The sequence below is a fragment of the Bartonella sp. MM73XJBT.G genome, assembly GCF_028618435.1.
In the GTDB taxonomy this organism is placed as follows: domain Bacteria; phylum Pseudomonadota; class Alphaproteobacteria; order Rhizobiales; family Rhizobiaceae; genus Bartonella.
This window is the reverse complement of the sequence record NZ_JAQISW010000003.1, coordinates 115,343-173,013: the sequence shown is the minus strand read 5'-3', so window position 1 is coordinate 173,013 and position 57,671 is coordinate 115,343. Positions and strand designations below refer to the sequence as shown.

49 protein-coding genes (2 of these 49 running past the window's edge) are annotated in these 57,671 nt (G+C 38.1%); 33 read left to right on the top strand and 16 right to left on the bottom strand.

What is annotated here, in order from left to right:
• The 13 genes from PVV59_RS03175 to PVV59_RS03115 all read left to right on the top strand — a co-directional run.
• A protein-coding gene (locus tag PVV59_RS03175) for a tail fiber domain-containing protein (RefSeq protein ID WP_273754497.1) crosses the window boundary here: on the top strand, positions 1-240 show its final stretch. Its footprint begins 816 nt before the window's first position; only the last 240 of its 1,056 coding nucleotides appear in the window; its start codon lies off the left edge, out of view; the stop codon is at positions 238-240.
• A complete protein-coding gene (locus PVV59_RS03170) occupies positions 240-2,066 on the top strand; it encodes a hypothetical protein (protein ID WP_273754496.1) in 1,827 nt (608 codons plus the stop codon). Before PVV59_RS03175 ends, PVV59_RS03170 begins: the two co-directional genes overlap by 1 nt.
• Positions 2,059-4,269: a hypothetical protein gene (locus tag PVV59_RS03165; protein ID WP_273754495.1), complete on the top strand. Its 2,211-nt coding sequence runs from the start codon at positions 2,059-2,061 to the stop codon at positions 4,267-4,269. Before PVV59_RS03170 ends, PVV59_RS03165 begins: the two co-directional genes overlap by 8 nt.
• Positions 4,269-5,261, top strand: coding sequence for a transglycosylase SLT domain-containing protein (locus PVV59_RS03160; RefSeq protein WP_273754494.1), 993 nt, complete (start codon positions 4,269-4,271; stop codon positions 5,259-5,261). The genes PVV59_RS03165 and PVV59_RS03160 overlap by 1 nt, the downstream gene beginning before the upstream one ends.
• Entirely contained in the window at positions 5,254-6,234 is a 981-nt protein-coding gene (locus PVV59_RS03155) for a phage tail protein (RefSeq protein WP_273721758.1), read from the top strand. The genes PVV59_RS03160 and PVV59_RS03155 overlap by 8 nt, the downstream gene beginning before the upstream one ends.
• A gap of 9 nt (positions 6,235-6,243) precedes the next feature.
• Positions 6,244-6,507: a hypothetical protein gene (locus PVV59_RS03150; protein ID WP_273721760.1), complete on the top strand. Its 264-nt coding sequence runs from the start codon at positions 6,244-6,246 to the stop codon at positions 6,505-6,507.
• A 6-nt stretch (positions 6,508-6,513) separates the two neighbouring features.
• The gene (locus PVV59_RS03145) at positions 6,514-8,118 is read left to right on the top strand and encodes a hypothetical protein (RefSeq protein ID WP_273754493.1); all 1,605 of its coding nucleotides are present in this window, start codon (positions 6,514-6,516) and stop codon (positions 8,116-8,118) included.
• Between the two features lie 14 nt (positions 8,119-8,132).
• Positions 8,133-8,798 (top strand): lysozyme, encoded by a 666-nt coding sequence (locus PVV59_RS03140; RefSeq protein WP_273754492.1) that lies wholly within the window; start codon positions 8,133-8,135, stop codon positions 8,796-8,798.
• Positions 8,795-9,022 carry a hypothetical protein gene (locus tag PVV59_RS03135; RefSeq protein WP_273722139.1) on the top strand — a complete coding sequence of 76 codons (228 nt, stop codon included), beginning with the start codon at positions 8,795-8,797 and terminating at the stop codon, positions 9,020-9,022. Before PVV59_RS03140 ends, PVV59_RS03135 begins: the two co-directional genes overlap by 4 nt.
• A complete protein-coding gene (locus tag PVV59_RS03130) occupies positions 8,955-9,161 on the top strand; it encodes a hypothetical protein (RefSeq protein ID WP_273722137.1) in 207 nt (68 codons plus the stop codon). The genes PVV59_RS03135 and PVV59_RS03130 overlap by 68 nt, the downstream gene beginning before the upstream one ends.
• Entirely contained in the window at positions 9,154-9,372 is a 219-nt protein-coding gene (locus PVV59_RS03125; protein WP_273722218.1) for a hypothetical protein, read from the top strand. Before PVV59_RS03130 ends, PVV59_RS03125 begins: the two co-directional genes overlap by 8 nt.
• Before the next feature lie 73 nt (positions 9,373-9,445).
• Positions 9,446-10,231 (top strand): DNA adenine methylase, encoded by a 786-nt coding sequence (locus PVV59_RS03120; RefSeq protein ID WP_273722216.1) that lies wholly within the window; start codon positions 9,446-9,448, stop codon positions 10,229-10,231.
• Between the two features lie 64 nt (positions 10,232-10,295).
• The gene (locus tag PVV59_RS03115) at positions 10,296-10,664 is read left to right on the top strand and encodes a helix-turn-helix domain-containing protein (protein ID WP_273754491.1); all 369 of its coding nucleotides are present in this window, start codon (positions 10,296-10,298) and stop codon (positions 10,662-10,664) included.
• Between the two features lie 364 nt (positions 10,665-11,028).
• On the opposite strand, the gene PVV59_RS03110 is transcribed toward PVV59_RS03115, so the two are convergent.
• The 3 genes from PVV59_RS03110 to PVV59_RS03100 are packed head-to-tail and all read right to left on the bottom strand — an operon-like array spanning position 11,029 to position 14,466.
• Entirely contained in the window at positions 11,029-11,478 is a 450-nt protein-coding gene (locus tag PVV59_RS03110; RefSeq protein ID WP_273754490.1) for a toxin-activating lysine-acyltransferase, read from the bottom strand.
• 5 nt (positions 11,479-11,483) lie between these two features.
• Complete coding sequence (locus PVV59_RS03105) at positions 11,484-12,809, bottom strand: HlyD family type I secretion periplasmic adaptor subunit (RefSeq protein ID WP_273754489.1); 1,326 nt, start codon at positions 12,807-12,809, stop codon at positions 11,484-11,486.
• Positions 12,799-14,466 carry a peptidase domain-containing ABC transporter gene (locus PVV59_RS03100; RefSeq protein WP_273754488.1) on the bottom strand — a complete coding sequence of 556 codons (1,668 nt, stop codon included), beginning with the start codon at positions 14,464-14,466 and terminating at the stop codon, positions 12,799-12,801. The genes PVV59_RS03105 and PVV59_RS03100 overlap by 11 nt, the downstream gene beginning before the upstream one ends.
• A 243-nt stretch (positions 14,467-14,709) precedes the next feature.
• Between PVV59_RS03100 and PVV59_RS03095 the strand changes: the two genes are divergently transcribed.
• Positions 14,710-15,492 carry a hypothetical protein gene (locus tag PVV59_RS03095; RefSeq protein ID WP_273754487.1) on the top strand — a complete coding sequence of 261 codons (783 nt, stop codon included), beginning with the start codon at positions 14,710-14,712 and terminating at the stop codon, positions 15,490-15,492.
• Between the two features lie 1,998 nt (positions 15,493-17,490).
• On the opposite strand, the gene PVV59_RS03090 is transcribed toward PVV59_RS03095, so the two are convergent.
• From PVV59_RS03090 to PVV59_RS03075, 4 genes are all read right to left on the bottom strand, one after another.
• Positions 17,491-18,276, bottom strand: coding sequence for a DUF1499 domain-containing protein (locus tag PVV59_RS03090; RefSeq protein ID WP_273754486.1), 786 nt, complete (start codon positions 18,274-18,276; stop codon positions 17,491-17,493).
• A gap of 535 nt (positions 18,277-18,811) precedes the next feature.
• Positions 18,812-19,351 carry a hypothetical protein gene (locus PVV59_RS03085; RefSeq protein ID WP_273754485.1) on the bottom strand — a complete coding sequence of 180 codons (540 nt, stop codon included), beginning with the start codon at positions 19,349-19,351 and terminating at the stop codon, positions 18,812-18,814.
• The gene (locus PVV59_RS03080) at positions 19,344-19,940 is read right to left on the bottom strand and encodes a DUF1214 domain-containing protein (RefSeq protein ID WP_273754529.1); all 597 of its coding nucleotides are present in this window, start codon (positions 19,938-19,940) and stop codon (positions 19,344-19,346) included. Before PVV59_RS03080 ends, PVV59_RS03085 begins: the two co-directional genes overlap by 8 nt.
• Before the next feature lie 17 nt (positions 19,941-19,957).
• Positions 19,958-22,108, bottom strand: a complete 2,151-nt coding sequence (locus tag PVV59_RS03075) for a transglycosylase domain-containing protein (protein ID WP_273754484.1) — start codon at positions 22,106-22,108, stop codon at positions 19,958-19,960.
• A 357-nt stretch (positions 22,109-22,465) separates the two neighbouring features.
• Between PVV59_RS03075 and PVV59_RS03070 the strand changes: the two genes are divergently transcribed.
• From PVV59_RS03070 to PVV59_RS03015, 12 genes are all read left to right on the top strand, one after another.
• Entirely contained in the window at positions 22,466-22,702 is a 237-nt protein-coding gene (locus PVV59_RS03070) for a hypothetical protein (protein ID WP_273754527.1), read from the top strand.
• 21 nt (positions 22,703-22,723) lie between these two features.
• Positions 22,724-23,392 carry a response regulator transcription factor gene (locus tag PVV59_RS03065; protein WP_273754483.1) on the top strand — a complete coding sequence of 223 codons (669 nt, stop codon included), beginning with the start codon at positions 22,724-22,726 and terminating at the stop codon, positions 23,390-23,392.
• The gene (locus PVV59_RS03060; RefSeq protein ID WP_273754482.1) at positions 23,389-24,807 is read left to right on the top strand and encodes an ATP-binding protein; all 1,419 of its coding nucleotides are present in this window, start codon (positions 23,389-23,391) and stop codon (positions 24,805-24,807) included. Before PVV59_RS03065 ends, PVV59_RS03060 begins: the two co-directional genes overlap by 4 nt.
• A 281-nt stretch (positions 24,808-25,088) precedes the next feature.
• The gene (locus PVV59_RS03055) at positions 25,089-25,865 is read left to right on the top strand and encodes a tetratricopeptide repeat protein (RefSeq protein WP_273754481.1); all 777 of its coding nucleotides are present in this window, start codon (positions 25,089-25,091) and stop codon (positions 25,863-25,865) included.
• Between the two features lie 267 nt (positions 25,866-26,132).
• Entirely contained in the window at positions 26,133-26,612 is a 480-nt protein-coding gene (gene ccmE, locus PVV59_RS03050; protein WP_273754480.1) for a cytochrome c maturation protein CcmE, read from the top strand.
• Between the two features lie 7 nt (positions 26,613-26,619).
• Positions 26,620-28,599, top strand: a complete 1,980-nt coding sequence (locus PVV59_RS03045) for a heme lyase CcmF/NrfE family subunit (protein WP_273754479.1) — start codon at positions 26,620-26,622, stop codon at positions 28,597-28,599.
• Position 28,600: 1 nt separating this feature from the next.
• On the top strand, positions 28,601-29,071 hold the full coding sequence (locus PVV59_RS03040; protein WP_273754478.1) for a cytochrome c-type biogenesis protein: 471 nt from the start codon (positions 28,601-28,603) through the stop codon (positions 29,069-29,071).
• Between the two features lie 172 nt (positions 29,072-29,243).
• A complete protein-coding gene (locus PVV59_RS03035; RefSeq protein WP_273754477.1) occupies positions 29,244-30,755 on the top strand; it encodes a Do family serine endopeptidase in 1,512 nt (503 codons plus the stop codon).
• Between the two features lie 81 nt (positions 30,756-30,836).
• Positions 30,837-31,523: a response regulator transcription factor gene (locus PVV59_RS03030; RefSeq protein ID WP_273754476.1), complete on the top strand. Its 687-nt coding sequence runs from the start codon at positions 30,837-30,839 to the stop codon at positions 31,521-31,523.
• The gene (locus PVV59_RS03025) at positions 31,520-32,902 is read left to right on the top strand and encodes a HAMP domain-containing sensor histidine kinase (protein WP_273754475.1); all 1,383 of its coding nucleotides are present in this window, start codon (positions 31,520-31,522) and stop codon (positions 32,900-32,902) included. Before PVV59_RS03030 ends, PVV59_RS03025 begins: the two co-directional genes overlap by 4 nt.
• 68 nt (positions 32,903-32,970) lie before the next feature.
• Positions 32,971-35,916, top strand: a complete 2,946-nt coding sequence (locus tag PVV59_RS03020) for a bifunctional [glutamine synthetase] adenylyltransferase/[glutamine synthetase]-adenylyl-L-tyrosine phosphorylase (protein WP_273754474.1) — start codon at positions 32,971-32,973, stop codon at positions 35,914-35,916.
• Between the two features lie 789 nt (positions 35,917-36,705).
• Positions 36,706-37,533 carry an outer membrane protein gene (locus tag PVV59_RS03015; protein WP_273754473.1) on the top strand — a complete coding sequence of 276 codons (828 nt, stop codon included), beginning with the start codon at positions 36,706-36,708 and terminating at the stop codon, positions 37,531-37,533.
• 763 nt (positions 37,534-38,296) lie between these two features.
• Here PVV59_RS03015 and PVV59_RS03010 read toward each other — a convergent pair.
• The 5 genes from PVV59_RS03010 to PVV59_RS02990 form a co-directional block, all read right to left on the bottom strand.
• Positions 38,297-39,187 (bottom strand): metallophosphoesterase, encoded by an 891-nt coding sequence (locus tag PVV59_RS03010; protein WP_273754472.1) that lies wholly within the window; start codon positions 39,185-39,187, stop codon positions 38,297-38,299.
• Between the two features lie 746 nt (positions 39,188-39,933).
• A complete protein-coding gene (locus PVV59_RS03005; protein WP_273754471.1) occupies positions 39,934-42,030 on the bottom strand; it encodes a hypothetical protein in 2,097 nt (698 codons plus the stop codon).
• Positions 42,027-44,825: a DUF4159 domain-containing protein gene (locus PVV59_RS03000; RefSeq protein WP_273754470.1), complete on the bottom strand. Its 2,799-nt coding sequence runs from the start codon at positions 44,823-44,825 to the stop codon at positions 42,027-42,029. The genes PVV59_RS03005 and PVV59_RS03000 overlap by 4 nt, the downstream gene beginning before the upstream one ends.
• Positions 44,822-45,733, bottom strand: a complete 912-nt coding sequence (locus PVV59_RS02995; protein ID WP_273754469.1) for a DUF58 domain-containing protein — start codon at positions 45,731-45,733, stop codon at positions 44,822-44,824. The genes PVV59_RS03000 and PVV59_RS02995 overlap by 4 nt, the downstream gene beginning before the upstream one ends.
• On the bottom strand, positions 45,734-46,765 hold the full coding sequence (locus PVV59_RS02990; RefSeq protein WP_273754468.1) for a MoxR family ATPase: 1,032 nt from the start codon (positions 46,763-46,765) through the stop codon (positions 45,734-45,736).
• A gap of 248 nt (positions 46,766-47,013) precedes the next feature.
• Between PVV59_RS02990 and PVV59_RS02985 the strand changes: the two genes are divergently transcribed.
• A complete protein-coding gene (locus tag PVV59_RS02985) occupies positions 47,014-48,267 on the top strand; it encodes a CCA tRNA nucleotidyltransferase (RefSeq protein ID WP_273754467.1) in 1,254 nt (417 codons plus the stop codon).
• Positions 48,268-48,663: 396 nt separating this feature from the next.
• Here the strand turns inward: PVV59_RS02985 and PVV59_RS02980 are convergent, their stop codons facing one another.
• Positions 48,664-49,140, bottom strand: coding sequence for a tRNA (cytidine(34)-2'-O)-methyltransferase (locus tag PVV59_RS02980; RefSeq protein WP_273754466.1), 477 nt, complete (start codon positions 49,138-49,140; stop codon positions 48,664-48,666).
• A gap of 454 nt (positions 49,141-49,594) precedes the next feature.
• Here PVV59_RS02980 and petA point away from each other — a divergent pair, with 454 nt between their 5' ends.
• The 4 genes from petA to PVV59_RS02960 all read left to right on the top strand — a co-directional run bounded on the left by petA (position 49,595) and on the right by PVV59_RS02960 (position 52,833).
• A complete protein-coding gene (petA, locus tag PVV59_RS02975) occupies positions 49,595-50,143 on the top strand; it encodes a ubiquinol-cytochrome c reductase iron-sulfur subunit (RefSeq protein WP_273754465.1) in 549 nt (182 codons plus the stop codon).
• Positions 50,144-50,147: 4 nt separating this feature from the next.
• A complete protein-coding gene (locus tag PVV59_RS02970) occupies positions 50,148-51,404 on the top strand; it encodes a cytochrome bc complex cytochrome b subunit (protein ID WP_273754464.1) in 1,257 nt (418 codons plus the stop codon).
• Positions 51,398-52,255 (top strand): cytochrome c1, encoded by an 858-nt coding sequence (locus PVV59_RS02965; protein WP_273754463.1) that lies wholly within the window; start codon positions 51,398-51,400, stop codon positions 52,253-52,255. Before PVV59_RS02970 ends, PVV59_RS02965 begins: the two co-directional genes overlap by 7 nt.
• A gap of 137 nt (positions 52,256-52,392) precedes the next feature.
• Positions 52,393-52,833: a PRC-barrel domain-containing protein gene (locus PVV59_RS02960; protein WP_273754462.1), complete on the top strand. Its 441-nt coding sequence runs from the start codon at positions 52,393-52,395 to the stop codon at positions 52,831-52,833.
• Positions 52,834-53,182: 349 nt separating this feature from the next.
• On the opposite strand, the gene ychF is transcribed toward PVV59_RS02960, so the two are convergent.
• Entirely contained in the window at positions 53,183-54,286 is a 1,104-nt protein-coding gene (ychF, locus tag PVV59_RS02955; RefSeq protein ID WP_273754461.1) for a redox-regulated ATPase YchF, read from the bottom strand.
• A 252-nt stretch (positions 54,287-54,538) separates the two neighbouring features.
• Between ychF and PVV59_RS02950 the strand changes: the two genes are divergently transcribed.
• A complete protein-coding gene (locus tag PVV59_RS02950) occupies positions 54,539-55,282 on the top strand; it encodes a L,D-transpeptidase (RefSeq protein ID WP_273754460.1) in 744 nt (247 codons plus the stop codon).
• A 293-nt stretch (positions 55,283-55,575) separates the two neighbouring features.
• On the opposite strand, the gene pth is transcribed toward PVV59_RS02950, so the two are convergent.
• Together pth and PVV59_RS02940 are read right to left on the bottom strand one after the other, a co-directional pair.
• Positions 55,576-56,157: an aminoacyl-tRNA hydrolase gene (gene pth / locus PVV59_RS02945; protein ID WP_273754458.1), complete on the bottom strand. Its 582-nt coding sequence runs from the start codon at positions 56,155-56,157 to the stop codon at positions 55,576-55,578.
• Between the two features lie 76 nt (positions 56,158-56,233).
• Positions 56,234-56,863 (bottom strand): 50S ribosomal protein L25/general stress protein Ctc, encoded by a 630-nt coding sequence (locus tag PVV59_RS02940; protein WP_273754457.1) that lies wholly within the window; start codon positions 56,861-56,863, stop codon positions 56,234-56,236.
• Positions 56,864-57,149: 286 nt separating this feature from the next.
• On the opposite strand from PVV59_RS02940, the gene PVV59_RS02935 reads away from it, so the two are divergent.
• Positions 57,150-57,671: the start of an ATP-binding protein gene (locus tag PVV59_RS02935; protein WP_273754456.1), read on the top strand. Its footprint extends 978 nt past the window's final position; only the first 522 of its 1,500 coding nucleotides appear in the window; it begins with the start codon at positions 57,150-57,152; its stop codon lies beyond the right edge, outside the window.

Below are 57,671 nucleotides of genomic sequence, written 5' to 3'. Positions count from 1 at the left end.
CTTGGTACTTTTGCTGGGCTTAGCGACTTCAGAGCGAAAGAAAATATCGTGCAAGTGGGGCAGCGAGATGGATACAAACTCTATGAATATAATTACAAAGGATACCCAGAGCGCTATCGCGGGGTGATGGCACAAGATGTTTTGAAGTTAAAGCCTGAAGCTGTTTTCTTGCATAAGGCGACAGGCTTTTTGCATGTGGATTATAGCAAGCTTGGCTTTGAGATAGAAAGGGTGCAGTGATGGAACAAGAAAACACAAATTCTCTTTTAAAGTTGTTTGATCCAAAATTTTTGCGTCCCTTGATGTATCAGGTCATGCCTCAATTGCCAAAGCATTTGTTCCAACAACTCTCTACCCCTCCAAGCGCGCCGTTGGAAGGACGATACAAGCCAAGTTTTTTAGAACGTGCTGCTTTTAGCACAAACCCTTTTGATGCGAGCAATGGGGCTGATACTCCACAAAAATTGAGTCCTACAGAGCTTATTCGCGGCTCTCAAGCAGGAGGAGGAGACGTTGGGAAAAAAACGCCAGCAGAATTGATTATGTCTACGGATGATTTAAAACGCCAAATGCCTCCCTTGCCGGATGTTTCAAAGGATACTGTTAAGATACAAGAGGCACCAGAGCAACAAAAACATGACTTCTCAGAGCAGGGAGGCGTTACATCAATGATCCCTCAATCTCCACTTGTTGGGAACATTGATCAGTCTAGTGGGGATGAAGCTGGGCGACAGCAAAAAGATGTGATGGATTATATTACAGAGATCAACAACAGATCTATGGCAGAGAATCCGCAGGAGAGCAGCCCTGTCAATGAAGAAAAACTTTCTCATATGCCTATTCAAGAAGAAGAACATTTAAAAGCAAATGCTAAGCCCGAACAGGCAACCGATTATGTAAACGCAGTTGGAAATTTTATTCATAAAGATGCAGACCCAAGTAGCTTATGGGAGCGTTTTAGAAAATCAGAATTTTCCGAGCATTTAATGGATTTTTTTGCGGGGCTTGCATCAGGGAAGACACCACAGGAAAGTTTTTCAAATGCGGCACTTGTTATGCGGCAGGGCAATAATATACGTGCTCAAAATAGACCAATTTTTGAGTTTTTACGCTCTAAAGGATATAGTGATAAAGACGCACAAGCCCTTGTGCAATATCCAGATCTTGCCATGAAAGTTATAGGCAGCACGTTAAGCCCTCAAGAAGGCTATAGGACATTGACAGCGGAAGAAAAGGCAGAGCAGGGATTGCCTGAGAATATGACTTTCCAAGTCTCAACAAGCACAGGGAAAATTATACCTGTCCAAGGAGGACAGCGTTCCACTGCTTCCGGATTAGGAGGGAATACCGATGGCATGCTGTCAAAGCCTGAATCGGGTTATATGTATGTTAAGGATGAAAATGCACCTGGTGGGATACGTGCGGTGCCAATTGCAGGCAGTGGTTCAGAACATAAATTAATTCAAGAACAGAAGGAGGAGGAGCGTAAAAACCAACAAATGCAAATGCGAATTCTGGAAACAGCAGACAGGTCAAATCGTATACTCTCAGCATCTAAAGAATTGCTAAAAACTATTGAGGAACACCCGCATGTTGTTGGTTTCACTGGTCCTATAATGTCGTTCCTTCCTAATTCTAAGGCAAAAGATTTTGGGCATATGCTCGATTCATTGAAGGCAAGTATCGGGCTTGATGCCTTGAGAAAAGCAAAAGCATTTTCACCAAATGGCGCATCTGGCTTTGGGAATTTGTCTAATATGGAATTGCAAACCTTGCAAAACTCTGTAGCGGCGTTGTATCAAGATCTTTCTGCAGAGCAAATGAAGAAATCTTTAAAAACAGTTATTGACACTTTCAATAAATCCAATGCAGCAACGCGCGCAATTCTTTTTGGTGGTGCAGAAGCAACAAACGAGCTCGTTCGAGCCGCCTATGGGCAAGATGCTTATAAGGGAAATCATGCACAGTCAAATGATCCACTAGAAAAACAGATAGAAGCATTACCGGAAGGTGTATTGTTTATTGATAGTGACGGGCGCATTAAGGAGAAACAAACCAATGGCTGAAGTAATTCCTCCTCTTATTAATCGTAAAAACACAAGAGTCATTGGGCATATAAGTGACTATACACCAGAACAACTTCAAGAGCTTTTCGCGAAGAATAAGGAAAGGCTGAGGGGTTCTGTTACAGGAAATAGTGGTGCAACAGAAGAAGATGATCCACATCCAAGTGCAGCGGGTGCTTTTGGATGGGGTGCTCTTCATGGGTTAACCATGGGGTATGATGATGAATTAGCTGGAATATTAGAAGCAGGTCCTATTGCTTATTGGATGGGAGATAAAGAGGCAGTCAAAAAATATAATGAAGTGACAAAGCGATGGCGTGACTATCAAAAAGCGGCGAACCGAGATCATTTTTATTTATCTCTTGCTGGGAATTTAACAGGTGCTGCGGCACCCATAATTGCTTCTGCGCTCTTTCCTCCTGCGGGAGGGGCTGCTGCTGCGGCGGCGGCTCGTGCGGCAATTGGGGCTGATGTTGTCTTGGGAAGCAGAGCGGGTGTTGCAGGAGCACAAATAACCAGTAAAGCTTTAGCAGCAGGAGAAAGGGCGGTGCAATCTGCTTTAGCAGAGGGTGTGGAACGGGCAGCGGCAAAAGCTGCAGGTGAAGCAGCAATGAAAGCAGTAGCAAGTAAAGAGGCGGCAAAATTTAGCTTGGGGCGTGCAGCAAAAACTGGAGCCATTTATGGTGGAATAGCAGGCAGTGGTGAAGGGGAAGGGCTTGCAGATACTCTAGTGTCTGCTGGGTTTGGTGCAGGGTTAGGCGTTGCAACACCATTTGTGGCCAGTGGTGTATCAAAAGTGACGCCTTTTGTGACAAAATCACTTAAAGCAGCATTGAGAGGACCTATAAGCCCAGCTGAAATGGCAGCAAAAGCAGCGCTAATGCCAGAAAAAGAAGCATTTCAGGTAAGCGATAGAGCGCTTAGGGATGTAAGCCAAACTTTAGGGGATGAAGGTGTTGATAAGCTTGAGAGAGCATTAAAACAGCGTGGTCCTGATTCAATGATTATTGATCTTCATGATGGTCTTGCTACGAGAGCTTTTAAGGCGGCAAAAAAAGATCACGATACCTATTCACTCATAAGTAATCGTTTGAATGAAAGACAATATGCCAGTGATAAGCGAGTAAGTGATGCCTTGACAGAGGTGTTGGGTCCAAAGGTCGATACGCTCAATTTAAAGCAAGAGATTATCAAACAAGCACAGAAAAAGGCTGAACCATTTTATGAGAGGGCAAAAGCTTCTCCCATTTCAAATGCTGTTCGTGAAGATTTATCGCGCTTGCAAGAAACCCCCGCATTCCAAAAAGCATACAAAAAAGCAATTGCACAAATGCCAAATGAAGCGGATGCAACAGTTATAGGGAGCAATGGATATCCAAAGCTGAATATGCGAATTTTACATAAGATGAAAGAGGTTTTGGATGATCAAATTAATTCTGCACGTATCAAAGGAAAATGGGGATATGCTCGAGATTTGACTGATTTCAAACAACGCATTCTGGACATTTTGGATACGTCATCTCCAGATTATGCGAAGGCACGGAAAATTTATTATGACGAGCGTACTATCGGTGATGCCCTCGAGCAAGGAGAGCAAGCACTGAAGAAGAGCGTTAATCTTGATACAATCAACAGCCAACTTTCAGATTTGGGGTTAATGGAAAAAGAGGCTTTTCAAAAAGGTGTACGGTCACAAATAGAAACTGCGGCAGGCAATGCACAGAATTTTGAACACAGTCTTTTGAGTTTGTTTGACACAAAAAATGGTCAAGAAAAATTGCAGCGTATTTTTGGTGAGGATAAAGCTAAGCAACTTATGAAAGTGTTGCGACCAGAAGTGGAAAGAACAAAGCTTTTTGCACGATTGCCAAACCATATAGGTGAAGTGGAAGAGAGGGGGGCACAACAGACTATGGGTATAGGAAAGATTGCTTTCATCAAGGCAGTTGTAAAAAATTTCTTAGAGAAATTTGGACGCAAATTCTCAAGCGTCCATAAAGATACTGAGAGAGATATTGCAGCGCTTATAACAGCGCGGGAAAAAGGAGATTTTGGGTTAGCAAGAGAAAAAGCCGTTGAATTAATTAAGAAGTTTCATGAAGCAGAAAAGAAACGCTTAATAACCAAAGAAGACCACACAAAATTCTTCAATTTTATTGGCATTCTTTTGAATAGCAGTGCTGATAGAACGGTTATAAACTAATGATCAATTTTCATCCCAATGTAAAGCGTGCTATCTCACAGGCAGCACAAAAATATGGTTTGCCAGAAAGCTTTCTTGAACGTGTTGCTATGATAGAAAGTAATGGTAATCCAAATGCAAGAAATAAGAACAGCAGTGCGGGAGGGTTGTATCAATTTTTAGATTCAACAGCAAAACACTATCAACTCAATAACAAGTTTGATCCCTTTCAAGCAACCGACGCTATGGCACGGTTAACGAAGGATAATACACGTTATTTAGCCACAGCATTAGGCAGAGAGCCATCAGAGGCAGAGCTTTATCTTGCACATCAACAAGGACCAGCAGGGGCTGTGAAGCTTATAAAAAATCCACATATTCCAGCAAGCCAGCTTTTAGGTCGACAGGCAGTCACACTCAATGGTGGCGATATGGAAGCTACAGCAGGGGATTTTATGAATCATGTTTATGGGCTTTACAATAAAACGGGAGATGCTTTGAAGAGAACGATACAGCAAAACCAAAGCAATGGACAAGCAGCACCAAACGAGATGGGTCCTTTGCGTGGGTTTGAGAGGCTTCAAAAGACACTTCAAGGTAATCAGGTGGGTCAAGGTGATCAAGGGGGCAACCAATTAATGGCATATGACACGCCATTTCCAAACAGAATGATGGCACCTGAAAGCAGAGACAATTTAACAGGACGGGTTATGGAAACCACACCATTGCAAGGGCAAGGTATTGATGCAGGTGCTCTTAAAAAGGGCTTTTCCGGCTTGCTTCATTTAATGAGAGAGAATGGAGAACGACAAAAACAGCAGGCACAGATGGTACAGCAACAAATGTTACAGCAACCAGTCATGGCGGGTTTCTCACAATCGACTGGGCGCCCGACAGATTTAACACCTCTTATTGATCCCTCTAGGCGGCAATCTGTTGGTTCCTATGGGCGGCAAAAAGAAGAGCAATTGCGCCAAGAGCTATTAAGAAGAACGGGGGCTTATCATGTCTGATATTTATGACTGGTCACTCACAGCTGATCAAAATGCCAATTCCGATAGTATCATTAATTGGGCAGAAGGGCAGCCGCCTAGTTCTGTTAATGATAGTGCGCGGGTCATGATGCAGCGTATACGTGAATATCTTGCCGATAATGGTGGTTCTCTTGACTCAAAGTTTATTGTGAATGCAAAGGAACAAACAACATCAATTACGTTGACGACGGTTTCGCCGATAGCGAAATATAAAAACGATATCATTATCCGCTTTAAGGCGCGTGGTATGAATATTGGCACGACAACAATAAACATGAATAGTATGGGAGCAAAGCCACTCTATAAAGCTACCAATACGGGGATAGTGCCATTGATAGGCGGTGAGTTACAAAAAGGGGGTATTTATGAAATTGTCTATAATGATGGCGCATCAACAAAAGATCTTGATGGCTGGTATCTTTTAAATCCTACCCCCATTCCACCACCAAAGGTCGAAACCTTTCCTTGCGGGTTTATTGCGACCTTTGCTATGCAAGAAGTGCCAAACGGTTGGCTTTTATGTGATGGTGCTACATATGAACGCAAAGATTATCCGCAATTATTCAAGGCGATAGGGGATAAATGGGGAAAAGACAGCAATACAACCTTTAAAGTTCCAGATTTTAGAGGAGTGTTTTTGCGCGGCTTTGACAATGGTCGCGGTTTAGACAGAAGTAGAAAATTTGCCGATATACAGCAAGATAGCCTTAAATCGCATACACATGCTTGTAGTGTTGAATCGGCGGGGCAGCACGCACATGAGTTTCAGTATGCTGGAGTTGGATGGAGCGCCAATGATATTGGCAGAAGGAACCCCAGTTATCACTATCAAACCCTTACAGGGATAACACAACCTGCTGGAGTGCATACGCATAAGGTAACACTTTCTTCAACGGGCGAGGCAGAAACGCGCCCTGTTAATACTACGGTTGTTTATGCCATAAAATCATAAGGTTTTCAGATGATCAATAATCCGTCTGCTATTGATGATATTGCGGACGCGGAGCAAATCCGCGTCCTTTTTTATGCAAGCAATAGAATGGTTCATGCGCCATTGAATAAGGTGCTTGATCTCGTCAAAAGCGACATACATCATGATCTTTTAAGCGCTTTGGCAGAGTATCAAGAAGCGACAGATCAACGCATAGAGACCATGCAAAAACTTATTGATGAATTACAGTCTCTCATCCCCAAAAATCTCAAAAACAGACTTACTAAGGAATGAACCGCGATGCCATTACCCTATCATACGCATATCTTTAAGCTTGAACCAGCAACAAAGAAAGAAGTCAAAGAAGGTGTTTTAGATAGTAAGGCTCTTGCACCTGTTTCAGTGGGGAGTGCAGCAGCTTATGAGGTAGAATATTTTGCAACTGCTGCTCAAGGGAAAAAGGCTGATGATGCTGTTGCAAAGAGAGATATTGGAGCTCTTGCTTACAAAGATAAGGTCACAATCCACGATATTGAAGCAAGTGGTGAAGCTCATGAAAATACGATTTTATCAGGCGCTGGCTGGGTAAAAATATCGCCTTTAGGGATTGGCGATATGAAGGCTGCGACATATGACCCCGACAATGTGGGGGCAAATGCATTTTCTATGGAAAATATGAGTGAGGGTCCTACAAAAAAGATTTTGACAACAGAGGAAAGATCAAAGCTACGATGGTTAAGCCCTAGCCAACCAACAATAGAAAAGTGGCATAAGGGAATTGAAGGCGTTTATTATCCCATATCTCCGGCAGATCTCAAAAATACCATTAGCTATTTCGTAGCATCAAAGTCTTTTGGTATGTCAAAATCAGTTTATGATCCAGATACAATAGAAAAAGATGCCTTTGATATGGATAATATGAAAGAGGGAAATAAGCATCTTATCTTAACGTCTCAAGAACGTACACAGATTGCTAAAATTGATAAAGTTGAAGACGATGTAAAACAAGGGCTTCATGTTGCAAGTGAAGCAAAAACGATTGCGACCACTGCACAAACAGCAGCCAATAAAGCGCAAGATACAGCACGCAATTTGCAGAAAAAAGTTGATCTCATTCAACCTCTTGCCAAAAAAGACTGGATTGATGGCACAAAGACAGTGGATGCACTTATCTCACCAGCCAAACTGATGGCTTCAATTAAAGCAAATAGTAGCAATAGCAGCGGTGCTGGTAACGGCAATAATGGTGGCGGGGTTAGAAAACCTGTTGAAATTCTGATGACAGAAAGCGGAGATATTCCATTGCCTGATGGTATTACTGCTGAGACCGATATCGAAGTATGGGCTTGGGGCGGTGGAGGTGGTGGTGTTAAAGATGGCGGCGGCGGCGGCGGTCAATGCGTGCATCTTAAAATGAAAGGTTCTGATTTAGATAAATTAAAAACAGCTTACATTGGTCGTGGTGGTAAAGGCAACGACAGTAACATTTTATGCAATGGTGGTAGGACAAGCATTGAGGGAATTCTTACAGCAGAAGGCGGATATTCTGTCAGTATGACTCTGGTTAACTTTAAAGGAAAAGGCGGGGATGGAGGAGGGAACAGAGAGGGCATCAGCGGTGAGAGCTTTATTTTCTCTGGTGGGAACGGTGGTGGTAGTGGAATTGACAATAAAAGAGCTGGTACTGGTGGAAGTTCTTTTCTTGGCGGCGGCGGCGGCGGTGGTGGTCAATGCAAGGGTTCTATCATGGGACAAGGTGGTGAAAGTTACAAAGGCGGTAACGGGGGAAGAGGTGGTAAAGAATGTGGCGGCGGCGGCGGCGGATATTTCGATGGAAAGCCCGGCGGTGACAAAATTGGCGGCGATGGTGGTGATGGCGCTGTACTCATAAAGGTCTATTTATAGAATGGAATAAAGAAATGACACGGAAAATAAGCGAAGACTGTTTATATTGTTTAAAAAAGTGGGAAGGTTTGCGCTTGCAGGCTTATCAAGATGCTTCTGGCGTATGGACGATTGGTTATGGTCATACGAAAAAAGCCGGTAAACCAACAGTTATTGAGGGCATGGTGATTACGGAAAAAAAAGCCGAAACCATGCTTTTAGCAGATTTGCAGCAATATGAGAGGGCGGTAGAAAAAGCAGTTTGTGTGAATTTAAGCGATGAACAGTTCGGCGCTCTTGTTTCCTTTTGTTATAATGTGGGTATTGCAGCTTTCCAAAGCTCTACATTGCTTAAAAGGCTTAATCGGGGGGATTATGAAGCAGTTCCCTTCGAATTACAAAAATGGACCAAAGCGGGTGGAAAATGTTTACAAGGTCTCGTACACAGGCGTGTAGCAGAGGCAGGGCTATGGGCGAAAGGGGCTTATGTTTCTTCTAATTACCAAACAGTAGAAACGAAACAACCAACAGGGTTTCTCAAAGCAGAAGCATTGGCACCGATTATTGGTTCTTTCTCAGGTCTTGGTGGGTTTTTAGCGGGCAATGGACCAATCCAATGGGCTTTAGCCGCCATTATGGTTTTAGCGGCATGTACTGGCATTTTCTTTGTTGCTAAACGCTTTCAGGAGCACCGCCTATGATCTTATGGATGAAAAGAAACTTGATGCTAACAGGTGCGGCTTTAGCCGCTTTTTTTATTGCCTTAGCAAGAGCTTTTACCCTTGGAAAAAAGGTTGAACAGCAAAAGCAAACAGAAAGTGCTTTAAAGGCAGCAACAGCACGGCTTGAGGTAGAAAATGAAATTAACAAAAAAAGTGATGCTGATGTGCGTGCTGCTCTCTCTCACTGGTTGCGCGACAAATAAATATGCTTCTTCTTGTGTTGGTTGGTTACCTATTTATTTAAGCCGACAAGACCTGAACACCATTAGCTCAAACTTAGCAAGAGAGATCTTAAAGCATAATGAGCAAGGTGAACGCTTGTGTGGGTGGAAACATGGTTAGAAAAAAAACGACAAAACACACAAAGCTTACAGAAGCAGAAAAAGAAATGCTTCAAGAAATGATCATCACCTATCAAAGCGTGAAAATGATGTCACGCTTGATGAAATGGATAGCGTTTTTTATCTTTTTGTTGATCCTTGATTTTGCACGCCTCATGGATGCGCTAGATAATGTCATTGCACATTTAAAGCAGTGGTTTTCAAAGAATTAGTTTCACTAAATCTATCCTTAAAATATGAAAAAATGATTAGGCTTGCAAAAGCTTGAGAGAATGGACTTCGCTTATGAAAGAAGAAAGTTTTACACACACATTGTTTGCGTGGATGGGTGGTAAACATCATCTACGTAAGAAAATTATACCGATTTTAAATAGCATTGACCATGAAACATACGTTGAACCGTTTTTAGGTTCAGGTGTTATTTTCCTAAACAAAAGACCAACGAAATATTCAGTTATTAATGATCTAAATGGAGAAATCACGAATCTGTTTCAATGTGTTCAAAACCATTTTGATGATCTAGCCAAACGACTAGAATGGTTTGTTTGTTCAAGACAGTTGTTTTTTGAACTTGCATCTATTGCCCCAGAGAGCCTCACCAAAATTGAAAGAGCCGCACGCTTTTTGTTTCTCCAACGTTGTGTCATGTATGGGAAAGAAGATTACTATTCTTTTAGCTTTGTAGGAAAAAAAACGGTAAGCTTTAATCCGGACAAACTTTTAGCAAGGATGAAACGTGTTAGGAAAAAACTTCTTGATACCACTATCTTAAATTTATCGTGGGAACGGGTTGTTGAACTTTTTGATGCGCCCAACAGTTTATTTTATTTAGACCCGCCTTATCTTGTAAAGAAGAAGCGTTATAGTTCTGGGAATTTTGTTGAAGATGATTTTGTGAGTATGGCAAAAGTTCTCAAAGGCATCCAAGGTAAGTTTGTCTTGAGTCTAAATGATTGTGATGCAGTTCGAGAGATCTTTAAAGATTTTGACTTTTTAGAAGTTGATACCGTTTGGACGGCGGGTATGGCAAAAAAAACACCTCGAAAAGAAGTGCTGATTCGTAATAATTGAGGAAAGTTTGAAAAAGATTTGTTAGAATCAGCAGAAATATTTCTTCTCTAATAGGACTTTTTATATGCTTACATCATTTGGCAAAATGTTACGCAAACTTCGTATTGATCACTCTGAACGCCTTTTAGATATGGCTGAGAAATTAGATGTATCCGTATCATTTTTGTCTTCTGTTGAGATTGGCAAAAAATCTGTACCCGTTGGCATGGAAGAAAAGATCATTAAGCTCTACGCTTTAAATCAAGATATAGCTTTTCTTTTAAGAAAAGAGGCTGACTCTTGCCGTAAGAGTTTTACAATAAAGCCCTCTGATTCATTTGGGTGTGAAGTTGTTGGCATGTTTGTTAGAGCTTTAGAAAATTTTTCACAACAGGATTTGGCAGAATTTAAAAAATTGTTGGAAAAAGTCGACAAAAAAGAAAGTGCTTTTTAGGTATAGGTTTGAAAATCCTATTCCCGAACCTAATTATATATACCCTAACCATTAAAAAATATAAATAAAATCAATACGTTATGGCATATAATTTTATGGTTCGAATCCAGGTACCCCAGCCATACTTTAATAAAATCAATCAAGTCAAATTTTTAGGAAGTTTTGAGAGAGGATTAAACCTCTTAGTGGTTTGTTGTTATTGATATCAATTCGGTAAGCTGAGAAATATCCATTTTTAGTACGTTATCTCTCAATACGCTAAGATTCTCTTTTACGATAATGATTTCCAACGCGCTTTTTAAAAAGATTCTTTTCCATTAAGAGGGTAGGTTTAAATGATTGAGGCGCACTTAAGTGTATAAAGCTAGTTGGATGGGTTATAGGAACACCAGCGAGCAATTTTTCGTATTCCGCCATCTTCATTACGTCGTACAGCATAAAAATAACGCTGATTTGGGAATATATTTCGTTGCATATCGCGGACAATATGTGCAGTATGACCGTAAGGTGCTACATAATCAATAAACCATACGTATTTTCCAGTCTGCCAGTCAGCATTGGGCAAAAGCTCTCCTTTTTCAAGCATGGATTGATGATTTTTTTCATCTAAAAAAGCCCAAGTGATAAAGGCACAAAATTCTCCATGTTCATTTTGATAGAGTTTGTACTGCCCAACCCGTAAGGCTGGACCTAAGTTTCGTTCAATATCCCACATTCGCCAACGGCGGTGTAGAGGGGATTGAAGCATTAAAACGACCATGGCACCCAAAGTTATTATTGGGTTTATGAGTGATGGAGATGGGGTTTCATTCATACAGATTATCTTTCTTTTAGGGATTGTTCTAAAACTTTTGTGATAGGTTCAAAAAAATAAGAAATGAGACGCCGTTTTGAAGTAATGACATCAGCTGTCACGGTCATGCCAGGGATAAATTTAAGCTCTTTGTGATTAAAAGTGATGTGATCTTGGTCGATTTTGATTAAAACAGCATAAACACCATTAATTTCTTGCTGATGGCGCGCTGTTGCACCTACATTGGTAACTGTGCCGTAGATAACACCGTAGCGTTCAGGCGGAAAAGCAGAAAATTTTATGTAAGCACGTTGGCCTTTTTCTAAAAAACCAATATCTCGATTATCAAAAAACGCTTCAACGATAAGCCCACCTGAGCCAGGGACAATACGCATGAGCGTTTTCCCCGCTTCCACAAAGCCACCCAAAGTGTGGATATTTAAATCATCAATACGTCCATCAACAGGGGCGTAAAGTGATAAGTGGTCAAGACGATATTGGCTGCTGTCAAGTTTGGCTTTTAAGCTTTGCAAAGAGAGTTCTGTTTCACGAGAAAGCTGTCGATAGCGGGCGATTTCATCGGAAATAAGGCTTTGTCTTTGTTGACGGAGTGCTTCTATTTCAGCATTGTTTTCTTCCAGGCGTCTTTGATTGGCTAAAATTTCATGTTCCACATTTTTAAAGTCATGTAAACGTTCTAAATAAAGAGAATGGCTGATGACTTTTGTCTCCATCAAGCTTTTGGCTGCTTTGAGCTTTTCTTGGCTTAATTGCTGATCATCTTTTAATTTATCCAATTGTGCGTATTGGACAGCACCGCTTCGTGTAACACGATCAGCTTGGGCTTTCAGTGCTTTTACTTTATCTTGTAGTGATTGAAGGGTCGCATGGATGAGTTTTTCTCCCTCCATTTTCGCTGTTTTGTTGTTAGAGGAAGAGATTTGCAAATAAGCGAGCCCTTTGGTCACAAAATCTTTATCCAAAGGATCTCGCTCACTCAAGGCAGCTAAAATCGCAGCGGCAATTTGCCCTTGAAGGGTCTGTTGAGCGATATCGGCTTGGACACGTGCGCGCTCATTGAGGGCTTCACGTGGATCCAATTGAATAAGGAGGTCACCTTGATGAACGAATTGCCCTTCTTTTACGAGGATTTTTTCAATGCGTCCTGTATTTTGTGCTTGGACGAGTTGAACATAGGAGGTGGGAATAACTGATCCTTGTCCCCGTGCAACAATCTCTGTTTTGGTGATAAAACTACCAATGACAATAAAAAGGAATAAAGCGACCAAAACAGTAACCACCATATGAAGTGTTGGCGATAAAGGGCGCAAATGGGGAGCCTTATCTGCCATTTTTTGCCTCCAGATCAGAGAAATTTAATACGGTTGCATGCTTGGGAAAAAGATCACTTTTGTGGGTAATGACGAGAACAATACGCTCTTGTGAAAGTTTATATAAATGCTCAACAATTTGTGCACTGACCCTGTCATCCAATGCGGAAGTGGGTTCATCCAAGATAAGTACCTGCGGTTCGATGAGAAAAAAACAAGCCAATGCTAGGCGTTGGCGTTGTCCACCTGATAAAAAGCCACCTTGCTCGCCTACTTGGGTATGAAGCCCTTGCGGCAATTGAGAAATCAAATCATGACAAGCACTTGCATGAAGGGCAGCAACGATTTCATTCTCAGAGGCATTTGGTTTTGCAAGAAGCATATTTTCAAGAATGGTTCCGGAAAAAAGGCAAGGACTTTGAGGAAAATACCCAATTGTTTGGCGCACACTACGGATATCAAAGTTTTGTATAGATTGGTTGTTAATCAATATCTGTCCATTTGTTGGAGGGTAAAGACCACAAAGGAGTTTGGCAAAGGTTGATTTTCCACAGCCTGAAGGACCAAGCAACATAATGGGTTTCCCAGGTTTGAAACAAATATCAAGATGGTTAACAATAGGTGTTTCTCCATAGGAAAAACAGATATTTTTAGCTTCAAGTTGAGGGCTTGTGGTGAGTTGAAGGGGGGGCTTTTCTTCTTCCCATTCTGAAGGTGCGTTAAGAATATCACCCAAACGAAGACGAGAGATTTTCAAATGCTGCCATTCCTCCCACAGGGAGGCAAGGCTTAAGATAGGACCAGAAACATTGCCAGCGAGAAGATGAAAAGCAACAAGTTGTCCTAGTGTGATTTGATTTTGCAACACTGCCTGAGCACCAAAAAAGATAATAAAAATGGTGAAAAGGTCACCAAAAATATGGCTTAAAGCTCCATTTAAAAGATGAAATTTACTGGTTGTAAGGCTTTGATCGAGACTGCGGGCTAAAGTTTCTTGCATACGTATCGTATGAGCAGATTCTTTTACGTGTGCTTTGATGGCTTCAAGATTGGTAAAGCTTTCAATAAGGCGTGATTTATGGGCGGCTTGCAGAGTGAATGTACGGCGTAATTGGCGGCGTAAAAAGGGACCAACCGATGCCAAAGAGCCCATTTGTAAGGGCAAAATGATAAGAACAATAAAGGTAAGTTTCGGACTAATGGAAAAGAGTGCAGCAAGATAAATAATTGCAAACAGAACATTCAGGACAGTTGTGGCGATGGTTCCTGTTAGAAACCCGCGAATTGTATCAACCTCTCCAATACGCGAAAACAGTTCCCCCACTTTCCAATGACGTAATACAGACAAGGAGAGGCTTAAAAGATGGGTGTAAATATGCCGTCCAAATTCTAGCGTAAGCCGATTGGCTAAATAAGTGCCTAGGTAACCTGATAGAGTGCTAAGAGCGGTACTAAACAGCATGATAGCAACCATCAAGACAACGATAGCATAGAGACTTTCAAGGCGCTGAAAAGGGAGAATACGGTCGATAATCGCTTGAAAAATAAAAGGATTCACCAAGCCCAGCAAACGCAAAACAACAGCAACGCAACTGAGTTCGATGACATAATAGATATATTTCTTTGTTGTTCTTGTAAACCAAGAGAATGATACAGGTTTTTCTTGTGAATGACTCATTTGAATTTATGATTTTATTTAAGAGAAAGAGCGATTGATGTCGCATATTTAAACAGTATTGTAAATAGTATTATATTTATACAAAATATACATTTTGTGTGAATATAATATAAACGTAATTTATTTATTGTTTATACAGTATTTTTATTGTTATTTATACAAATTATGTTTGACTTATTATAAAATGAATAATAATGAAATTCCCACTGTATCGTTGTGATACAGTATAAAAGGAGGATTTAAATGGGTAGTTCAAGCTCATCAAATGATTCAAGTAGTAACTCACATCCAAAAAGTTGGCTTTTTCCAGAAGATGATTATAGTACAGGCGCTCATGCCCAAGCAGCAGGTACAGGTGGCATCATAGGAGACGTAATAGGAGGTATTGCTGGACCGGGAGGTGTCAGTTCTGGCTTACTCGGTGGAGCAGTAAGCGGCGGAATAGGAGGAGCTGGTGATTCAAGTAGTAACTCACATCCAAAAAGTTGGCTTTTTCCAGAAGAAGATGATTGTAGCCCAGGAGCTCATGCCCAAGCAGCAGGTGCAGGCGGCATCATAGGAGAAATAATAGGAGGTATTGCTGGTGCAGTTGGAGGTCTTTTTTCTGGACCGAAAGGTGTCGGTTCTGGCTTTGTCAATGGAGCAATAGGAGGTGGACTAGCAGGAGCTGGTGACGCTGTGGTAGATAAATACAATGCATGCCATACGGCACCAAGTTGTGAAACAAGCGATTATGTTGAAGCAGCTGCCATACACGGAGGCATAGGAGCAGCAGCTGGTTTCGTAACTGGTGCAGGTGTAGTAGTAAGCGGATTAGGAGGAGCTGCTAACGGTTTTATAAATAAGTACAATGAATGCCATCCGAATCCAAGTTGTGAAACAATCGATTATGTTGAAGCAGCTGCCATAAAGGGAAGCGCAGGAGCATTAATTGGTGCATTAAGGGGGCCAGGTGGAATAGCCACAGGCGGATTAGGAGGAGTTGCTACAGGTTTAATAGAGAAGTACAATGAATGCCATCCGTAAAGTGGAAGAACACTGTTTCTAATTTATTTAGAAAATAACAATAAAGATATTTCTGAGATCAGTGATATTATAAACATACTTTAAAGCTATGGCTAAACTGATTTCAGGGATATTTTTGTATATGATAATAGATATTTTATTTTGGATTTTTTTGTTATGAATACTTTTACTAGCTCCTTAATGGCAACGTTTATATACGAATTTTTAATGATTCTTTATAATATGCTTAAAGGTGGGAATTGGAGTATAAAAATGGAAATATTATCAACAATTAGGTTTTTTATACTATATTATGCTGCAAATTTATTAATTGAATATACGGGAATTTTAAAATAATATAGAATTACGTTATTATCAGCATTTTATTATTTATCATAATTTATACATTTTACAAATTATATTTGATTTTTTTGCTAAATAGCATGCATCATCAGATGATTAAAGTAGTAACTCACATTCCAAAAGTTGGCTTTTTCCAGAATAAGATGGTTGTAGCGCAGGCTCTTATGCTCAAACAGTAGGCACAGGCGGTCTCGTGGGAGCCGTATTAGGAGGAGGGGCTGGGTGCAGTAGCTGGTCTACCTAGAGCAGTAGGAGGCGGATTATTAGGAGCTGCTATCGGTTTTAAAGATAAGTACAATCAATGCTATCCGTAAAGTGGAAGAACACTGTTTCTAATTTATTTAGAAAATAACGATAAAGATATTTCTGAGATCAGTGATATTGTAAACATACTTTAAAGCTATGGTAATTGATTTCAGGAATATTTTTGTTTAAGACAATAGATATTTTATTTTGGATTTTTTTGTTATGAATAATTTTACTGGCGCCTTATTGGTAACGTTTATATATGGATTTTCAATTTTTTTTTACAATAGATCTAAAGGTAAGAACTGGAGTATAAAAAGGAAAATATTATCAACAATTACGTTTTTTATATTATATTATTTTGGAATTTTATTAGTTAAATATATAGGAATTTTAAAATAATATAGAATTACGTTATTATCATTATTTTATTATTTATTATAATTTATATATTTTTACAAATTATATTTGATTTTTTGCTAAATAGCATGCTTATCAAATGATTAAAGTAGTAACTCACATCCAAACAGTTGGCTTTTCCAGAAGAAGATGATTGTAGCGCAGGCTCTTATGCTCAACAGTAGGCACAGACGGTCTCGTGGGAGCCCGTAATTAGGAGGAGGGGCTGGTGCAGTAGCTGGTCTACCTAGAGCAGTAGGAGGCGGATTAGGAGGAACTGCTAACGGTTTGATAGATAAGTACAATCAATGTCATCCGTAAAGTGGAGGGACACTGTTTCTAATTTATTTAGAAAATAGCTAGTAAGATATTTCTGAGATCAGTGATATTGTAAACATACTTTAAAGCTATGGCTAAACTGATTTCAGGGATATTTTTGTTTATGATAATAGATATTTTATTTTGGATTCTTTGTTATGTATACTTTTATTAGTTCCTTAGTGACAGCAATTGCATTTGGATTTTTCATGTTTTTTTTCAATAGATTTAAAGGTGAGAACTGGAGTATAAAAAGAATAATATTATCAACAATTATATTTTTTATAATATATTATTCTGGAAGTTTATTAGTTAAATATATGGGAATTTTAAAATAATATAAAATCAATTTGTTATATTATTTTAAAATATAATTATAAGGTGTTATTTGTAGAGTTATTTATAAAAAATAAGTTATTATTTTTATATAATATTTATCTTTAAAAAATTTTTACTGATTACATTGGGATAGATACTTTAAATCAGTATTGTCATCAAGAGTTCTGTTTTTTATTTCCTATTTTTGAATCTTTTTAATTATTTAAAGAATGAGTTGTTTTGAGATTATTGTCTTTTGTATAAGCATTGTCAGTTTATAGTTTTTGAAAAGTGATTGTTTGCTTATGTATCATGATTTATTGAAAAATAAGCAATTTTTGTGAAATAAAGTGTCTTCTCTCTCGCTCTTGATCGTTATTCATCGTCTTGTGAAAGAGGAAGGGAAGCGATTTCCGTATCAAGGGCATCCATAAAATCGATAATAAAAGCAGCATTCGTTCCCAAATCTCTTGGCAAATAACGAGAAGCAGAACGCATATCAACAAAAGTGGTATCCCCTTCATCAGTTAAGCGTATCACGATATCCGAAATAAACCCAAGGTAAAAAGTTTTAGCTCTCGTTTCAATATAAAGCGCATTTTCTTCACCTTTAAACTTTCTTTGAGCCACAACAGGCCAATCATACGCAGCCAAAACATTCAGAACGGATTCGCGAATGCGTTCAGGTGCGCCATCATAACGGCGCCCCGACATTTCTGGCCATTGTGACATCTGTAATGTTGCTTGTTCAATCAAAACACTTTTAAGTGGTAAAGCATCACTGGGGCGCATTGTGCGAAAAAAAGCCGGTGGTCTTTGTGTATCGGTAGAAATATCGTAAAGAGCAGGCAAGGTAAACCAAAGTCCCAAAAATAATACCAATGGTGTTGCAGTTATAAGTGAATAAATAATTCCCTTTAAAGCTTTCATTCCCCCTAGAGCCCCACAGACCCACAGACTATGAAGTGCTTTAATAGCGAGAAAAAGAGAAATAATCACACAGCCAGTAGAGATACTGATCAAAATTATAAAGTCGGTTACATGAATGATGGAAAAACGTTGTAAGATGACTGAAAATAATAAAATAAAGAACGCTAATCCCCCAAATCGAGGGGACCATACTGCTGCTCTTGAAACGAACCGAACATATCTCTTCTTCATGAAGTTTTTTCCCCTCAATTGTAAACTATAAGCCAAGTTTTTTCAGAGTGCCTATCTTACAAAAAGCTTCTGCTTATAAGAGAAAAATAAAGCACTTATTTTTGAGGTCAAGGATGCATAATGTCTTATAAGTTTCCAGCGATTATTTTCGCACTTCATGGAAGGTAATCAGTATTTCTTCTATAGTTTATCATGTCATTGATGCGAACGTTATGGAAACGTTTGTAAATAAAAAGAAATAAATTCAAATAGCAAGCTTACAGTCGTTAACAGCATATTTTTCTAGAACTTTACTCTTGATTTTTCTCTTCTGATTACAGGGAGTTTTTTCTGTCAAGATAATGCGTATCCAATAGGATATGATGATGTGCAATAGAGATTTCATTCTATCTCAATAAAAAATTTAGGGATCTACAATCAGAAAAACTTGAATTCGAGTATTCGATTAATAGAGAAAAAAGATAACCATTTTGATAGGCTTTGTTTATTTTGTATAGAAAGTAAGGTGTTGTCCAAATGAGAGGTTAGTCCGTTTTTATTCATAAAATATGCGGCAGGTTGCTGATGAAAGGAAAACTTCATTTTCTTTTTTTGCTAGAGAAGAGGGAGCAAAAATACGTAAAATGACAAAACCTTCATTCAAATTTTTAGCAACTAAAACGGAATTAGCATTTATTTTAGGTCTTGATTTTTTGAGTTCTATTATTTGTATGGGTTTTCCAATGATAAGGTCGAGTGTCGCATCAGGGGCTGTTCGGTCATTAAGGCTGTAAAAAATAATTCCGTTGTGTGTGTAGGCTGCCAGTGACCAAAATTGTTGTGTTTTCAAAGCTTTTAAATGAACAGGTCCATTTTCAAGATTAAATCTGCAGACTTTAAGAAGAAAGAGTGGATCAGCAGATTGTTGAATAGGATTATCGGGAGTAAAATCAACAAATTGATAAGGGGGGCCAGATTTTTTAAGGGTTGTCCATATATTATTTTGTGCCCAATTGGGGATCAGAAAGAGAACACAAATATGAACGATAATAGCGCCAATGATCGCAAGAAGTATGGTATGAATAAATCTAGTCACAATTTATTTGTCCTGATGGTATTTGCTCTACTGAGGGCATTGTGAGCTTTTGTAATGCCGTTGCTGAGATGATTGAGGTATCGTATAGGGTAAGGATAAGCCCGAATTCTTTTTGACTAATGGTTGCAAGCCAATTACCGGCTTGCGGTGTGTGTGAGATATGGATACGCAATGTGCCGTCATGCTCATAAGTAATAGCGTTTGTATGGAGTTCAAATGGTATTTCTTTTGATGAAGTATAGGGTTTAAGGGATTTGTCAGCTGTATAAAGGGTAAAAAGCCTGGTTTCTGGGATTCTGCCTTTGAGCAAATAATGACAGTGGGGGTGGAGTGGACGTCCTTGATTATCTTGCCAAATCTGGAATTGAATACCTTCAGTACGTCCAAGTGAAACAATGCCTTGTTTGGCAGTGCGGGCGCGGTTGTAAGGATCCATATTGGTGGTACCTACTTGTGGATAAGCACTCCATTTTCCAATTGTAAAGCGTCCAAAATGAGGAAAGGAATTGAGCACATAATAGACACTCAGTATTCCGCATAAAATGGAAAAAACGAAGATAAAAAAGAAAATGGTAATATTAAAAAGCATCAGTGAATATTTTGAATTCAAAATGTTGAATCTCCAGTTGTTTTCATTTTCAAAGAAATTGCAGAAGTCTTTTTCAGATCTTTGTTAATCAAGCGCACGATATTCAATGTTTCAGGAGAAAGCCTAGAGGGTATTGGGGGGAGAAATTCAGAATCTGTATGGGAGGAGGGTGTTTGAGGCTGATAAGGAAGCAGAGAATCCTTAACACCGTAGAGCTGTTTGAGCATGATGTTTTGGTGTGCTGCGAGCATGATGCGATGCCATATCATGGCGGGAACGCCTCCCCCAAAGGCACGGTTCATGGGTGAAAAGTTATCATTTCCCATCCATACTGCGCCAGTATAATTACCCGTAAAGCCCACAAACCAAGCATCGCGATAAGATTGTGATGTTCCAGTTTTTCCGGCAACAAGTGTCATGGGTAGAGCAGCACGCTTACCGGACCCTCGTGTTGTGACACCCACCATCATTTGGTTCATATAAGCTGCTGATTGACTGCTGAGAACTCGGTGTAGTTTTTTTCCGTTATGCTCGAAATCCCACACTAAATGACCATCGAGTGTTCTGATTTGTATGAATCCATGACGATTACCAGCTATTCCACCATTTGCAAAGACATTAAAGCCAGTTGCTTGATCCATGGGGGTCATGTTGGAAGTACCAAGAACCATGGTTTTGTGTGATAAAATATGTGCATTAATTCCCATATTCTTGATGAGATCTATGATGGGTTTTGTATCGCGGTTAAGATATTGGTATGTGAGATAAACAGGGACTGTATTAATAGAAAAGGCTAAAGCTGTTGCTAAATCAATTTTTCCCAGATAACGACCAGAATTATTTTTTGGTGTCCAACCTCCCCAATTAATGGGGGCATCTAAAACAATGGTTGAAGGTGAAAGACCGCGTTCTAATGCGGCTGCGTAAACATAAGGTTTAAATGAAGAACCAGGTTGTCGGCCACCTTGTGTTGCTCTATTAAATTGACTCTTTTTGTAATCTAGTCCTCCAACAATTGCACATACAGCACCGTTATTGTCAAGTATAACAGTGGCGGCTTGTGTTACACGATATTGTTGACCATATTGATGCAAATGATAGGCAATTGATTCTTCTGCTACTTTTTGAAGTGCTGGATCAAGGGTTGTTTGAATAATTAAATGATGACTTGGAAGTTGATCACGCATTTTTTTGACTTCTTCGAATGCCCAATCAAGAAAATAGCCAGGCTGATTATTGTCTCTTTTGGGAAGTGCCCTAGCAGGGTGGCGATGTGCGTTGATAATCTGGCTCTCCGTCATAAAACCGCTGTTAACAAGATTAGAAAGGACAACATTGGCCCGTGTTTGAGCCGCAAAGAGATGACTATGAGGAGCATATTTTGTTGGGGCTTTAAATAGCCCTGCTAACATAGCCGATTCACTTAAAGAGACATGACGTATGTTTTTTCCAAAATAAAATTTTGCTGCTGCTGCAATACCAAAATTATTTCCTCCCATATAGACACGATCAAGATAAAGTTGCAAAATCTGTTTTTTGCTAAAATTTGCCTCTAACCAAAGAGCAAGATAAGCTTCTTTGATTTTACGTGTTATGGTTCGCTCATTTGTTAAGAATAAATTTTTAGCCAATTGTTGTGTAAGAGTTGAACCACCTTGCACGACACCTTTAGCTTGCATGTTTTGTGAAATTGCTCGTGTAAGTCCTTGAAAATCAATGCCCCAATGATCAAAAAAACGACGGTCTTCTGTAGCGAGAACCGCTTTAATAACGGTGTCAGGCACTTCTTCAACGGGAACAGAGGTCGCCAGCAGTGCACCACGGTGACCAATGGGATTTCCATAGCGATCGAGAAAAAGAATGGAAAAATTTTGTGGAGAGGACCAGTCTTTTTGGGTCAGTTTAAAAACAGAAATGCCCAAAATGGTGAAAAGAGTGAAGCCTATCAATCCTAATGTTAATATTTCATCGAGAACTTCAACGATAAAGCGTTTCCATCCTTGAAGATGAAAATTTTGAGAGATGATTTTTGCTTTTTTCCAAAAAAAACTGTTAGCAGAACGAATGTGATAAAGCGCTGTATCTAGTCGTGCATCTAATTCGATGAGAGCAGGGCTGTGAAATGGTTTATGCTGTTGTCCTTTCTTTTTTTTAAAAAAATTAAACATTTAAAAAAAGCCTATAGCAAAGCAATACAACAAAATAAATCTATAAAATTTATATGGAGTAGAAGTATTTTTTTTCTATAGTGATACAAAGAAAGAATTTACTTGAGAGCTATTCATTTTTCGTAAGACTGTGTATTAAGACTTTATTATTTTATCCAATAAAATTTCTTGTTATTATTAAAAATGTTTTATTTTGAATTTTTAAAAATTTGGATTATTATACATTCTTCTGTAAGATAGAGGATAAATTATTTTTCATTTATGGTTTTTAAATTGCCCCTTTAAATTTCCCCCAAAAAAAGACATTATTTTTTTTGATCTTATCATAAGATAAGAAGATAGGTGATTGAAATATCTATGATGAAAAAAGTTTTATTGTTCGTGATAATAGTAGCTTTTTTAGGGACAGATTCTGTTATGGCTGCTGGTTGTGCTGAGGTGGGTAAAAGGGTTGCAACTCAGGAGAAGGGGGTTCTCGTCCGTTCAAAACTAGTTGTTCAGGATGGAAGGGATATGTGTGCAATTGTGGTTGTTATCCCAGCTCGTAATGGTGAAAAATTGCGCCGTGTTGAGACTTTCGTTCCTGCTGATTAGTCCTTGGCAGATGGTGTTTTGATGCGTATCTTAATCGTTGAAGATGATCGGAATCTTCACCATCAGTTGGCAGAAGCTGTAAGACGTGCAGGCTATGTTTTTGATAGTGCTTTTGATGGTGAAGAGGCTTATTTTTTAGGCAACACAGAGTCTTATGACGCGGTAATCCTTGATATAGGTTTGCCACAGATTGATGGGCTTCGTGTTGTTGAAAAGTGGCGTCAAGAAGGGCGCACCATGCCTGTTTTAATGTTAACAGCACGAGATCGTTGGTCTGATAAGGTGCTTGGTATTGATGCTGGAGCTGACGATTATGTTGTGAAACCATTTCATTTGGAGGAAGTAATGGCGCGCTTGCGAGCGCTAATTCGTCGTGCGACAGGACATGCAACAAGTGCCTTATGTTGTGGGAATGTTGTGTTAGATACGAAGACATCTCGTGTTTTTGTGGATGATCAATTGATTAAACTAACATCTTATGAATTCAGGCTTCTTTCGTATCTGATGCATCATTGTGATAGGGTCATTTCAAGAACGGAACTTACTGAACATCTTTATGATCAGGATTTTGATAAGGATTCAAATACGGTGGAAGTTTTTGTAGGTCGGTTACGTAGGAAGCTTGGTGTGGATTTGATTGAGACTATCCGAGGAATGGGGTATCGCGTGAGAATGCTAGGTGATGAATGAATGTTTTAAAAGAGGATAATTGGTTTCAGAGGTTTTTTTTTGTCATTACGCGATCGCTCAGTTTACGTGTTATGATCTTATCAACGCTATGGGTTGTTATTTCTCTTTTATCGATTTCTGCAGTAAGTATTTTATTTTATAAACGTTCAACTGAAGAGAGCCTAGAGCGTATCCTTTCTGCTCAACTCTACAGTTTAATTGCAACAGTAACGGTATCACCAGATGGCATTTTGAGAGGAGGGGCTGGAATCGATGACATTCGGTATGCTGATCCAACAACGGGATGGTATTGGGAAATTGTTGCGATATCCCATAATTTAAAAGGAAGATTGACCTCCCCCTCATTGGGAACAGGAGAGATATTTACACCCAGCGATGTCGATATACCTTTTGACAATAAATTCTTTCGCTCTTATCGGATAAAGGGGAACAATGGTCAAAAGCTACAAGTGATTGAGAGTGATGTTGTTCTTGATAATAAAAATCATATTGCGCGTTTTCGACTTGTTGGGAATATTGATGAAGCGTATGCTCAAGTTAAAGAGTTTAAGCGAACTTTGCAAATTTTTCTTTGGAGTTTTGGTCTCGGAAGTGTTTTGATTAATATTGCTCTTATTTTCTTTAGTTTTCAGCCGTTGAAGCTTATTCGACGGTCATTGAATGATATTCGCGAAGGAAGAGTTCACTATGTGAATACCAATTTAGTCAGTGAAGTGATGCCGCTTGCCCAGGAAATGAATGCTCTCATTAAGAATAATCAGCGTATTATTGAGCGATTTCGCACACAGGTTGGTAATCTCGCACATTCATTGAAGACACCTCTATCCGTGATTATAAATGAGACAGATAAGATGCGTGGAGAAAAGGCTCATTTGTTGAGAGAGCAAACGCAAATCATGCAAACTCAAATCAATCGTTATCTTCAGCGGGCGCGGCTTGCAGCACAATGCGATAGTATTGTCTATCATACATCTGTTCGCAATGTGATGGATCGTTTAGTGCGGGTTATGAAAAAGCTTAATCCTGAAAAACAAATTGAATTTATTATGGAAGTTGATGATATTATCTTTTCTGGAGAGAAGGAAGATTTAGAAGAAATTATAGGGAATTTGATTGAAAATGCTACTCAGTGGTCTCGCACAAAGGTATTGATCTCTTGTTTTTTAGAAGAAAACCTTGAAGAAGAAAAATATTTTAGTATCCTTGTTGAAGATGATGGTCCTGGTTTAACAGAAGATAAAATTGATGAAGCGTTAAAAAGAGGGAAGCGGTTTGATGAAAGTAAACCGGGGGCAGGTTTAGGGTTAGCAATTGTTTCAGATATGATCAATGAATATGGTGGCACTCTCTTTTTATCGCGTTCTATCTTGGGGGGGTTGTCTACAAAAGTTTTATTACCCAAAATGGGAGAATAATAATTTTTTTAAGCAGAAAATATCTATAGAGTTTATGAAGAAATATTTAGCCAATACAAAAAGGTAGGGAGACATTTCAGAAGATCCGTATTTATAATCAAACTATGAAAACAAAGGCTTGTTTTTATTTTCTTGATATAAGTGATCTATTGAGAGAAATGAATAATAGATTTTATGATGTTCTTCATAAAAAGCTAAATTTTTATTATTTCACATCACTCTTTTCATGAAGAGGGCAAAAGATAAGCGCGTTATCTTCTGTTTGTATTGGAAAAAATAATATGCTCTTTCTCATTTTTGCAGCATCCTTTCTCGCTTTTCTGGCAATTATTCTTTTTCTTTCACTACGTTTTGACGATGCGGTAAAGAAAAACTGGCAAGTTCAAACCATGGATGGTTATAGAAGCCATATCCATACGGTTGAGTCTCTTAAGCTTTATAGGCATTATAAAAAAAGAAATATTCTTAAAACTCTGAGTATTTTGTTTGTTCTTCTTATGACTTGGAGTATCTATGGTCTGACAGGAAATCCAGAAGTAAAAAGTTATTTTTTTAGTGAATTAATGGATAAGAATCCTAAACTTCTCAGTAAGCAAGAAAAGCTTGTTCGTCTACAAGTGCTTTTTTTCCGCTCCCCTTATGATGGTGAATTAGCAGATGCCTTAGCGGTAGGGTATCTCGAAGAAAGCCATTTTCAAGAAGCTGTGAATACTTATTTAGATGCCCTTCGTTTGAATGGAGAAACAGCACCAAGGCTTGTAGGATATGGTTTAGCATTGGTTGGTTATGAAGGGGGAATGATAACGCAAGAGGCACAAAGAGCTTTTCAAAAAGCAGCAGGTTTAGCGCCAACAGATTTTTATCCGCGCCTCTTGTTGGCCGAAGCATTTCATCAAGCCGGAAAAACGGCGCAGGCAGTGCAGTTTTTACAAAGCTTTCTTGATACAATGCCTAAAAACTTTGCAGGACGCTCACGGGTTGAAAAAATGATGATTCAGTTACTTGGCTCATCAAGTGAACAGACAAAGAAAAGTGATCATTACCAATTAGAAAGATAGGAGAAGTAATTATTCTGGAAGAGGAAGGGATAGGTTGTGGAGGTTGAAGAGCAGAAATGCAGAATGTCAAGAGCTCAGTACAAGTTGTTATAAAGTAAATAAAAATTGGTGTAAAAACTAAAAAAGAAGAAAGGTATTGATAAACGTGTTGGCAAAGGTGGGGTATTAGATAAAAAGTTGCACCTATAGAGAAGATGTGCAAAGCTCTTTAAAAAATAAAATATGGATGCTTATAGAACGTGTTTAAAATTTTTTCGTAGAGTGTCTATGAACAATCAATCTTTAAAGAATTCTGCTTCGTTGAAACTTATTTTAAAGAAGCGAAAAAAAAAGCGCTTACTGATCATCTTATTGTGTTGTTTGGTTATGGCAATTGCAGCAAGTCTCATCATATATGCAATACGTCATACAGTCAGTTTTTTTAGAACGCCCTCTGAAATTACAAGAGAAGATATTTTAATGGGGCGCCCTTTGCGTTTGGGCGGTTTTGTTGAAAAGGGGAGCATTCAATATGTTGAAGAGAGTGGCGTTATTTTTTTTATAACGGATAACACAAAACATAAAAAAGTGGTTTTCAAGGGTGTTTTACCGGATCTTTTTCGTGAAGGTCAGGAGGTGATTGTAGAAGGGCATTTCGATAAACAGGGTTTTTTTATAGGGACGCGTATTTTAGCAAAACATGATGAAACTTATAGGCCTAAAGAAACCGCTGATCGATTGAAAAAACATTACAGTGTGGAGAAATAATTCGATTGTGCTTGTCGAACTGGGTCATATTTTTTTAGCCGCAGCATTTTCCGTAAGCTTATTAGAAGCTTTCTTACCTGCTTTAGGTTTTTGGAGGAAAGAGCGTTTGTTAATGCAAACAGCTATCCCTCTAACATATATCACTTTCACATTATTACTCTTTTCTTTTTTAGTGATGATTTATGCTCATGTTGTCTCTGATTTTTCTGTTTTAAATGTTGTTGAGAATTCTCATTCAGAAAAACCGATGCTCTATAAAATTACGGGTGTTTGGGGCAACCACGAAGGCTCTATGTTATTATGGGTTTTAAGTCTTGCTTTTTTTAGTGCATTGATGGCCTTCTTTAGTCAAGATTTACCAAAAGATTTTAAGGCACTCATTTTAATTTGCCAAAGTTGGATTACAAGCGCTTTTCTTTTATTTATTCTTTTTGTATCCAACCCGTTTTTACGTGTGAAACCACCTGCATTACAGGGAAATGACCTCAATCCTCTTTTACAAGATATCGCATTAGCGATTCATCCTCCCCTTCTTTATTTAGGTTATGTTGGTTTTTCGCTTTGTTTTTCTTTTGCTGTTGCGGCATTGATTATGGGGCATATTGATAAGATTTGGGCGCGTTGGGTTCGTCCTTGGCTTTTACTTTCTTGGTGTTTTTTGACATTGGGGATTATGGTTGGCTCCTATTGGGCTTATTATGAGCTGGGATGGGGAGGATATTGGTTTTGGGATCCTGTTGAAAATGTTTCGTTTATGCCTTGGCTTTCAGGAACGGCTTTTTTACATTCTACTCTTGTTCTCGAAAAACGAGGAATATTGAAAAGTTGGACTTTGTTTTTAGCGCTGCTTACTTTTTCTCTTTCTCTTATGGGAACGTTTCTTGTTCGCTCTGGTCTTTTAATATCTGTTCATAGTTTTGCTGTTGATCCAGCGCGAGGGCAAGCAATTCTTGCACTTTTATTTTTCTTTACGGGAGCAGCTTTTCTTCTTTTTGCCCTACGCATTTCTCTTTTAAAAACAGAAAGATTTTTTCAACCAATTTCGCGCGAAGGATTTATTGTTTTAAATAACTTGTTACTGACAACAATAACAGCAACAGTACTGATTGGTACGCTCTATCCTTATTTTATTGAGATGCTAACAGAGCAAAAAATTTCTGTAGGGGCTTCTTTTTTCAACCTTACCTGTGGGCCGCTCATGCTTTTGCTATTGTTACTTGTTCCGTTTGGTTCAATGATGACATGGAAACGCGGTGATTTTCTCGCAGTTTTTGAACGGTTGTGGTTTGTTCTTATTTTGGTTGGTATCGTCTGTTTTATAATATTTTACGCGACATCTGTGCGTGATATTCTCACAGTTTTAGGCATTGGGCTATCGGCGTTTGTTTTTTTAGGCAGTTTAGCGGATCTGTGGGGAAAGAGTGGATATGGCAAAAAAGCTTTTTCAGTACGCGTTAAGAGATTTCTTGGATTGCCATGGTCGTTTTTTGGTGCAGCAATGGCACATATGGGACTAGGCGTTACATTATTTGGTATTATTTGTGTGGCAAATTTTGGTCAAGAACGTATTTTAACCATGAACGTAGGAGAGTGGGTGACGATAGCAGATAAAACACTTCATTTTGATACCATGGATAATCGTTTTGGTTCGAACTATTCGGCAATGGAGTTTTATTTTAAAATATATAAAAATAAAAAAATCGTGGGTCATATAACAGCTTCAAAGCGATTTTATTCAAGCCAAAATACATCAACAACGGAAGTTGGTCTTCAAAATTATGGCTTATCGCAGCTCTATATTGTGCCGGGACATTTCGATAATCGGGGTCTTGTTGTGCACATATGGTGGAAGCCTTATATAATATGTATTTGGTTAGGGGCATTCATGATGGCTATGGGAGGCTGTTTTTCTCTTCTGGGATATTGGTTTCGCACTGGAGCCTACAAGAGGGTACTTCTTGCTTTAAATTTTGGGAGAAGACATTAAGATGAAAAAAAATCTTTGGCTTTTATGTTTTTTAATCGTAATGTTTCCTTTTCGATTAGCGATAGCAGTAGAGCCGGATGAGATTTTAAAGGATACAGTTCTTGAAAAGCGCGCGCGCGATATTTCATCGCATTTACGTTGTCCTATTTGTCAAAATCAATCAATTGATGATTCAGATACTTCTCTAGCACGTGATTTAAGGGTTTTAATTCGGGAAAAACTAAAAATGGGCTATAGCAATCAGCAAGTGATTGACTTTCTTGTTGAGCGATATGGTGAATTCATTCTCTTAAAACCGCCATTGAATAAAACAACTTGGTTTTTATGGTTTTCGCCTTTGATGATTATCATCATTGGTGCAAGTACCATATTTTTCCAGTTAAAACGGTATAAGCGTGAGAAAATAATGATTGTAAATGCAACGGGGGAAAACAGTCAAAAACGCTATTGTAGTCAAAAAGATACTCCATAGAGCAAAGAATTTAGCTCATCTGCAATGAGCAATCAACCTTATTGTAAATGATATTGGTGAATACTAAAATCTTACAAAACTTTAACAATTTAGACAGAAAACGGTAAGGTCTGGTATTTTATAGGTGATTAGATTGGGATAGAAAGTATGATTGAATAGGAGCATAGAGTAAATGTTAAAAAAAACTTTCTTTAAAACATTTGTCGCAGTAAGTTTTTCCGCAGTATTGGAGAGTGCACTGTTTTTTAGTGGATGTGCATCAAGCTTATGGACGACAAAGGCTCATGCAAGTTCTGTATTTACTTCGTTAGTGCAACAACAGGGATTTGCAGATATCGTTACTCAAGTAAAACCAGCGGTTGTTGCGGTGCAAGTAAAGAGTAATAAAAAGAAAGAAGATTGGTTCTTTAGCAACTTTTTTAGTGGTCCAGGGATTGATCAATTACCAGATCAACATCCTTTAAAAAGGCTTTTTAAAGAGTTTTATGATTTTGATAAACCTAAAAATAAATTTCCCCATCATTCACAAAGACTCCGTCCTATCGCTTTTGGATCGGGTTTTTTTATTTCGTCTGATGGTTATATTGTGACCAATGATCATGTGATTTCTGAGGGTACAAGTTATACTGTTGTTCTTGATGATGGTATAGAATTGAATGCAAAACTCATCGGGAAGGATCCAAAAACTGACCTTGCAGTCCTAAAAGTAAATGACAAAAGAAAATTTTCCTATGTTGATTTTGGTGATGATTCAAAGCTTCGCGTTGGTGATTGGGTTGTTGCTATTGGTAATCCATTTGGCCTTGGAGGAACTGTGACAGCAGGTATTGTTTCGGCCCGTGGACGAGATATTGGCACCAGTAGTTATGATGATTTTATTCAAATTGATGCTGCTGTTAATAGAGGAAATTCTGGAGGTCCAACTTTTGATTTGAATGGCAAGGTTGTTGGTGTTAATACGGCGATTTTTTCTCCTTCAGGAGGCAATGTTGGAATCGCTTTTGCTATTCCGGCAGGGACAGCGAAACAGGTCGTGCAACAACTTATCGAAAAAGGTTCAGTTCAACGTGGTTGGCTTGGAGTTATGATTCAGCCAGTAACGAAGGAAATTTCTGATTCGATAGGTTTGAAAGAAGCGAAAGGTGCTTTGGTTACTGATCCATTAAAAGGACCGGCAGCAAAGGCTGGTATCAAGGCAGGCGATGTCATTATTTCAGTGAATAATGAAAAAATTAATGATTCTCGTGACTTGGCAAAGCGTATTGCAAATATGAGTCCGGAAGAAACCGTGACTTTAGAGATTTTTAGATCCGGTAAGGAGGAAAAGATCAAAGTTAAACTTGCTGCAATGCCTGAAGATGAAGGTAAGAAAGAAAGTTCAAAATATTTAAATGAGCGTGGTGATTCAGATGAAACATTAGAAGATTATGGGTTAATTGTTGCTCCTTCTGAGGATGGTTTAGGATTGGTTGTAACGGATGTGGATTCGGATTCAGATGCTGCTGATAAGGGAATCCGTCCAGGTGATGTTATTGTGACAGTGAATAATAAATCTGTTAAAAAGACCTCTGATATTACCGATACAATTAAGAATGCCCAAAAGTTAGGGCGAAAAGCTATTCTCCTACAAGTACGAACAAATGATCAAAATCGTTTTGTCGCTCTTCCAATTTTCAAAAAATAGCACTTTATTATGAGTGGGGCAGAGATTTTGTAGATTTCTGTCCTACAATGCAATTTTATAACAATAACGGAGATGTGTTTTATGAAAATACTGGTTATCGAAGATGATCGTGAAACAGGACATTATCTCGAAAAAGCTTTTTTGGAAGTAGGACATTCCGTTGATGTTGCCTATGATGGTGATACGGGATACGCTTTAGCTGAAACAGAAAATTATGATGTTATGGTTGTTGATCGAATGCTTTTGCATCGTGATGGGCTCTCTATTATTTCACAATTGCGTGCTAAAGGCAATGAAACACCCGTTCTCATCCTTTCAGCTTTAGGGCAAGTCAATGATCGTGTGACGGGATTGCGTGCAGGGGCGGATGATTATTTGACAAAGCCCTATGCTTTTTCTGAACTTCTTGCGCGTGTTGAAGTATTACAAAGGCGGAAGAATCCTAAAGAAGCAGAAACTGTTTATTGTGTAAGCAATCTTGAGCTTGATCGGTTAGCGCATACGGTAAAACGGGGTGATAGAAACATTCTATTGCAACCACGAGAATTTCGTTTACTTGAATATTTAATGCGCTATGCGGGGCAGGTTGTTACACGCACGATGCTTTTGGAAAATGTTTGGGATTACCATTTTGATCCACAAACAAACGTCATTGATGTTCATATATCTCGCTTGAGAGCTAAAATTGAAAAAGACTTTGATGTTCCACTTCTTCATACGGTGCGTGGCGCTGGATATATGCTGAAGGCACCAGATAACAAAGCATGAATCGTTTGATGAATATAATGCGCACGACTGCGCTAAGGCTTTCAGCACTTTACATTTTATTGTTTGGATTGGTGGCAACAGGTCTTTCTATTTATATGACAGCATTTTCTGCTTCGCTGTTAAAACAGCAGACTGAACAGGCTTTACATGAAGAATTAAAGTATATTGAAAATGCTTATAATTATGGGGGGCTTTCTTTATTAATGCGCACGATAGATTACCGTTCAAGACAACCAGGGGCATTTCTTTATCTTGTTACAGATCCTATGGGTCGTATTTTAGCAGGTAATGTAGCACGTATTGAATTAGGTCTTTTGCAACAGAATGGTTTTATTTCTACCTCCTTTTTGTATTCTCGTTTTGGAGAACATGGCAAAACAAGTGAACATCGCGCTTTGGCGGTTGTTTTTGATTTGCCTAATGCTATGAAGATCCTTATAGGACGTGATTTGGATGAGCCCGAACGTTTTGCGGCAGTTATTCGTAAGGCTGTAATCATTGCACTTGCTGCAATGGTGGGAGGCGCGTTACTTATATGGTTTTTTGTTGGCAGGAGAGCTTTACAAAGGATTGATCAGGTCACGGCAGCATCACGGCGCTTGATGGATGGTGATTTCAGTGGGCGTTTACCAGTTTCTGGGGTAGGAGATGAGTTTGATCGATTATCAACGAATCTTAATGTTATGTTAGACTGCATTGAAGAGTTAAATATTGGTTTACGTCAAGTATCGGATAATATTGCTCATGATCTGAAAACACCGTTAACACGTCTTAGAAATCGTGCTGAAGAGGCACTTTCGGGAAATAAGACAAAGCTTGAATATCGTCAGGTCCTTGAGAGTGTTATTGCTGAATCAGATCAACTTATTCGTACATTTAATGCGATTTTAATGATTTCACGCATTGAAGCAAGCTGTGCAATTGAGCATCTTGAAATGATGAATATGAAACTGATCCTTGAAGATGCTGTTGAGCTTTACGAACCTTTTGCTGAAGAGTCAGGTGTTTTACTTCAGTTAGGAGATATTTTTGATAAAGAGCTTAAATTAAATCGTGAGCTTGTTGCACAAACAATTTTTAATCTTATCGATAATGCGATTAAATATGCATCTAAAGATAGAGGAAAAGCGAAGGTTTGCTTATCAATGGAATATCGTGATGAACATTTATTAGTTGTTGTAAGCGATAATGGTCCAGGAATAGCAGAGGATAAACGTGAAAAAGTAACAGAACGATTTGTTCGCCTTGAAGAAAGCCGTACACAACCTGGTTTTGGGATTGGCTTAAGTATAGCAAAAGCAGTTATGAAGCTGCACGGAGGTGAATTATTACTTGAAAATGCAAATCCGGGACTTAGAGCTGTTTTGTTATTTCCTTAAAGATACTTTTTCTTTTTTCATACGGAACAACTATTTTAAAAGTGTAATGTAATAGAAAGGAAGGCAAAATGCTTTTCAAGGGAGATCAGACGAAACAAGCTTTTTTAAAAACACAGCTTCTCCCTTTGTGCTCTCTCAATGAAAGTGGTTCCCAATGGTTAAAGGACATGGAAAAACAAGCAAGAAAAGAAGGTTTAGAACCGCTTGTTTCTCTCATTTCAGAGAGTGGAATGCAGATTGATTTTATCCGTTCAGTTATGACTTTATCTCCTTTTTTGCGTGAGGTTTTAATTGTCAACCCATCATATCTTTGTCCTTTATTGCACGTTGATATAGAAACAAGGATAAGCGAAATTATCGATGATATTACGGTTATTGATAAGGATAAATCTATCAATGAAGCTTCATTAATGGCTGCTTTAAGGCGCAAAAAACGAGAGGTGCATGTTCTTATTGCTTTAGCTGATTTGAGTGGTGTTTTTACTTATGAAGTTTCATGTACTTGGTTGACACGTTTGGGTGAAACTGCTTTAGGTGTAGCATTGCGTTTTCTTTTAAGAGAAGCACATGATCATGGTAAGATTACTTTGCTGAGCCGCGAGAATCCAGAAAAAGACTCTGGTTTAATCATTTTAGGGATGGGAAAATTAGGTGCAGGAGAACTTAATTATTCTTCTGATATTGATCTTATTGTTTTCATTGATGAAACGTCCCCTCATATTGGTAATCTTTCTGAAAGTGTCGACGTATTTTCTAAAATGGTGCGCCGATTAATCCGTATCATTCAAGAGCGCACTGTGGAAGGATATGTTTTTCGTCTTGATTTTCGTCTTCGTCCAGATCCAGGATCAACACCTTTGGCTTTACCAGTAAGGACTGCCTTGCGCTATTACGAAGGGCGTGGACAAAATTGGGAACGAGCCGCTATGATCAAAGCACGTCCAGTTGCTGGCGATAAGAAAGCAGGTTTTAACTTTCTTAAAGAGCTTTTTCCCTATGTGTGGCGCAAATATTTAGACTATGCTGCGATTGCTGATATTCATTCGATCAAACGTCAAATTCATGCGCATAAAAGTTACAGTCAAATTGCTGCTTATGGCCATAATATAAAGTTAGGTCGTGGCGGTATTCGTGAAATTGAGTTTTTTGTTCAGACACAACAACTTATTGCTGGTGGACGTTTTCCTCAATTACGTGGACGTCAGACAGTTGCAATGTTAGCAGAACTTCATACGCTTGGTTGGATCAGTGAGAAAACGCGAGATAGCCTTATAAAAAGTTATGCTTTTCTAAGAAATGTAGAACATCGTATTCAGATGCTTGCGGATGAACAAACGCATCTTCTTCCAAATGATATTTCTCAATTCACGAGTGTTGCTTATTTAATGGGCTATCACGACAGGAGCAGTTTTATCCGTGATTTATTAAAAACACTTCAGGTTGTTGAAAAACACTATGCAGCACTGTTTGAGAATGAACAAGAACTCGGTTTAGAAACTGGCAATTTAGTTTTTACAGGAGAAGGAGATGATCCGGAGACATTAATAACATTAAGCCGTTTAGGTTTTGAAAGAGCGAGTGATATTTGTCGCATTATGCGTACCCTCCATTGTGGTCGTTATAAAGCAACGCAATCTGCTGAAGCACGCGAGAGATTAACAGAGTTAACACCAGCTCTTTTAAAAGCTTTTGGTGCAACAAAACGAGCTGATGAGGCAATGTTGCGTTTTGATAGTTTTTTACAGGGCTTACCCTCAGGAATTCAGCTTTTTAGTCTTTTGCAGTCTAATCCATCCCTTTTAGATATGCTTGTCTTGATCATGGGGGCTGCGCCACGTCTTGCGGAAATTATTACACGCAGATCTCATGTTTTTGATGGAATGTTAGACCCAAATATTCTTTCAGAATTACCGACAAAAACCTATTTAGAAAAACAGCTTGAATATTTTCTTGAAGATGTTTCCTCTTATGAGGAAATTCTGGACCATTTAAGGATTTTTGCAGATGAGCAACGTTTTTTGATTGGGATTCGAATTTTGAATGGTACAATTACAGGAGAAAGAGCTGGCTTTGCTTTTACTGCGCTTGCTGATCTTATGATTACAAAAACATTTGCTACCGTTCAAGAGGAGTTTTCTTGTCTTCATGGCCGTATTAAAGGAGGACGTGTTGGCATATTGGGAATGGGAAAGCTTGGAAGTCGTGAATTAACTGCAGGTTCGGATGTTGATATCATGTTGCTTTATGAACACGATGAAGATGCAGAAATATCTGATGGAGAAAAGCCTCTTTACATCTCTCAATATTATACGCGTTTAGCACAGCGCTTCGTTTCTGCTTTATCCACACTGACGAGCCAAGGCGTTCTTTATGCCGTTGATTTAAGGTTACGGCCCTTAGGCAATAAAGGACCTGTTGCTGTTTCTTTTCCATTTTTTAAAAAATATTATCGTCATGAAGCATGGATATGGGAATATCTTGCTTTAACAAGGGCGCGGGGCATTACAGGAGATCCTGATTTTTTACAAAAGCTAGAAAATGAAGTGTGTACAATTATTGCTATTTCTCGTGATAAGAACGAAGTTGCAAAAGAAGTATATGAAATGCGTTCTTTGATTGCAAAAGAAAAGCCGCCAAAAAATCAATGGGATTTTAAAACAATGTCTGGTGGCATTATGGATTTGGAGTTTATTGCTCAATTTGCTCTTATTACGCATGTCATTGAGTTTCAAATTGGGGCGACGACAGCAGATATTTTAGATCACTTACCAAACAGTTTTCTTAATCAGTCATGTATTGCTGATTTACATTATGCCTATCGTCTTTATACAAATTTGAGTCAAATTATACGGCTTTGCTTAAATGATCCCCTTGATCCCAATGATATGCCACCTGGATTAAGTGATCTTTTGTTAAATAGCGTTGGGGAACCTGATTTGCTTCGTGTTGAAAAATTAATTACAGAAACTGGGCAATTGGTTTGTTCAATTTTTACAAAAATTATAAAATATTAAATATCTTTTATAATGGTTTTATGAAAGTATTGAATGTAATTTTAAGATAAAACCTAAACAGATATTATAGAATAATGAAAAATATTCATTCCATTTTTATATATTAAATTTGATATTTCATTATACGCTTGAGAGCTTTAGAGAGTGAAATTATTTTTCTATTCTTTTCTCAAGTGTAATGAAAGAATTTTTCTGTTAAAAGAGCTTATTCTAGGCATTATTCTTCATGTAAAAAGCAATGGAATGACGGCTTTTATTACATAATACTCTTTATAAGCCTTAGCTTATGGGTATGATAGAAGCATATGGCTGCATTTATAAAGTAGTAGTCTATCAGATACATTTATGAATTGAGAGGACTTCAACACAAGAAGATGTGCAAGAGTGTTTTTGTCACACAGATTTAGATAAAATCTTATAAAGGTTATGGCTATATATGATTTTTATAACACGAATATTACGAAGATATTTAAGTAAATAAGACAAAAAGTTTTATTGATTATCTCTCTCATTTTTTTTAAAAATTAATATTATAATTATTGATATAATGCTGGATAATAATGGGAAGTATGAATCTATAAAAGCCAATAGAGCTTAATTAAATAAATAAAGAGAAATATAAAAAGTATTTAAAATTTTTTACAGTATTATTTATTAAAAAATAATTTAACATTTAAATATAAATTTTGATTTTTTATAACTGTGTCATTTTTGCTATAGATTTTTTGCTAAAAATGTGAAACGATTTATTATTATTTACTTATAACATTAGCTTTTAGGGGAGCAATTATGATTACAAAGTATTTAATTTCAACATCTATCTTTTCTTTAATTTCAATTTCTGTGTTACAGGCAGCAGATGTTACGATACCAGAACAGCCGGTACCTATTATTACAGCTCCACAGTTTTCTTGGACTGGGTTTTATCTTGGAGGGCAAATTGGTAATTTTTCAAGTAAAATTAAAGGAAGTTATTTAAAAGATGAGGATGCAGGACAATGGTCTCCAATTAGAAAGGAAGATTTACCTAAACTTTCCGGTTTTATCGGTGGCATTTATACAGGCTACAATATTGATATCGACAATGGTTTTATTATAGGTATAGATACAGATCTCATGTGGTTTAATAAAAAAGATACAAAAGATCATAATTTGCCACAAGAAGGTCACATCGAAGAATCATCATCAAAATCAAAAGTTATAACAGTAGGTACTAGTAATGATGAAGATCATTCGGCATCCTCTGATGAAGTGGTGTATCACACTTTAAAACAAAAATGGGCTGGCGCTACACGGGTAAGATTTGGTTTTTCTTTTGATCGTTTGATGCCTTATGTGGCCGGAGGTGTTGCTTATACACAGCTTAACAACATCATCTCTAACAAATCTAATACGGAAAAGAAAGCGAGTGATCCTGCTAATTGGGTGCATGATGAAAAAAAGACCATGATTGGTTATACTCTTGGGGGAGGGGTTGATTTTGCAATGACTGATAATATTCTTTTGCGTGCAGAATATCGTTATTCAGATTTTGGTAAGAAAAAATTTGTGCAAGATAAAGTTGAAATGGGCTACAAGACAAACGACTTTCGTGTGGGTGTCGCTTATAAATTTTAATTTTTTACAGAATTAAATAATTTAAAAGCCTCATTTTAAAATGAGGCTTTTATTTTTCAAATAGCTACTGGTAAATACTCCTTTACTGAGGAGAGATACTACTTTATTTAGACAATAGCTTAATTTATAAAGATAATTTACTATTTTACGTTATCATAAAATATTTTATTTAATAACAAAAAAATCGCATAAAATCACATCCATAAGATAACTCAAATAATAATAAAAATTCATACTATAATTTTTTATTATTACTGGATATTTTATGCTTTATTATAGATAATAATAAAGTGACATATAGGAAAAAATAGATAGAAAATTAGGCATTTATCGAGACATAATAAACATTATTCTCTATATTCTACAAAATATCATAATTATAGGGGCATCAAGATTTTGCCTATGAGATGCTTTAGAGAGAGTGTGCGGTGATGTGTAAAGCAAGATTTATAGGACTTTGTGAGATAAATAACAGGGGCAATCGGTTGCTGAAATTTGTACGAAAAGAATCTAGATTATTTATAGATCAGATAGGATCGAAATCTTCGTCCTTAAGAATGGGAAGTAAGTAACCCAATGATTTATAAAGTTAATTATGCAGTGGGGTTAGCCAATGGAGTCCTCTAAGAGAAATTGATTTGTCGACAAAGAAGATGAAACTTTGTCTTGTTAAGAGGAGGAGGACAATAAAATTATAATTTATGAAAGGGGTATGAAGTAAAAATATTTTCGTTTTTTGTTGTTTCGACAACTTTGGAAGTGTTTAAAGATTAATTGTTTCAGTACAGGAGATCTCGTTTTGGGGATTGATAATGCTATAACGTTGTAACTGGCAGTGCCATTGATTTTGTGAGCGTTCAATGGAAAATAAGTTAAAGCCTGCGGGTGGTTTTTTATCACCAAAAGCTTGAGATGCGGAAGGAACACCAACAATAGGAATTTTTTTAATTGGTCCTTCAACCCACTTCAATGTGGGTAAATGAGTATGTCCGTGAAGAATAAGTTCGCAACCGTGATGTTTGATAACCTCTAGAAAACGTTTTGTATCTCGTAGTTTTTTATGCCAAGACGTTGCCTTGGGAAAAGGGGGGTGGTGGATCATGACAACACGAAAAAGGTTGCGCTGTGCTGCTTCTTTTAAAAAGTACGGTAATGTTTGCGCTTGCATTTTACCAAAATAACCAGAAGCTTGAAAAGGAGGTGTCGCAATGGCTGAAGAAGCAGCTATGATGGCAACATCTTTGCGAATGCGCATATAAGGAAAAGGAAAGGTACTTTTTTGAGGAACGTCTCCTGTGATCCAAGGTTTAAAGAGCATACATGCTTTTTGAAGGGCGCCGCGAACATAGGCATCATGATTTCCAAAGGTCAAAGAAATATCTTGAGGTTGTCCTAAGGTAAGGAGCCAACGGTGCGCTTGTTCAAATTCCTTATCAAGAGCAAGATTCACAAGATCACCAGAGATCACAAGATGATCTGGCTTTGTTTTATTCAAGGCATCTATTAAAGTTTCGAGGACATTTGTTGCCATTTGACTCTTACGTTTTTTTTGCCAATTTAAGTAACCGGTAAGACGCTTTCCAAAAAGTTCAAAAAGGGAAGGTTTGGGAAGAGGAGAAAGATGTATATCCGATATATGGGCAAGATAAAACATAAAAGCTCGTAGAGTATTAAAAACGATTTAAAGAACGAACATAAGATAAGTTGGTGCTTAAAGGCAAGAAAGATTGTAAAAGGACAAATAGCTTGTTGAAAATATAAGAAAATTCTCTAGAGAATTGATGCTGTATTGTATTTTCTATGACAGAGGTCAGCATAATACAACAGACCATTCTTGGCAACCGGTATATCTTTTATATGATGGGATAAATTTTAAAATGATAGTCGTAAAGTTTTAAGACTTTTAAACAGCTTTTATACGACTACACATCATCGTAAAAAAATCTAATAGCTCAGAAAAAATGCAAAAGAATTATTGTATTTATCAGAAATTTTTACGGTCTTGCGCTGCCATGTAATGCTTTTAATGGGAGATATTTCCCAGTGTCGTTGATCTCATTTCACGAAAGTTCTCAATGTTATGAAAAGCTTCGTTTATAAGGTTTATTCATGAACCACATTTTTATGCTCATACAAGATGCAAACCAAAACCGTTACATTATCCCATTCCAACTTTATAAAAATCCTTGTTTTAAGAAGATTCTTAAAAGGAATTTTATTCTTTTCTTCAATGGTTTTTATTCATACAGCATCTCTTTTAAGGATGTGCAAGAAAATAATGATAATTAATTTAATATGAAAAGGATTATAAATAAATATCTTTTCTCATTGTAAAAGATAAGTAAATACACAAAAAGATAAGCTTAATTTTAAAACTACTCTACAAAATCTCAGAATTTTTTAACGTCCTTCACGATACCACATGCTGCTCAACAGTAAAAGACAAACAAGCAGGGCAAAAAAACCAGAAAATACCGAAAAATAAAAGGTATTGATTAAACGCGTTTCTGTCGCTTCTTTCAAAATAATTGAATGCACTGGGGAAGATGATAGATTTGTTTTTGATTGAATAAGCTTGAATGGAGGAATATGAATGTTTTCTCTTCCTTTAGGGTGTAAACGTCCGATGTAGCCCCTCGTGTGCTTAATAATAGGGGCTAATTTTTCTTTTGTTGAAATTAAATCAAACAATTCAAGATTATTGAGCATTCCTACAGAAGACAGTATTGTTAAATCGTCATTTTTGATGATAAAAATTCCCGTCTCATCAGTAGCTACAGTTGCAGTGAAGAGACCTTCTTGCTCTTTAGTAAGGACGATATTTTGTTTTTTTCCAGAAGGAAAAGTTATTTCAGCAGGCTCTGGATGATCTTTCAGAGTTTGGCGGCGAATTGTTAAATGATGATGGCTGCTGGTGGCACTTAATTTTTCTTCCTCAAGTTCCGGTTCTTTCATGAGCCAATGAGCAATTCGGCGATAAAGAGCCGCATAAGGACCACCACCTTCAAAACCTCGTGCCCAAAGCCAACTTTCATCGGAAAGCAACATACCGACACGCCCTTTATCAACATGGAAAAGAAGTAAAAGTGGCTGTTCATCGGCTCCTTTCATGAGAGCTGTGCCTTTATATGCATCTTGAATAGCAATTTGTCGCAGCCATCGCCCCCATCGGGAAGCTGGAAGATTAAGCGTTGCAAGATCTCTTGTGACAGGATGGCGTTCACCTTCTTTGGTTAATGCAGGGCGAAAAGGTTTTTCAATAATAGTTCCATTAGGTAATGCCGGTAGAATGCTTATTAAAGGTGTTTTCGCAAGTGAGTTTTTTTGTGTAAATTCAGGTCCTGTTACCATCAGCAAAGCACCACCCTTTTGTACATATTGGGCGATATAATCATAATAGATTAAAGGTAGAACAGCAGAATGCTGGTAACCATCAAGAATGATGAGATCAAAGTTATTAATTTCTTCAACAAAGAGCTTTCTTGTAGGAAAAACCACCAACGATAATTGGCTTAAAGGCGTATTATCCGCTTTAGTGGGGGGACGCAAAATTGTAAAGTGAACAAGATCAATATTAGAGTCACCTTTCAAAAGGTCACGCCATGTTCGTTCTCCATTATAAGGGGCACCTGAAATAAGAAGAACGCGTAAATTTTCTCTGATTCCTTCAATGGTTGTTATGGCGCGGTTGTTTTCAAGACTTAGTTCACCTTTGTAAGGTTCAGTGGTCACTTGGATAATATTTTTTTCAGCATGGGGAAGGGTAACTTCAGTTTGAAAAATGATACCAGGAGTCACAGAATAATGGGCCACTTCTTGTCCATTAACGCTGAGTGTAATATTGGCTTTCTGTGGTATTTTTTTGGGGTGAACTCCTTGATCTTCTACCAAAATGGAGAGCTTTTGTGGTTTATTGATAAGGGCAAAGCGTGGAGGCGAAATAAATTTGATTTGACGATCAAATTCATCTGAGCGCCCTGTGATCAGAGCATTAAAAGGTGCTTCATGATGAAGATCTGATAGGTCTGGAATGTCATGCACTTGTCCATCAGTAATAAAAATGGTTCCTGCATAACGAGAGGGCGGTACATCAGAAAGTGCTTGTGTTAAAGCATTAAACAAATTCGTTGAAGGGGCATATTGATGATCAGCAAGTTTTCCAGCTTCAATAAAACGTGGTTCAAATTGTGGATAATGCGCTAATGTTTTGATTAATTGCACGCGCGCTTCATCACTGTCGTTTATGCGTGTTCCAAAAGTTTGGCTTTTGCTGCGGTCAATGACAATGCCTACTGTACTTTTCAGCGGTTCGCGCTGTTCTTTGATAATCATTGGATTAAGCAAAGCAAGAATGAGAGCGCTCAATGCCATCAGACGAAATAAAGACCCTTTACGTTGTGTAACAAGACCAAAAACGACAAAAAGAATGGATATTCCGCTTAACAGCAGAATCCAAAAGAGAGGTAAAAAAGGCTGAAAAGTAAAAAGTGGTATCATTGCCTTCTTTCTCTTTTAAAGCGTTCCAAGAGTGCTGGAACATGAATTTGGTCTGCTTTATAGTTTCCAGTAAGCACATAAAGGACAATATTTAAGCCTGCGCGAAATGCCCAGAGACGTTGCATTGGATCATTGGGAACGAGTGGATATTTCCACATGCCTTTTTCATCGAGTGCCCAAGCAGCAGCAAAATTATTTGCGGTGATGAGCAGAGAACTTACATTATCACCGCTGGCAAGAGAATTTTTATTTTTTTTGTTCGTTGATGAGGATTCAACCCACAAAGCTGAACCACGGTAGAGGCCAGGAAAATCTGGCATAATATAAAAGGAACGCGCAACAACGTGATTTGTTGATGCAGGCTCAATGGAGGGAATGTTTAACCCTTTTAAGATGGTTCGTAATCTCTGCGTTTCTGGAGTGGCATCTCCTTCAAGATTAAGATTGCTCTTTATCTGATCGCGCGTATCAAATAAAATGGTTCCTCCATGTTTCATAAAATTATTTATTTTTTCAAGGCTTTTGGAGGTTGGTATAGGACTCTGAACATCAATTGGCCAGTAAATAAGAGGATAAAAGGAGAGTTCATCTTTATCGAGATCAAGTGCTCTAACAGAGCCGGGGGTAAGCATTGTGCGCTCTGCAATAAATTGGCTTAAGGATTCTAGACCATTTTTACTTGTTGTATCAATTTCATGATTGTTGGTTATAACGTAGGCAAGATGTGTTGCACCAGCGGCTAGCACATTATCATGATGATTTTCTGTCGTTTGTGCATGAAGTGTTGGATCATATGAAAACAGGCCAATCAGAATGATGAGAGGAAGGAAAAACCGATTACGCCATTTATTAAAAGAAAAAATTCCTCCCATCCATAAAATGAGAAAATTATCAAAGGCAAATAATAAGAGGGCTAATCCTAAAAGGGAACCGATAAGATTTTTTTCTTTTGTATCATAAGATAAAGGGCTCTTATTAAGAGAAGTTGGTAATGATGATTGTTTTATCAAGCGCGATGAATCAGTTAAGAGATTAAGCGCATAAAAGTCATTTTTGACACCGTAAAGTCCTGGGGGAGTATGATAGGAAGGACGGGGTGGATTTTGGGCATTAAAGATCAGTGGAACAACATCAGAGGGCGGGGCTTGTAATTGTCCATCAGCGGCTATGGTTCGCCAAGGATTTTGTACTCTTGTTCTTTTTTCTCTATGTGTTGGGGTTGTGTTTTCAAAAGACCCTAATGTGATTAGTTTTTGTAACATTTGTGCAAAAAAAACAGAAAGAGGAAGATTAGACCATGTAGGATCAGGGGCAATATGAATGAGAATAAGTGTTCCTTTCCCACGCTTTGCTGCGGTAATAAGAGGGGTCCCATCCGAAAGGCTGAGCCATGTTTTTTCGAAAAGATCTGGGGTTGGTTCTGCAAGAATTTGTCGCGAGACAGTAACATCTTCTGGAAAAGGAAGATCAAAGAAAAAGCTATTTTTTGCAAAAGGGGCAAGTTTTTGTGGTTTGGTCCAAGTCATAATACTTCCAAGAGAACGTTGCCCCTGACGCAGCGGTACTGGAAGAAGATTATCGTAATGTTCTGCACTACTGAGTTTTTCTCCTGCAAAGCGGATGAGTGTCCCTCCTTTATTCACAAAATCAGAAAGCTTTTTTTCTGCTTTTTCAGGGATATTAACCATGTCGCCCATAATGAAAACAGATGGGTTTTGTTTAAGCAAAAGATCAATATCTGTTGAAAGTTCTCTTCCATCGGAAGTTATAAGCTGTGTATGACCTTGTAATGCTTTGATAATATAATAAAATGGAGAAAGTAAAGGCTGAGTCATCTCATTGGTATCTGGAGAGAGAAGAGCAACACGGCTTATCCTGTTATGGCTATCTACTAAGAAAGTTGCAGCAGCATGGTTTTGGTCATTGACTTTTATCCAAGCGATATCGTTGCGTAATTCAAGAGGGATATCAAAAGGAACAAGTGCTGTTGTTTGACCTTCAGAAAAATTTTTCGTAAATTGACCAAGAAGTTGATTGTTTGAATCGTAAAGGCTGAGTGTAGCGGGCGTTGTACCGTGTATGGTTGAGCGAATAATACGCGTGACCATGTTTCCATTATCATTTTTTATGGATGTTATGCCGGTTAAATCGGAAATATCGGCCAAATACCAAAAGAAATTTCTAGGTTTTAATTCTTCAAGTAAAGCAAAAGTTTTCTCATCTTCATTTGTTTGTAATCCATCGCTTAAATAAGCAATATCAAGAGGTTGCCCTTTGTTTATTTTACTGAGTTCTTTTAAGATATGCACACGGTTTACAGGCCAAGGACGCGGTTGCAAATGCATTAAATGCTGTTTTATAATCTTCGCTGGTTGGGGTTCCACATTGGAGATATCATTTTCAGCCGTTGCAACAAGGTAAATATTTTTTTGTTGTTTTTCTGCCTGTGCAAGGAGCATTTCAGCGATAGAGATACGTTTCTTCCATTCTTTTACAGATGCCCAGCCATTATCAATGATGAGCACAAGAGGTTGAGATCCAGAAAAGCTTATTGGCTTTTGATTCCAAGTGGGACGGGCTAGAGCTATGATAACCAGTGCGGCTATGGTTAAATGCAACAACAGCAACCACCAAGGAGTATGTTTTGTCGTTTCCTGCTGATGAGTTGGTTTGGGTAAGAAGCGTAAAGGAGGAAAGAGCTCTTTACGTGGAGATGGAGGGTTTAATCGCAACAGCCACCAAATGACAGGTAGAAACAAGAGCCCTAATAACAGAAAGGGAGCAGAAAAACTCAAAGTGCCCTCCTTTTTTGTAATGAAGAGTCATTCATTGTATTTGCAAGATGCAAAATGATTTCTGTTAAAGGTTGATCTGTCGTACTAACGTGATAAGACCACCCCTGTCGTGCACAAAAATTTACTAATTCTTGTCGACGTGCTTGATATAGCTTACAATAGCTTTTACGAAGATTTTCTGCTTTTCCAAAAATGTGTTTTTCTTTCGTTTCAGGATCAAAAAATTCTGTATGACCTGTGTAGGGAAAGCTTTCTTCCGCAGGATCAGAAATTTCAATTAAATGAGCTGTTACCTGTTTTGTCGATAAAGGAGTTAAATACTGGATGATTTTTTCAGGATGATCGAGAAAATCACTCATTATAATGGCATGTGAAAAGCGTGTAATCGTTGAAAAATCGGGGAATGAATTTTCATCTGAATGATTTTCTAAAGCAAATGCTATTTGTTCTACGACATTGGATGTCATTGTGGGGGGTACTAAGTTGGGAATAGCGATATGTTCGCCACACCGTGTCAGAAGTGATGCCAAGGCAAGGGTTAAAATGATGGCATGATTGCCTTTAGAGATTTTAGAAAAGCGCGAACAGTAATGCATTGATGGGCTCTGATCAGGCCAAAGCCAAACGGTTTGTGTCATTTGCCATTCGTGCTCACGCAGATAGGTATTTTCATCACGCGCTGAGCGACGCCAATCAATCCGAGTAATGGATTCTCCTTCCATATAGGGACGAAATTGCCAAAAATTTTCTCCATTACCGCGTTTGCGTTGCCCATGCCATCCGGTTATCAGTGTATTGGCAATATGACGCGCTTGTAAAAGGAAATATGGCATTTTGCCATCATTCTTATACAGTTCTTTTGCCAGCGACAATGGAGACTTTTGTAAAACTTTTTTGCCAATAGCCATTTAAAAGGCATCTTTCACAAGGTTATTGATAATATCTTTTACGGTTATATCTTCAGCACGAGCAGAAAAATTAAGGGCCATGCGGTGTTGTAATACGGGATAGGCCAATGCTTCAACATCATCAAGTGAGGGGGCTAAACGCCCATAATAAAGAGCACGAGCACGAACACAAAGTGAAAGAGCTTGTGATGCGCGCGGACCCGGTCCCCAAGAAACATAAGTACTAGCAAGGCTATTGTTTTTATCAGGGCGTGCTGAGCGGACAATTTTTAAAATAGCTTCGATCACATTTTCTGAAAGAGGCATTTTGCGAACGATATTTTGAATTTTTTGCAATTTTTTAGCGGATAAAATTGCTTTTGCATTTGATTTTTTTTCTTTTGTTGTTTCCAAAATGATCCGCCGCTCTGTTGTAAGGTCAGGATAGTCAATATCAATTTGCATCAAAAAACGATCGAGTTGAGCTTCAGGAAGTGGGTAGGTCCCTTCTTGTTCGAGAGGATTTTGCGTTGCAAGAACATGAAAAGGTTGTGGTAAATCGTAACGGGTTCCTGCAACGGTCACATGATATTCCTGCATAGCCTGTAAAAGAGCTGACTGTGTGCGTGGAGAGGCTCGATTGATTTCATCAGCCATGAGAAGCTGCGTAAAAATGGGGCCTTGAACGTAGCGAAAAAAACGTTTCCCCTCTTTATCGGAATCCATGATTTCAGAACCGATAATGTCTGATGGCATGAGGTCGGGGGTAAATTGGATACGTTTTTCATCAAGCCCTAAAACGGCTCCTAATGTTTCCACTAGGCGTGTTTTTGCAAGCCCTGGAGCCCCGACAAGAAGAGCATGACCACCGGCAAAAATAGCCGTTAAAGCATATTCAATGATATGACTTTGCCCAAAAATAACTTTGTCAATTTCTTGTTGTATAATATCTAATTCTTGGTGTGCCGTATCAATATCCTCAATAATGGCTTGGGCCTCCTGTTTGGTATTAACCTTTTTGACAGAATTAGATGCTGGATCACGGTGACTCATATTTTTTCCTTAAGGCGTTTGTCGCAAAGATAGTAATTTTCTCTGTATGATAACGGACATCTTATTGTTTGTAACAGAAAATGAGAAGAAAAGAAGCATCATAAGCTATTTTTTTCATATTCATATATAGATAGAAAAAAGTTTCTTTGAAAGAAAGAGGTATATTTTGTAAGGGATGTTTTAAAAACTTTGTTTTATGAAGAGAGTTTTTGAAAGTAATGAAGACAACTTTTTTGAAAGGTTAAAGGGTGAATATAAGGCAGAACTTCAAACAGGTTGCATGGTTACAACAAAGTGATATTCAAACACTTCTTCGTATTTTATCTTTAGAGGGGGAAGAGGCGCGTATCGTGGGAGGAGCGGTGCGCAATCAACTATTAAGGCAGCCTATTAGTGATATTGATATTGCGACAACCTGCTTACCGCAACAGATTATCGCACGTGTAGAAAAAGCAGGATTTAAAGCTATTCCTACAGGGGTTGCGTTTGGTACAATAACAGTGGTTGCGCATTCATGTTCTTATGAGGTCACAACGCTTCGCAGTGATATTGAAACAGATGGTCGTCATGCAAAAGTGGTATTTGGTCGTGATTGGAAAAAAGATGCCGAACGGCGGGATTTTACCATTAATGCCCTTTATTGTGATGCGGCTGGCAACCTTTATGATGATGTAGGAGGTTTGAGCGATATTGCGAACCGAACAGTTCGTTTTATCGGTGTTGCAGAAAATCGTATTAGCGAAGATTATTTGCGTATTTTACGTTTTTTTCGCTTTTTTGCATGGTATGGAGCGGGGCGACCTGATGTGGAAGGCTTGAGGGCATGTGTTCGTTTAAAAAACGGTTTAGAAAAACTTTCTTCTGAGCGTATTTGGGCGGAAATAAAAAAGCTTCTTTTAGCTTCTGACCCAACACGTGCTCTTTTGTGGATGCGTCAAAGCAGAATTTTGTCACTCATTTTTCCTGAAACAGAAAAATGGGGCATTGATGCAATCCACGCATTGGTGAAAACAGAACAGGCTCTTGGTTGGAAAATTGATCCCTTGTTACGGCTAGAAAGTCTTCTCCCTCCTGATCCTGTGCGTCTTCATGAAATGGCAAAGCGTTTGCGTTTATCCCATAAGGAAACAACACGGTTAAAAGAATGGGCAGAGTTAGAAATAATAAGCCAAAACTGTTCTGCTCATTTTGTGCAAAAACTGATTTATTTTCATGGGCGACAACCGGTTTTAGATCAATTATCCTTGTCTATTGCTGCATCACATGTAGATACTCCAGAAAAAAGCGAGGCTTTGCAAAAAAAAGAAAATTATATCAAACTTTATCAGCTTGTTCAAAAATGGCAGATTCCAACTTTTCCCATTAATGGTAACGATTTAATAAAAAAAGGTTTTTCAAAAGGTATCCTTTTAGGACAAAAGCTTAAAGAACTAGAAATGATATGGATTGAAAATGGATTTTTAATGGATCGTCATGCTTTATTAGAAAAAATTGATTTATAATATGGGGTATAAACGTATAGTTGTTTTTACTTTTTAAGTTTAAATATCATTTACGATAGGTTATCATTATTCATATGAAATAAGAACAGATTAAAGAGAATAATGATAACGGTTTGTATTTTTTATGAACATAAAGAGGAGGATGTTAATGCATTTTTATATAAAAGGTATTTAATCATTCACAAGTAGTGATATGAAATGGAGGTAATGGGCACTAAGAAATATTTATTTTATAATGGTAGGTGTTACATGCTTTAACTATATTTATAGGATAGTTTATGAGCTTTTAGAGGCTTTATTCCAGAAGTATCGTTGAAAAGTATGCGCTTTTAAGATTTGTAAAATTCCTGAAAAATGGTTTTTTCTATTTATTTGAAAATCGGAGTTTATGTATTTTTATAGATCACAGTTTCCTTCATGATAACCAATTTGGCGCAATGCTTCCCCTACTGTTATGGCTACGCTCATGGCAATATTGAGAGAGCGAGCCTGTGGTTTCATAGGAATTTTCAATGTGTAATCAGTAGATTCATGAACATAATCGGGGACGCCAGCTGATTCACGACCAAAAAGTAAAACATCATTTTTTTGATAATCTATCTGCGTATAGCATTTTTTTGCTTTTGTACTTAAAAGCAAAAGACGGCGGTTAAAGTGTTTCATAGAGCTTAAAAAATGTTGCCAATCAATGTGTCGTTCTAAGGACGCATATTCGAGATAATCCAATCCTGCGCGTTTGAGATTACGATCCGATAGGTTAAAGCCTGCGGGTTCAATAATATGCACATGTAAACCAAAACAAGCACTAAGACGTAAAATCGTTCCGGTATTACCAGCAATATCAGGTTGGAAAAGAGCTATATGAAGTGTCATGTTCTCTGTAATATGATTTTTTTCAACTTTGTAAAGAAGTGCCGTAAGTTATTCAAAAAATATGGTCAAGAAATATATGATTTTTGTATTTAGTTTTTATGTACTTTAAGTTTCAGGAAAAAAGTGACGGCCAAAGATTAGTTTAAGATAAAAGGGAGTCTAATGATTCGGGATTCCCTTAAGGGTCTTGGGTTTTATCAGGTAAGGGAAAGATTTTGATTGATTGAATAGAAACAGAGATTTGAAATAAACCTAGGGTATTTAGTTTTCTTATTCCTTTGTAGAATGATTAATTATCATTAAATTAGGTTTTGTATTAGTTATACAAAGAGTAGAAGTTTTTTCAGAGGTATTTTTATGGGTTAAGGCAATGGTGATTAATCCAAGCATTGTGCAATGGGAGAGGGTATGGTAAAAAGATGTTGTAGCAACGTGTCTCTTTGAAGTTAAGGCAATGGGTGAGCAGACGAGGCGGGATTTTCTCTTTTTGGTAACAGCTGTTGCAGGAGCAGTTGGAATGGGGATTGTTGCGTGGCCTTTTGTTCGTCAATTGCGTCCAGATGAGGCTGTTTTGGCATCTTCTTCTGTTGAGGTTGACCTTTCTGGTATTGAAGAGGGCATGTCGGTAACGGTGAAATGGCGTGGGCAACCTGTTGTTATTCGTAACCGCACTGCAAAAGAAATTGCTGAAGCGCGTGCTACCAAATTGAGCCTTCTAAGAGATCGTCAAGCCCGCAATCCTAATCTTGAAGGCGAAGAAGAAGCGACAGATTTTGCACGTTCAGCAGGTAAAGGGCGTGAGAATTGGCTTATTCTTATTAATCTTTGTACACATCTTGGTTGTGTAACACTTGGCCAATCGGGACGATTTGGTGGATGGTTATGTCCATGTCATGGGTCTATTTATGATACAGCTGGAAGAGTGCGATCAGGCCCTGCTAACTATAATCTTGCTATCCCACCTTATCGATTTCTTTCTGATACTTTACTGAAAATAGGATAAAGTGATGGCAAAATTTCCTCCCTATTTTCCTAAAACTGCTCTTGCTCGTTGGTTTGATAAACGTTTGCCTTTCCCTCGCTTTTTTTACAATGCATTTGTTATTTTTCCTGTACCGCGTAATCTTAATTATTTTTATACATTCGGCGGTATTTTGACCGTTATGCTTTTATCACAGCTTTTGACGGGGCTTGTATTATCGATGCATTATGTACCAGATGTTCATTTGGCTTTTGAAACGGGTGAACGCTTTAGGCGGGAAGGGCAGTTTGGTTGGCTTTTTCGTCCATGGCATAGTGTGGGATCGTCGTTCTTTTTTATTGCTGTTTATATCCATGTAGCACGTGGGCTTTATTATGGTTCTTATAAAAATATGCGCGAAATGGTTTGGGTTACAGGCATGTTTATCTATATCACTATGATGGCAATAGCATTTTTTGGTTATGTTCTGGTTTGGGGGATGATGTCTGTTTCTGCTGCTTCAGTGGTTGCTGGCTTTTTCAAAGCCATTCCTTTGGTAGGAACGTGGTTGCATGAGACGCTTCTTGGTGGTTATAGTGTTGGACAACCAACATTGAATCGTTTTTATGTGCTCCATTATCTTTTGTCATTTGCTTTGCTTTTTTTCGTGGGGATTCATATTTTTGCAATCCACCAAGTTGGGCAGGGTAACCCAACGGGTCTTACAATACAATCAGATGAGGAAACTGTTCCTTTTACACCCTATGCGCTTATCAAAGATATTTTTGCCATTACTGTTTTTCTCGTATTTTTTGCTTGGTTTTTGTTTTATATGCCTGATTATATGGGACAGGCTGAAAATTATGACGTTGCTGATCCTTTAAAGGCGCCTCTTCGTGTGGTGCCGGAGTGGTATTTTTTGCCTTTTTATGCTATACTGCGTGCCATAACTTTTAATATTGGTGCTCTTTCATCAACTTTTTTGGGGGTTATTCTCTTAGCCGGTTCGGTTTTTGTGTTGATTTGTGTTCCATGGTTAGATCGCTCTCCAATATGCTCCGCAAGATATCGACCTGTTTATAAAATTTTCTTTTGGGCATTTATTGCTGATGTTGTATTTCTTGGCTATCTAGGTTCAAGGGAAATCAATGATAGCATTCTTTTATGGACGCAATTGGCTACCGCTTATTATTTTATATTCTTTCTGATTATTTTGCCACTCCTCCCTCTTTTTGAAAAAGGGCGTCCTCTTCCTTCTTCCATTACTGAAGATATGAAAAAGAAAAAAAATAAACTATGGTAAAAGCTTTTATCAGATTGATGATTATAGCAGTAATAGGCTTTCCTTTTCACAGTTTTGCTGGTACTGTTTCTGATAAAGAGGAGGAATTTGTTTCTTTCCCCTTACATTCTCCTAAAAAACAGGAATGGAGTTTTTCAGGGCCATTTGGCGTTTATGATAAAGCACAGTTGCGACGTGGATTAAAGGTTTATAAACAGGTTTGTTCTAGCTGCCACGGGTTAAGATATGTGGCTTTTCGTGATCTAAAAGCTCTAGGCTATGATCAAGAACAGATTAAAGCTTTTGCAGGGCAATATGAAGTGCGCGATGGTCCTAATCGAGAAGGAAAGTTTTTTAAGCGCGCTGGGGTCTCAACAGATTATTTTCCTTCTCCTTTTGCGAATGAAGAAGAAGCAAGATTTATTTTAAATGGCACTTCTCCTCCAGATTTATCATTAATAGCACGTGCACGCGCCGTATCTTTGCCATTTCCTGCTGTTATTTCTGAGGTGCTTACTCATTATAATACTGCTGGTCCAGATTATATTACAGCCCTTTTAACGGGATATCAGGAAGCTCCAGAAAATACAAAAATCGTTGATGGTTTTTGGTATAATCCTTATTTTATTGCTGGTAATTCTTTAGCTATGGCGCCTCCCTTGAGTGATGGTGTTGTGTCTTATGAAGATGGAACTCCAGAAACTGTTGAACATTATGCACGCGATGTTTCTGCATTTTTAATGTGGGCTGCTGATCCTCATATGGAAATTCGTAAAAAAACCGGTTTTCGTGTTATATTATTTTTGATCATTTTTGCAGGGCTTGTTTATATTTTAAAAGCCTATATCTGGCATAGTTTAGAAGAAAAATGAAAGGAGAAGGCAAAAGACTAGAAGAAAAAAATTATGAGACTGGTCTTGAAAGAGTATAAAGAGTGTAGGGAACAATTCTGATTATGATGCATTGAGTTTTTATAAAGTAAAAGCAAAGTAAAAATGGAGATGTTAAAATGAAGAAAATTGTATGTACTATTCTTATGTCAATTTTGATGGTTTCTAGTACTTATGCTCAGTCTTTTGAAGTGCCCTCTAAACCTGAAATAATTTCTGCAACGGGTATTGTACAGGTGGGGATCGATAAGTCTGTGCGCTATGTAACACCTTTAGCAACAGATTTTGTTGCTTCCAGTCTTATAGGCGCCAATGTCTATAATATAGAAGATGACAATATTGGTGAAGTAAAAGATATTATTTTACGTGAAAATAATATTGCGGGGTTTGTGATTGCTGTTGGCGGTTTTCTTGGCATAGGGGAGAGTTATGTAATCGTTTCTCCAGAAACAATCCAGATGACAAATGATTATGGTAAGTGGAAACTTATTACAAATGCCACAAAGGATTCTTTAAAAGACGCTCCAACATTTAAATATGAAGGGCATTGGGCACGCTAATTTCGTGTTTCCATTGTCTACAATTAGAACAGTTGCTGTCATAACATGTGATGGCACTGTTTTTTTATACAGAGCGTTTGAGAAATGTAAAAACTTTAGGCAAGAAGCTCTTTTTGTTTTTTAAGAACTCAAAGGAAAATTGAGATTAGATCTTAATGATTTTGATAAGCTAAAGGAACAAACAGTTTCAATTTTTTTTGAAAGAAAAATACTCTATACGTTTTGTGCATCTTAAAAATACTTCAAACAGAATATTAATCCTTAAAATTTTATAGAAGGGATATCTGTAAATCCTATCCCCATTCTTTATTTGCTTAAAAGGCAGAAAACATTAAGAGAGGACGACTATTTAAGTGTTATGTTTAAATAACATAACATCACCGTCTTGCACAATATATTCTTTGCCTTCATCACGGGCTTTGCCTGCTTCTTTTGCACCGTTTTCTCCCCCTAAGGTAATATAATCTTCGTAGCTGATGGTTTGAGCGCGAATGAAACCACGTTCGAAATCTGAATGGATAACACCGGCTGCTTGGGGAGCTTTTGTACCACGTTTGATCGTCCATGCGCGTGTTTCCTTCGGACCACAGGTGAAATAAGTAATAAGATCCAGTAAAGAGTAGCCAGCACGAATAAGGCGGTTTAGACTTGGTTCAAAGAGCTCTAAAGCATTAAGATATTCTAAAGCTTCTGTCTCATTAAGTTGCGTAATTTCAGCTTCGATAGAAGCGGAAATGATAATGCTTTGAGCATTTTGCTCTGCTGCCATTTTTTCGACCATTCGTGTAAAGTTATTTCCATGAACAGCGTCATTTTCACTTACATTGCACACATAGAGGACGGGTTTAGAAGTGAGAAGATTTAAGCTCTCAAGGATGCGGCGTTCTTCGGAAGAGATATCTTTAAGCAATAATCGAACAGGACTTCCCTGTTGCAAGATATTTAATGCTTTTTCCATAACGGGTAGAATTGTGAGAGCTTCTTTATCTTTTCCAGTGGCTCGTTTGCGAATTTGTACGATTCGTCTCTCAAGACTTTCTAGATCCGCCAGCATGAGTTCAGTTTCAACGGTTGTGGCATCAGAAAGGGGATCAATGCGTCCTTCTACGTGGGTTATATCATCATCTTGAAAACAGCGTAAAACGTGAATAATGGCATCAACCTCACGGATATTGGCTAAAAATTTATTCCCTAAACCTTCGCCTTTTGAAGCGCCGCGTACAAGCCCTGCAATATCAACGAAATTAATGCGTGTAGGAATAATTTCTTTTGAACCTGCAATTGATGCAATTTTTTCCATTCGTAAATCTGGAACAGCAACTTCACCGGTGTTGGGTTCAATGGTACAAAAAGGATAATTGGCCGCCTGTGCAGTGGCTGTTTTTGTGAGCGCATTAAAAAGAGTTGACTTTCCAACATTAGGTAATCCGACAATACCGCATTTAAAGCCCATGAGAATCTTTCTTTTCTATTGATTTTATGGTCAAGATAAAAGTTTTTTATAGCACATTTTCAGAAGAGTTATAGTCTTTGTATTGTGATAAGTTGGAAAAAAGTCTACAGCAATGCATAATTTGCTTTTTTTACCTTTTAAAGTTCTTCTTAAAATTAATAATTAAGAAAACTTCGAGTTAATGTTAATAGTGTGCTAAGTTTTTCATGGTACGCAAATCTGCGTAAATAATTAATCGGAGAAAATAGAAGAGTGTTATCTCGTTGTGCCTTTTTAATTGCAGCACTTTTAGCTTTAGCTGGATGTGCTACAACACATCAATCAGATATGTCATCAGCTTCTTTTCAACAAGCTCGATACATTCCACCAGAAATACAGGCTTTGTACGGTCCTGTAACGAATGAAACTTATCCGTTACCTGCTGTTGATCTTGCAACAATTGATCCAAAGTTTTGGCGACAAGAAGTGATTTATTATACATCTTATCCACCTGGAACATTGGTTATTGATACGCAAGAATGTTTTCTTTACCTTATTGGTGAAAATGGAAAAGCTTTACGCTATGGGATTGGGGTCGGTAAGGAAGGTCTAGCATTTGAAGGTGAGGGGGTTGTACAGCGCAAGCGTCGCTGGCCAAATTGGGCTCCTACTGCAGCAATGATGGCTCGAGAGCCAGAACGTTATGGGCATTTGGGGAAAGGAATGCCACCAGGACCCGATAATCCATTGGGCGCACGAGCACTTTATCTTTTCAAAAATGGGAAAGATACACTTTTCCGTATTCATGGCTCACATGAATCTTGGTCAATAGGGCGTGCCATCTCAAGCGGATGTATCCGTTTACTCAATCAAGATATTATTGATCTTTATGATCGTGTTCCCGTTGGTTCGCGCGTCGTGGTGTTACAAAACAATAGGAGTGTGCCTACAGTTTACAGTCAACAATCAAATGGCTACGATCCGCTAGAGTCAACCATTCAGCCAAATGATTTTTAATTTTAGGGAGAAGATTGGAAAGAACCATTTGAGTATTTTGGTTTGCTGTTCAATCTTCTCTTTCTCACAAAAGAGTATAGATCTTTCTTTTTCAAGAGTTTTTATCCGTATACTTTTCCAATTTGTGAGGTATAAGCCAATGGTCTTGATTGTTTCATTATCAATAGACTTGAAATGAATCTCATGATATCTGGTATTTTTATTTAGCTTAAAAAAATTAATTTTATAAATCAATATATTATATAAAGTTTCTATAGAGAAATGTTGATTTTACCGGTGAGAGAAATAAAAGGTTAGAGTAAGTTTTTATTTTTTATCGTTTGTGAAACTTCATTCATAAAGAGAGATTTGTCACCTTTTATAAGGAGAGCAATATTTTTTGCAATGGTATCTAAGAGAGGGAGCAACCATTCTTGATCAGATTTGGTAAAATTTCCTAAAACATGATGATGAACAAGTTCTTTGCTTCCAGGATGACCAATACCTATACGTATGCGACAATAGTCGCTACCACAATGGGCATCAATAGACTTAATACCATTATGCCCATTATTTCCTCCTCCGATTTTTACACGGACTTTTCCCGGTGACAGGTCTAACTCATCATAAATAATGATCAAACTCTTTAAATCTAATTTATAAAATCGCAAAGCTTCACCAATAGCTTGCCCCGAGAGATTCATAAAAGTTTGCGGTTTCATAAGAAAAATTTTCTCATTATTTATGAAACCGCTAGAGATTTCTGCTTGAAACTTTTTCGACCATGGAGAAAAAGAAAAAGACTGATAAATAGTATCAACCGCCATAAAACCGATATTATGGCGGTTATTTTGATATTGCGAACCAGGATTACCAAGACCAGCAATAAGCCACATATGTACCTTCAGTCAAAATGTGAGGGGAGTATACGTCTCATAAATTAAGGCGGGAAAAATTCCCGCCTGTTGAGTTTTATGAAGTTTCCGCCTCGTCTTCATCCTTTTCTTGTTCGGAAGTTTCATCACTGACATCTACGCTTGCAGGCGCTGCAATGGTTGCAATGGTAAAGTCCCGATCTTGGATAATGGGTGTCACATCTTTTGGCAGTTGCACAGCTGAAATATGGATAGAATCACCAATAGAATAGCTGGAGAGATCAATTTCAATGGCTTCAGGAATAGCATTTGCTGGAGCGGTACATTCAATTTCATGGCGAACAATATTGAGGACACCACCCTTTTTAAGTCCAGGAGCTGTATCTTCATTGAGGAAGTGGACAGGAATATTCACTTCTACAACAGATTTTGCTGAAATGCGTAAGAAATCGACATGGAGAGGAAAGTCACGCACAGGGTCCAATTGGTAATCTTTTGGCAAGACCATAATTTTTTTCTTGTCGAGAACAATCGTTGCAATGGTGGTCTGAAAGCCACCGGCTTGGATTTTGTAGAAAATTTCTTTATAGGGAACTGTTATTGCCAAAGGAGGTTGTTTTTCACCATAAATGACAGCAGGGATAAGACCGTTGCGGCGGAGTTCACGGGAGGACCCCTTACCAACCCGCTCGCGTTTTTCGGCCTTAAGAGTGTAGCTTTTACTCATAATTTAAGTCCTTTTTACATGATTGGAGATCCTTCAAAAACAATAACAGTTTTTGCATGGATATGAAGATATGCGCTAGAAAACAGCGATTGCTCCATTCTGCGTTGCCTCCAAGGGTGTCTACGCAGAAGTTTGTTCTATAATTCAAACTCTACACAGATGCAAGAGTTGTGGGAAAAATCGATGATTTCTACCGTTAGAAAGGAGGAAATGTTACAAATTGCTACGCGGATGGAGAATCAACCAATAGGCGCTAATATGTTTAAAATCAAACACTGGAGATGTTATGAAGGTTGAGATTGCCTTGGGTGAGATGTCAGAGAGTCGTGCTTTGCATAAATCGATGCCAGCGCTTCTTGATTTGGAAGAATTATTGGCGACACGTCTTCTTGTACAAGGTAATTCCGGTTCAGGGAAATCACATCTTTTACGCCGTCTTTTAGAACAAAGTGCTAAGTGGGTGCAGCACTGCGTGATTGATCCAGAAGGCGATTTTGTCACTTTGGCCGATAAATTTGGTCATGTTATTGTAGAGGCTCAACGCAGCGAATTAGAATTAACGCGTATTGCTCATCGCATTCGCCAACATCGGGTTTCGGTGGTATTTAACTTGGAGGGCTTGGATACGGAACAACAGATGCGTGCTGTGGGGGCTTTTCTCGGGGCACTGTTTGATGTGGAACGTGATTATTGGTATCCTATGCTTGTGGTGGTTGATGAGGCACAAGTGTTTGCTCCAACTGCGGCAGGAGAAGTTTCCGATGAAGCGCGTAAAATTTCTCTGAGTGCTATGACAAATCTTATGTGT

Bases quoted from the DNA above. Each gene is read 5' to 3' on its own strand.
- PVV59_RS03170 (WP_273754496.1), top strand. From the start codon at position 240: ATGGAACAAGAAAACACAAATTCTCTTTTAAAGTTGTTTGATCCAAAA.
- PVV59_RS03165 (WP_273754495.1), top strand. From the start codon at position 2,059: ATGGCTGAAGTAATTCCTCCTCTTATTAATCGTAAAAACACAAGAGTC.
- PVV59_RS03160 (WP_273754494.1), top strand. From the start codon at position 4,269: ATGATCAATTTTCATCCCAATGTAAAGCGTGCTATCTCACAGGCAGCA.
- PVV59_RS03155 (WP_273721758.1), top strand. From the start codon at position 5,254: ATGTCTGATATTTATGACTGGTCACTCACAGCTGATCAAAATGCCAAT.
- PVV59_RS03150 (WP_273721760.1), top strand. From the start codon at position 6,244: ATGATCAATAATCCGTCTGCTATTGATGATATTGCGGACGCGGAGCAA.
- PVV59_RS03145 (WP_273754493.1), top strand. From the start codon at position 6,514: ATGCCATTACCCTATCATACGCATATCTTTAAGCTTGAACCAGCAACA.
- PVV59_RS03140 (WP_273754492.1), top strand. From the start codon at position 8,133: ATGACACGGAAAATAAGCGAAGACTGTTTATATTGTTTAAAAAAGTGG.
- PVV59_RS03135 (WP_273722139.1), top strand. From the start codon at position 8,795: ATGATCTTATGGATGAAAAGAAACTTGATGCTAACAGGTGCGGCTTTA.
- PVV59_RS03130 (WP_273722137.1), top strand. From the start codon at position 8,955: ATGAAATTAACAAAAAAAGTGATGCTGATGTGCGTGCTGCTCTCTCTC.
- PVV59_RS03125 (WP_273722218.1), top strand. From the start codon at position 9,154: ATGGTTAGAAAAAAAACGACAAAACACACAAAGCTTACAGAAGCAGAA.
- PVV59_RS03120 (WP_273722216.1), top strand. From the start codon at position 9,446: ATGAAAGAAGAAAGTTTTACACACACATTGTTTGCGTGGATGGGTGGT.
- PVV59_RS03115 (WP_273754491.1), top strand. From the start codon at position 10,296: ATGCTTACATCATTTGGCAAAATGTTACGCAAACTTCGTATTGATCAC.
- PVV59_RS03110 (WP_273754490.1), bottom strand. From the start codon at position 11,478: ATGAATGAAACCCCATCTCCATCACTCATAAACCCAATAATAACTTTG.
- PVV59_RS03105 (WP_273754489.1), bottom strand. From the start codon at position 12,809: ATGGCAGATAAGGCTCCCCATTTGCGCCCTTTATCGCCAACACTTCAT.
- PVV59_RS03100 (WP_273754488.1), bottom strand. From the start codon at position 14,466: ATGAGTCATTCACAAGAAAAACCTGTATCATTCTCTTGGTTTACAAGA.
- PVV59_RS03095 (WP_273754487.1), top strand. From the start codon at position 14,710: ATGGGTAGTTCAAGCTCATCAAATGATTCAAGTAGTAACTCACATCCA.
- PVV59_RS03090 (WP_273754486.1), bottom strand. From the start codon at position 18,276: ATGAAGAAGAGATATGTTCGGTTCGTTTCAAGAGCAGCAGTATGGTCC.
- PVV59_RS03080 (WP_273754529.1), bottom strand. From the start codon at position 19,940: ATGCTTTTTAATATTACCATTTTCTTTTTTATCTTCGTTTTTTCCATT.
- PVV59_RS03075 (WP_273754484.1), bottom strand. From the start codon at position 22,108: ATGTTTAATTTTTTTAAAAAAAAGAAAGGACAACAGCATAAACCATTT.
- PVV59_RS03070 (WP_273754527.1), top strand. From the start codon at position 22,466: ATGATGAAAAAAGTTTTATTGTTCGTGATAATAGTAGCTTTTTTAGGG.
- PVV59_RS03065 (WP_273754483.1), top strand. From the start codon at position 22,724: ATGCGTATCTTAATCGTTGAAGATGATCGGAATCTTCACCATCAGTTG.
- PVV59_RS03060 (WP_273754482.1), top strand. From the start codon at position 23,389: ATGAATGTTTTAAAAGAGGATAATTGGTTTCAGAGGTTTTTTTTTGTC.
- PVV59_RS03055 (WP_273754481.1), top strand. From the start codon at position 25,089: ATGCTCTTTCTCATTTTTGCAGCATCCTTTCTCGCTTTTCTGGCAATT.
- ccmE (WP_273754480.1), top strand. From the start codon at position 26,133: ATGAACAATCAATCTTTAAAGAATTCTGCTTCGTTGAAACTTATTTTA.
- PVV59_RS03040 (WP_273754478.1), top strand. From the start codon at position 28,601: ATGAAAAAAAATCTTTGGCTTTTATGTTTTTTAATCGTAATGTTTCCT.
- PVV59_RS03035 (WP_273754477.1), top strand. From the start codon at position 29,244: ATGTTAAAAAAAACTTTCTTTAAAACATTTGTCGCAGTAAGTTTTTCC.
- PVV59_RS03030 (WP_273754476.1), top strand. From the start codon at position 30,837: ATGAAAATACTGGTTATCGAAGATGATCGTGAAACAGGACATTATCTC.
- PVV59_RS03025 (WP_273754475.1), top strand. From the start codon at position 31,520: ATGAATCGTTTGATGAATATAATGCGCACGACTGCGCTAAGGCTTTCA.
- PVV59_RS03020 (WP_273754474.1), top strand. From the start codon at position 32,971: ATGCTTTTCAAGGGAGATCAGACGAAACAAGCTTTTTTAAAAACACAG.
- PVV59_RS03015 (WP_273754473.1), top strand. From the start codon at position 36,706: ATGATTACAAAGTATTTAATTTCAACATCTATCTTTTCTTTAATTTCA.
- PVV59_RS03010 (WP_273754472.1), bottom strand. From the start codon at position 39,187: ATGTTTTATCTTGCCCATATATCGGATATACATCTTTCTCCTCTTCCC.
- PVV59_RS03005 (WP_273754471.1), bottom strand. From the start codon at position 42,030: ATGATACCACTTTTTACTTTTCAGCCTTTTTTACCTCTCTTTTGGATT.
- PVV59_RS02995 (WP_273754469.1), bottom strand. From the start codon at position 45,733: ATGGCTATTGGCAAAAAAGTTTTACAAAAGTCTCCATTGTCGCTGGCA.
- PVV59_RS02990 (WP_273754468.1), bottom strand. From the start codon at position 46,765: ATGAGTCACCGTGATCCAGCATCTAATTCTGTCAAAAAGGTTAATACC.
- PVV59_RS02980 (WP_273754466.1), bottom strand. From the start codon at position 49,140: ATGACACTTCATATAGCTCTTTTCCAACCTGATATTGCTGGTAATACC.
- petA (WP_273754465.1), top strand. From the start codon at position 49,595: ATGGGTGAGCAGACGAGGCGGGATTTTCTCTTTTTGGTAACAGCTGTT.
- PVV59_RS02970 (WP_273754464.1), top strand. From the start codon at position 50,148: ATGGCAAAATTTCCTCCCTATTTTCCTAAAACTGCTCTTGCTCGTTGG.
- PVV59_RS02965 (WP_273754463.1), top strand. From the start codon at position 51,398: ATGGTAAAAGCTTTTATCAGATTGATGATTATAGCAGTAATAGGCTTT.
- PVV59_RS02960 (WP_273754462.1), top strand. From the start codon at position 52,393: ATGAAGAAAATTGTATGTACTATTCTTATGTCAATTTTGATGGTTTCT.
- ychF (WP_273754461.1), bottom strand. From the start codon at position 54,286: ATGGGCTTTAAATGCGGTATTGTCGGATTACCTAATGTTGGAAAGTCA.
- pth (WP_273754458.1), bottom strand. From the start codon at position 56,157: ATGTGGCTTATTGCTGGTCTTGGTAATCCTGGTTCGCAATATCAAAAT.
- PVV59_RS02940 (WP_273754457.1), bottom strand. From the start codon at position 56,863: ATGAGTAAAAGCTACACTCTTAAGGCCGAAAAACGCGAGCGGGTTGGT.